The following is a 57,190-nucleotide window of genomic DNA, read 5'->3' on the forward strand; positions in this document are numbered from 1 at the left end:
ACGGCGCGAAGTAGCACGTGGTGGCGATGGACACGGCGTCCATGTGACCGTTGCCGGTGTCGGCCGGGGTGCTCTCCGCGTTGCCGTAGTCGAAGCAGCAGTCGGAGCCCACGTGCGTTCCGCTGGCCACCATGTAGGCGCCCTCGGGCTGTCCGTCGACCGCGACGCCGGAGGCCACCCCGGTGTAGCGGTAGCCGACGCCCGGCGAGATCCAGATGCCGTACACCTTGTGCCCGCCCGCCGTCACCGCGATCTCACTCGCGTCGGCGCCGCGGTCGGCGCCCATCCCGGAGGTGCCGGCCGGGCCCGGGGTCAGGTCGTTGTGCCGCGAGGTCTGGTCGTAGACCTTGGTGATCCGGCAGGTGGTGTTCTGACAGAACGTGTCCTGCTGGCCGGCGTTGGCGTAACCGCCCGCGGACAGCAGCCCGATGTCCGCGCGGGCCCCGTCCGAGGCACGCGTGACCTGGTACAGCGGGCCGTCGTACGAGGACAGCAGGGCGCGGGTCGTGCTGTGCGCGGCGACACAGGGGGTGCCGGCCGCGCCGTAGATGTCGCACGGCAGTGAGCCCGCCGCCTGTGAGACGCCCGGCAGGGCGATCAGGGCCCCGAGGACGAGCCCGATCGCCGCGACGGCGGACAGCAGATGCCGCAGCGGACGGAGGAGCGCCCGCCGCGCGGAGCGGCGGAGACCGCCTCCTGCGGTGGATTTTTCTCTGCGCATGGTGTGCTCCCGGTGCTGGGGGAGAGGGGGGAATGGAGCTCGACCTGCCGAGGCGGCGGCAGGCGCACTCGGCTCGGCGCCCTCACGGCGCCGGGCTCTACCAACGTTGTAAACGGGATCCGCCACATGACAGCACAGCTCCCGCGGGGGCGTCCATCCCTGTGCGCGAATCCGGCGGCACACCCGGCCACGCTCCCACGACGTGCCGTAAAGCCGCTGTTCACAAGGGAGTTGGCGGCGCCGATGGCCTGACCACCGAAGACCTCGGGCGCTCGGGAGCCGTCGTCGAGCCCCCTTCACGCGAACGGAAGACCCCGCTCGAAGAGTTGAGTACCGCGGGTTGACACCGGGTTTGACGTTCCCTCAATGTCTACAACGTTGAAAAGCCCGCCTGTCGTACCACCCTCCGCGATCGAGGGTCCAGGTGGCCTCGTCTCTTCAGCCCCGCCCCTTCGTTGCATCGTTGAGGATGTGATCGGCGCGTGAACGTCTCCTCCCGAGCCAAGGCCCTTACCGCCGCAGTGCTCACCGCCGGCCTGTGCCTGGCCGCCGCCGGATGCACCAAGTCGGACTCCTCCTCCGGCGGCGACTCGCATGCCTCGGCGGCCGCGGACAACGACTCGGCCGCCTCCCAGCAGGTCGCCTCACCCTCGGCGGCGGGCCCCGGCTGCACCTACAAGACCTACGGCGGCGGCGTTCCCCGGCTGGACCTCACCGGCGGCAGGACGATCGTGGGCTTCTCCCAGTCGGAGTCCACCAGCAATCCCTTCCGCGCCACCGAGACCAAGAGCATCGAGCAGCAGGCCAAGAAGCTCGGCGTCAAGCTCATCGAGCGCAACGCCAACGCGGACGTCAACACCCAGAACTCGCAGATCGAGGACATGATCGCGCAGGGTGCCAAGGCCCTGATCGTCGCGCCGGAGAACTCCGACGGGCTCGGCCCCGCCCTGGCCAAGGCCAAGTCCGCCAAGATCCCCGTGCTCACCATCGACCGCACCGTCGGCGGCACCGCCTGCACGGACTTCATGGCCTTCATCGGCTCGGACTTCTACCACCAGGCGCAGCTCGCGGCCGACGACCTCGCCGGTGTCACCGGGGGCGGCGACGCCCATGTCGCCATCCTCACCGGCACCCCCGGCAACAACGTCACCACCGACCGGACCAAGGGCTTCGAGGACCGGGCCAGGGCGAAGTACCCGAAGATGAAGGTCGTCGCCTCCCAGACCGGCAACTTCGCCCAGACCGACGGCCAGAAGGTCATGGAGCAACTGCTCCAGTCCCACCCGGACATCAACGCCGTCTACGCCGAGAACGACGAGATGGCGCTCGGCGCGATCCAGGCCATCAGATCCGCGGGCAAGACACCCGGCAAGGACGTCAAGGTCGTCTCCATCGACGGCATCGAACAGGCCGTCAAGAACGTCGGCGCCGGTCAGATGGTCTCCGACATCGAGACCAACCCGCGCTTCGGCCCGCTGGCCTTCCAGGCGCTCCAGGACTTCTACGGCACCACCGGCGTACAGCCCAAGGTGATCATCAAGGACGGCCACTTCACCGCCGGCAACGCCAAGCAGGCCCTCGAACAGGGCCTCGTCTACTGAGCCAGGACCGATGGCCGTGACCGGTGACCGGTCACCGATGGCCGACGACGGACGGCGGACGGCCATCGGCAGACCGGCCGGGGCCAGGACGCCACGGCTCCGGCCCGGCACGGACGGCGGCTGCCGGCGGCGGCCCGCATGAGGAGGAAGACGTTGGTCCAGCAGGGCCGGGCACCTCGCAGCGACTGGATCCTCGAAGTCGCCGAGGTGGACAAGAGCTTCGCGGGCGTCCACGCCCTGCGCGGGGTGGACTTCCGGCTGCGTCCCGGTGAGGTGCACGCGCTCATCGGCGAGAACGGCGCCGGAAAGTCCACGCTGATCAAGGTGATGACCGGTGTGTACCGGCCCGACGCGGGGCGGGTCCGCCTCGCGGGCGAGGACCGTGCCTTCCGCAACCCCCTGGAGGCGCAGACGGCCGGCATCTCCACCATCTACCAGGAGGTGAACCTCGTCCCGCTGATGTCGGTGGCCCGCAATCTGTGCCTGGGCCGCGAGCCGCGCCGCTTCGGCCTGGTCGACGTACGGGCCGTCAACCGCATCGCCCGCGAGACGCTGAAGCGCTACGGCGTCGACGTGGACGTCACCCGGCCGCTCGGCAGCCTCGGCCTCGGCGCCCAGCAGATGGTGGCCCTGGCCCGCGCGGTGCGGACCGACGCCCGCGTGGTCGTGATGGACGAACCGACCTCCTCGCTGGAACCCCGCGAGGTCGAGACCCTCTTCTCGGTGATCCGCGGCCTGCGGAGCCAGGGCATCGCCGTCGTCTACGTCAGCCACCGCCTCGACGAGTTGTACGAGATCTGCGACCGCGTCACCGTGCTGCGCGACGGCGCGGTCGTGCACACCGGCGACATGGCCGGACTGGAACGGCTGAAGCTCATCTCGCTGATGCTCGGCCGGGAGATGTCCACCGTGCGGGCCAAGGGCGCCACGGCGTTCGGTACCGGCCAGCACGGCGAGCATGGCGGGGACGGCGGGCACGAGGCCGCTCCGGTGCTGCGCGCCACCGGCCTGACGGTCCGCCACAAGGTCCACGACGTCGGCCTCGACATCCACCACGGCGAGGTCGTCGGGCTCGGCGGGCTGCTCGGCGCGGGCCGCAGCGAGACCGCGAAGGCGATCACCGGCGCCCTCGCCACCGACGGCGGCACCGTCGAGGTGGACGGCGTCCCCCTCGCCCGCCGGAGCCCGGCCGCCGCCATCAGGGCCGGTGTCGTGATGCTCGCCGAGGACCGCAAGACCGAGGGCATCCTGCCCAACCTCTCCGTACGGGAGAACATCTCCCTGGCCCTGCTGCCCCGGCTCGCCCGCGCCGGGGTGGTCTCGGGGGCCAGACAGGACGAGATCGTCCGCTTCTTCATGGAGCGCCTGCGCATCAAGGCGGCCGGCCCCGACCAGAAGGTCAGCGACCTGTCCGGCGGCAACCAGCAGAAGGTGCTGCTGGCCCGCTGGCTGTGCCTGGACCCCAAGGTACTGCTCCTGGACGAACCCACCCGGGGCATCGACGTGGGCGCCAAGGCCGAGGTGCAGGCACTCATCGACGAACTCGCCGAACAGGGACTCGGGGTGCTGCTGATCTCCTCGGACCTGGAGGAACTGATCGAGGGCTCGGACCGGCTCGTCGTCCTCAAGGACGGACGCGCGGTCGGCCACCTCCGGGGCGAGGAGATCACCGAGCAGACCGTGCTGGACACGCTCGCCGCCGCCCCGCCGTCCGAAGACCTGCGCGGCGAGGACCTGGACGGCGAGGACCTGCGCGGTGAAGCCCCCGCCCCGCACCCCGACGACCACCCGGCGCAGGCCCAAGGACGCCCGACCGCCCCGGCCGTGACGAAGGAGGAGCCCCGATGACCCCCACGGCCTGGGCCGCCCCCGGCCCGCTGGACCGGGCGCGGCTGACCCGCCTGCTCCAGTCGTACGGCGTCTACGCCGCGCTGCTCGTCCTGTTCGTCGTGGCCGCCACCCTGGACGGCTCGTTCCTCTCCGCGGGCAACGTCCGCATCCAGCTCTTCCAGGTAGCCCCCACCCTGATCGTCGCCCTCGGCATGGCCCTGGTCATCGGCACGGAGGGTGTCGACCTCTCGGTCGGCGCCGTCATCGCCCTCGCCGCCTCGGTCGTCCCCCTCTACCTCGGCTACGGCGCGCCGCTCGCGGTGCTGATCGCCCTGGTCTGCGGCGCGGTCTGCGGCGCGGTCGGCGGCACCATGGTCGCCCTCGCCCGTATCCAGCCGATCGTCGCCACCCTCGCCCTGATGATCGGGCTGCGGGGCGTCGCCGAACTGATCAACGGCAACTCCGCCAAGCCGGTCACCGACACAGGGCTGCTGGGCCTCGGCTCGGACGGGTTCGCCGGGGTCCCCGCCATGGCGTGGATCGCCGGGGCGTGCGCCGTGCTGACCGCGCTGCTGGTACGCCGGACCACCTTCGGCCGGCAGCTGGTGGCCATCGGCGACAACCGCCGGGCGAGCAGGCTGGCCGGACTGCCGGTGCGCCGGGTCCTCGTCACCGTCTACGTCCTGTCCGGCGTCCTCGCCGCCCTCGCCGGCGCGATGATCGTCGGGCACGGCGCCGAGGCGGACCCCGCCAACCAGGGCCTGAACATGGAGCTCAACGCCATCACCGCCGTCGTGGTCGGCGGCACCCCCCTCACCGGCGGCCGGGTCCGGGTCCTCGGCACCGTGGCCGGCGCGCTGTTCATGCAGCTCATCACCGCCGTCCTCACCCAGCACAACGTGCATACGTCGTACACCCAACTCGTGGAGGCCGTCATCATCTGCTTCGCGGTCTACGCCTCACAGGAGCGGGGTACCCGATGACACCCTCCGCCCTGCGGCCCGCCACGCTGCCGCGCCCGGCGTCCGACGCCGCGCAGCCGGCCGCCCTGCGCGAACGCCTGGCCTCCCACATCCAGCGCCGGGGCGCACTGGCCGTGCTGGTGCTGATGGCCGCCCTCGCCTCCGCGACCTCGTCCACCTTCCCCACCTGGTCCAACATCTCCAGCATCCTCGGCAACAACGCCTTCGTGTGGCTGCTGGCCCTGGGCATGACCTTCGTGATCCTCACCGGCGGCATCGACCTGTCCGTGGGATCCGTGTACGCGCTCGGCGGGGTGCTCGGCGCCTACGGCGCGCACACCGGCGGCACCTGGCTCGCCGTCGTCCTGCCCCTGGCGGTCGGCGCGCTCTGGGGCACCGCGCAGGGACTGCTCGTCGCCCGTGCCCGGATGGCGCCCTTCATCGTCACCCTCGCCGGACTGCTCGGCGCGCGCGGCCTGCTCCAGGCGCTGACGAACGAGGGCGCCACCACCTATCTCGTCCCCGCCGACTCCGCCTTCCGCCGCCTGGGCGACGGCACCTGGGTGCCGGTCCTCCTCGTGGCGGCCCTGTTCGGGAGCGGCGCGCTGCTGCTCACCCGCACCCGCTTCGGCGCCACGGTCACCGCGCTGGGCGGCAACGAGAACGCCGCCACCCTCATGGGGCTCCCCGTGGCCCGCACCAAGGTCCTCGTCTACGTCCTGTCCGCCACCCTCGCCGCGACCGCCGGCGCCCTCGGCAGCGCCCGCCTCGGTTCCGGCGTCACCACCATCGGCGTGGGCTACGAACTCACCGCGATCGCCTCGGTGGTGATCGGCGGCACGCTGCTGACCGGCGGCAGCGGCTCCATCGGCGGCACGGCGAGCGGCGTACTGGTGCTGGCCGTCATCCACAACCTGATCGACCACTACTTCTCCCAGTACGGCTCCGCGTTCACCGACACGGTCAACGGCGCGTTCCTGGCCGTCGTGGTCCTCGTCCAGACCCTGCTCAGCCGCACCCGGCAGACGGACTGACGCCGCCGACCTACCGAAGGAGTCCCGTGGGCGTCAGCCTGAAGGACGTCGCACAGCGCGCCGGGGTTTCCGTCAAGACTGTGTCGAACGTCGTGAACAACTATGTCCATGTCTCCCCCCGCACCCGGGCCCGGGTGCAGCGGGCCATCGACGAACTCGGCTACCGGCCCAACCTCGTCGCCCGCCATCTGCGCAACGGCCGCACCGGCATCATCGCGCTGGCCGTCCCCGAGCTGGGCAACCCGTACTTCTCCGAGGTGGCCGGAGCCGTCATCGACGCGGCCGCCCGGCACGACTACACCGTGCTGCTCGACCACACGGCGGGACTGCGGGAGAAGGAGATCCTGGTCTGCCAGGGCTTTCGCGCGCAGATCATCGACGGCCTCATCCTCAGCCCGATCCGGATGGCGACCGAAGACCTGCTCGGCCGCACGGACACCTCGCCCCTGGTGCTCCTCGGGGAGCGTGAGTACGACGCACCCTTCGACCACATCGCCATCGACAACGTGGCGGCGGCCCGCGCCGCGGTGCAGCACCTCCTCGACACCGGCCGCCGCCGGGTGGCCTTCCTCGGTGCCCGCCACGAGAGCGCGCGGGAACCCGCGCATCTGCGGCTGCGAGGATGGCGCGAGGCGCACACCGCCGCCGGTCTGCGGCCACCCGAACCGCTGGTCATGGCCACCGACGGGTACGACCGCCAGGACGGCGCCGTGGCCATGGCCGCCCTCCTGGACCGCGGCGAACGGCCGGACGCCGTCTTCGCCTTCAACGACCTCGTCGCCCTCGGCGCCATGCGGGTCCTGGCCCGACGCGGACTGCGCGTCCCCCAGGACATCGCGGTCGCCGGCTTCGACGACATCGAGGAGGCCCGCTACGCGGCCGTCGCCCTGACCACCATCGCCCCCGACAAACGCGCCATCGCCCAGATCGCCGTCGACTGTGTCGTGGAACGCATCGCCGCCCGCACCGCACCGGTTCCCCGCCGCATCCTGCCGGGCTTCGAACTCGTGGTGCGGGAGTCGACGGTGGAGCGGCGCGGCTGAGGCGGCTCCCGGCACACCCCGGCCCGCCCTGCCGGCGCCGCCACGCCCGGCTCACGGCGGCCCGGACCGCGGCCGTACCCGTCCGGCCGCCGATCGATTCCCTGACCGTCCGGGGTCGGCGGCGGCTTTTGTGCGAGGCCGGGGGACTGGGTTAACCTGCGGCGTATTTTCCCTCGTGTAAATCCGTGAACTGGGGAAATGCACATGTGAACCGCCGGGTCAGGCCGCGTGCCCGGCGATGGTTCCGAGCCCTCCCCCACCGAGGGCTCCTTGGGGTGCGGAATTGAGGCGCGCATGGCCGGCAAGGCGACCGGGACGACCGACGTGGTACCGGGCGACGAGGAACTGAGAAGGCTGCTCGCGGGATTGACCGCGGTCCGGGACGGAGACTTCGGCACCCGGCTGCCGGACGACTCCCCGGGGCTCATGGGCGACATCGCCACCGTCTTCAACGGCATGGTCGACCAGCTCTCCGTGTTCACCTCCGAAGTCACCCGCGTGGCCCGCGAGGTGGGCACCGAGGGCACCCTCGGCGGCCAGGCACAGGTCCCGGGGGTCTCGGGCACCTGGGCCGATCTGACCGACTCGGTCAACGCGATGGCGGGCAACCTCACCACCCAGGTCCGCGACATCGCCCAGGTGGCCACCGCGGTCGCCAAGGGTGATCTGTCGCAGAAGATCGACGTCCCGGCGCGCGGCGAGATCCTTCAGCTGAAGGAGACCGTCAACACGATGGTCGACCAGCTCTCCGCCTTCGCCGACGAGGTGACGCGCGTCGCCCGTGAGGTGGGCACCGAGGGCCGGCTCGGCGGTCAGGCGCAGGTCCCGGGTGTCGCCGGCGTCTGGCGCGACCTCACGGATTCGGTCAATTTCATGGCCGGAAACCTCACCGCCCAGGTGCGTAACGTCGCCCAGGTGACGACGGCCGTCGCGCAGGGTGATCTGTCGCAGAAGATCACGGTGGATGCCCGGGGCGAGATCCTGGAGCTGAAGAGCACCATCAACACGATGGTGGACCAGCTCTCCGCGTTCGCGGACGAGGTGACCCGTGTCGCCCGTGAGGTCGGCACCGAGGGCCGCCTCGGCGGCCAGGCCGACGTCAAGGGCGTGAAGGGGACCTGGCGGGACCTCACGGATTCGGTCAATTTCATGGCCGGAAACCTGACCAACCAGGTACGCAACGTCGCCCAGGTGGCCACCGCGGTGGCGCAGGGTGATCTGTCGCAGAAGATCACGGTGGATGCCCGGGGCGAGATCCTGGAGCTGAAGAGCACCATCAACACGATGGTGGACCAGCTCTCCGCGTTCGCGGACGAGGTGACGCGCGTCGCCCGTGAGGTGGGCACCGAGGGCCGTCTCGGCGGTCAGGCGCAGGTGCGGGGAGTCGCCGGCACCTGGAAGGACCTCACCGACAACGTCAATGTGATGGCCTCCAACCTCACCGGCCAGGTCCGCTCCATCACCCAGGTCGCCACGGCCGTCGCCAAGGGCGACCTCTCGCAGAAGATCATGGTGGAGGCCAAGGGCGAGGTCGCCGCGCTCGCCGATGTCATCAACACCATGGTCGACACCCTCTCGGCGTTCGCGGACGAGGTGACCCGTGTCGCCCGCGAGGTGGGCACCGAGGGCCGTCTCGGCGGCCAGGCCCATGTGCCCAACGTGGCCGGCACCTGGAAGGACCTCACCGACAACGTCAACTCCATGGCCAACAACCTCACCGGCCAGGTGCGCAACATCGCGCTGGTGACCACCGCCGTGGCCAAGGGCGACCTGTCGAAGAAGATCGACGTCGACGCGCGCGGCGAGATCCTCGAACTGAAGACGACCATCAACACGATGGTGGACCAGCTGTCCGCGTTCGCCGACGAGGTCACCCGAGTCGCCCGCGAGGTCGGCACCGAGGGCCGGCTCGGCGGCCAGGCCGAGGTCGAGGGCGTCTCCGGCACCTGGAAGCGGCTCACCGAGAACGTCAACGAACTCGCCGGGAACCTCACCCGGCAGGTCCGCGCCATCGCCGACGTCGCCAGCGCCGTCGCCGAGGGCGACCTGACCCGCTCCATCACCGTCGACGCCTCCGGCGAGGTCGCCGACCTCAAGGACAACATCAACTCCATGGTGGAGTCGCTGCGCGAGACCACCCGGGCCAACCAGGAACAGGACTGGCTCAAGACCAACCTCGCCCGGATCTCCGGCCTGATGCAGGGCCACCGCGACCTGCGCGTCGTGGCCGAACTGATCATGGACGAGCTGGTGCCCCAGGTGTCCGCCCAGTACGGCGCCTTCTACCTCGCGGAGGACGCCGAATCCGGCCCCCAGCTGCGGTTGGTCGGCGACTACGGCCGCCCCGACGACGACGAGCGCCCCGAGCGGATCTCCTTCGGCCGCTCCCTGGTCGGCCAGGCCGCGCGCAGCCGCCGTACGATCGCGGTGGACGAGCTGCCGCCCCGGTACGTCACCATCTCCTCCGGCCTCGGACAGATCGAGCCCACCGCGCTGCTGCTGCTGCCCATCCTCTTCGAGGAGCAGGTGCTCGGCGTCATCGAACTGGCCTCCGTCACCCGGTTCACCACCGTGCAGCGGGACTTCCTCCAGCAGCTCGTGGACACCATCGGTGTCAACGTCAACACGATCGTCGCCAACGCCCGCACCGATGAACTGCTCCAGGAGTCCCAGCGGCTGACCAGCGAACTCCAGGCCCGCTCCGCCGAGTTGCAGGCCCAGCAGGAGGAACTCCAGCGCTCGAACGCCGAACTGGAGGAGAAGGCCTCGCTGCTCGCCGAGCAGAACCGCGACATCGAGGGCAAGAACCTCCAGATCGAGCAGGCCCGGCAGGAACTGGAGGCACGCGCCCAGCAGTTGTCGCTCGCCTCCAAGTACAAGTCCGAGTTCCTCGCCAACATGAGCCATGAGCTGCGCACCCCGCTCAACAGCCTGCTCATCCTGGCCCAGTTGCTCGCCCAGAACCCCTCCCGCAACCTCACCCCGAAGCAGGTCGAGTACGCGGGCATCATCCACTCGGCGGGCTCCGACCTGCTCCAGCTGATCAACGACATCCTCGACCTGTCCAAGGTCGAGGCGGGCAAGATGGACGTCACCCCGGAGCGGGTCCCGCTGCGCCAGCTCATCGAGTACGTCGAGGCCACCTTCCGCCCGATGACCTCGCAGAAGAGCCTCGGGTTCACCGTGACCACGTCGGCCGGCGCACCCGCCGACCTGCTCACCGACGACTCCCGGCTCCGCCAGATCCTGCGCAACCTGCTGTCCAACGCGGTGAAGTTCACCGAACAGGGCGGGGTCGAACTGCGCGTCGAACCCGCCGCCGACGACGAGGTACCGCGCGCCGTGGTCCGCGGCGGCGCGGTGGTCGCCTTCCGGGTCAAGGACACCGGCATCGGCATCCCGGAACAGCAACTGGAGAGCATCTTCGGCGCGTTCCAGCAGGCGGACGGCACCACCAGCCGCAAGTACGGCGGCACCGGGCTCGGCCTGTCCATCACCCGGGAGATCGCCCATCTGCTCGGCGGCGCCGTCACCGTCGACAGCACACCGGGCAAGGGCAGCACCTTCACCCTCTTCCTGCCCGTGGCCAGACCCGACTTCGACGACCACCTGCGCGGCGTCCGCGGCACCGCCGAACCGGCCGAACAGGAGCACCCGGACGCGACGGCCCCGCGCGAGCTCAAGGCGGCGCCGTCCCTGGCCTCCGCCAAACGGCAGCGTGCCCGCAGGCTGCTCGTCGTGGAGGAGCGTCCGCGCGGCCTGCTCACCCTGGTCGCCGAGAGCGTCGTGGGCGACCTCGACCACGGCCGCGCCGACGGCGTCCCCGTCGACATCATCACCGCGGTCGGCGCCCAGGAGGCGGCCGGCGCCCTCGCCGCCGAACCCTGCCACTGCGTCGTCGTCGAACTGGGCGCCCCCGACGGGGAGTCGGCCCGGTTCCTGGAGGCGCTGCACGGCGACTCCGCCCTCGCCGGCGTCCCCGTCCTGGTGCACAACGGCTCCCACCGCGCCGAGTACCCGGAGGCGGAACCGGGCGGTTCGCTCGAGTACCTCTCCAGCCTGGACGAGCTGCGGGAGCGGATCGCCCTACATCTGTCCGCCGAGGAGCCCGGCGAGGTGCTCACCTTCGTCCGCGGCGAGGAACTCCAGCACACCCCGGACCTGGTGGACGAGCACACCCGCGGCCGTACCGTCCTCGTCGTCGACGACGACGCGCGCAACCTCTTCGCGCTCAGCGGCATCCTCGAACTGCACGGCTTCCGCGTCCTGCACGCGGAGAACGGCCGCAAGGGCATCGAGACGCTGCTGAACAACCCGGACATCGAACTCGTCCTGATGGACGTGATGATGCCCGAGATGGACGGCTACGCCGCCACCGCCGAGATCCGCAGCATGCCGCGGTACACGGACCTGCCGGTGATCGCCGTCACCGCGAAGGCGATGCAGGGCGACCGGGAGAAGAGCCTCGCCTCCGGCGCCAGCGACTACGTCACGAAACCCGTGGACACCCGCGACCTCATCGCCTGCGTCCGACGCTGGCTGCCCGCATGAAGCCGGACGACGACACCGCGCAACCGTCCTTCCGCAGGCCGAGGAGTACCCGTCCGGTGAACATCCAGCCGTCCGCCGACCCCGGTACACCGTTCGACACGCCGAACGGTGTACCGACCCAGCCCGCCCCGCTGCCCCCGGTGGACGCGGCGGCGGTGGCCGACGTGCCCGCGAACTCCCCGGTGGGCAGGCTCGCCGCCACCGTGGAGCGGTTGCGCCGCGAGGTGCGGACCGCGCAGGCCGAGGCCGAGGGCCGGGCACTGATCGAGCTCGCCAAGGGCATCCTGGTCGAACGCCTCGGCTGCGGGCCCGCCCAGGCCGCCCGGCAGCTCGCCGAACTGACCGAGCAGGCACAGGTGACACCGCTGGAACTCGCGGTGGACGTCATCAACCAGGCGGCCAGGGACCGGGTCGCCGAGGTGACCGAGGCGTTCCTCTCCACGACCGCCGACCCGGGCGGAACGGACGAGGACTCCGCCGCCGTACGGCTGCGCGCCGCCGAGAGCGGGGTGCTGGCCGCCGACGACGCCGAGGCGATGGCCGCCTCCCTGCTCGAACACGCGCTGCGTCCGCTCGGCGCCGTCGCCGTGGCCATCTGGGCGGCCGGCTCGGACGGTTCGCTGACCCTCGCCGGCAGCGCGGGTTTCACCCCGGCCGAGGCGGCCCGCTGGTGCTACGTCCCGCCGGACGTGGCCACGGTGGCCCGCCGGGGCCTGACCGAGCCCGGCGGACAGTGGCTGCCCTCGCTCGCCGAGTCCGGGCTGCCCACCATCGGCCGGCGCGACTACGCCGACGGCGCCCGGATCGCCGTACCCGCCGGTGCGGGCGGCCGTATCCACGGCGTCCTGGAGATCGCCTGGCCCAAACCCGAGGAGCCGCTGCCGCGCCCGGTGCTGCGCCAGGTGGAGACACTCGCCGAACTGTGCGCCCACACCCTGGACGACTTCGTGCCCTCCGCCGTGCCCCGCCCGGAATCCCGGGTCATGCCGGACGTGGCGGAGCTGATGGACCTCGCGGACGGACTGCACGACCCGACCCTGGTGCTGGTGCCGCACCTCGACGACGCGGGCCGGCTCCTCGACTTCCGCATCCAGCACGTCAACGACCGCTTCCTCGACCCGGCGGGCCGGCCGCGGGCCGTCATCGGCGGCGCCCTGCTGCTGGAGGCGTACCCGATGGCGGCCGGCACCAGCGAGCTGTTCCAGCGCGTGGAGCGGGTCTACGCCACCGGCGAGCCGTTCCGCGCCCAGCGGGTACGGCTCACCGCGCTGGTCGACCAGGTCTCGCTCTCCGCGGTCGCCGACATCAGCATCAGCCGCCACGGCGCCGGACTGCTGCTCATCTGGCGCATCGAGGACGAGACCGCGCGCCTGGCCAGCCTGCTCCAGCACGCCCAGCGGCTCGGCCGGATCGGCGGCTTCGAGGAGAACCTGCTGACCGGTGAGATCACCTGGAACGGCCAGATGTTCAGCCTCTACGGCCGCCCGGCCACCAGCTCCCCGGTCGCCCTGGAGGAGCTGCCCGCGTACTCCCACCCGGACGACGCCGTCCAGATCGGGCGGTTCCTGCGCACCCTGCTGCACCATCACCGGCCTGCCTCGGCGGCGTTCCGGTTGCTGCGGCCGGACGGCGTCTCCCGGCACATGCGCCTGGTCGCCGAACCGGTCCTCGACACCGACGGCCAGCTGTTCGGCGTGCGCGGTGCCTATCAGGACATCTCCGCCCAGCACTGGACCGAGGTCGCCCTCGCCGCGACCCGCGACCAGCTCGCCCACACCGAGCAGCAGGCCGCCGAACGCAACCGGCTCACCCTCCAGCTCCAGCACGCGATCATGCCCCCGGCCCAGGCACCGCTGCGCGTGCCCAGCCTCCAGGTGGCGGTCCGCTACCGGCCGGCCGAGACCGAGCATCTGGTCGGCGGTGACTGGTACGACGCCGTGGTGCTGCCCTCGGGACTCGTCCTGCTGTGTGTCGGTGACGTCGCCGGGCACGGTATCGAGGCGGCCACCAGCATGGTCGTCCTGCGCAACGCGCTGCGCGGCCTCGCCGTCACCGGAGCAGGACCGGCACAGCTGCTGTCCTGGCTGAACATCGTCGCCCATCATCTGACGGGCGCCGTCACCGCGACCGCCGTCTGCGGCCTGTACGACAGCGAGAACCGCACCCTGCGCTGGGCCCGGGCCGGTCATCTGCCCCCCGTCCTGGTCCGCGACCAGAAGGCCACCCCCCTCCCCACCCTCAAGGGGCTCCTGCTGGGCGCCCTCCCGGAGGCGGTCTACGAGGAGACCGAACTCCGGCTGGCCGCCGGCGACACCCTCCTCATGTACACCGACGGCCTGATCGAACGCCGCGACCGCTCGGTCGAGGAATCCCTCACCCACCTCCTGCACACCGCCAGTTCGGGCCCCCGCACCCTGGACAAGCAACTGGACAGACTGCTCACGTACAGCAGGTCGGACACCGACGACGACACATGCATCGTGGGCATCAGGGTGGACTGAGGGCCGCGCCGCGACGCCACACCGGGCGGATTCGTGACGACGAACCCATGGACGCCTCCGCTCACCGGCGGGAGGATCGCTCATGACCTCGGACCAGGACATGGTGTGGCGTCGGTGCGCGTACCTGGCGAGCGTCCTGCTGCCGCTGGTGGACCAGGAGCCATGGCGTCGGTCCCGCCGTCATGAGCGGCTGCGGGACTGGGAGATCGACACGGCGGTGGGGGAGCGGCTGATCGAGATCTTCGGGGTCCTGGCCGCCCACGCTGTCGCGCTCGACGCCTCCCTGTCCGTCGCGGAGTTCGACGGCCTGTCCCTTCTCGCCGTGGCCGAGGCCGCGACCGGCAAGCGCGACTTCGAACTGCTCGCCGGGCTCCCGGACACCTTCGTCGACGCCCGCGAGGGACAGGCCGTCGAACTCTTCCGCCTGTACACCTACGCGGGTCACCGGTCCGGCCTCCAGCTCTGCCGACTGGGCACGGAAGTGCGCCATGCGCTGGTCGTACTCGCCGAACGCGCCCCCACCTGCGGTGACGTCCTGCGCCGGGCGGCCGAGGCCGGCCTGCCCCGATGACCACGGGCGTCACCACCTGGGCGTACCGAGGCCGTCCCCCACGTACCCTCTTCCTGTGTCCGCCCCCCGTCTGCATCGTGTCGCCGTCCTTGTCCTCGAAGGCGCGAAGCCGCTCGATGTCGGGATTCCCGCGCAGGTGTTCACGACCCGCGCGAGCATGCCGTACGAGGTGAGGGTCTGCGGGGCGGCGCCCGGCCTCGTGGCCGGGGGCGACGGGCTGGCGTACTACGTCGCCCATGGCCTGGACGCGCTCGCCTGGGCCGACATCGTGTTCGTGCCCGGGTACCGGTTCCCGGACCGCGAGGACCCGCCGCGCGCTGTCGTCGACGCGCTGATCGCCGCGCACGAGCGGGGCGCGCGGCTCGCGGCCATCTCGACGGGGGCCTTCGCGCTCGCCGCCACCGGACTGCTCGACGGCAGGCGCGCCACGACGCACTGGCACTACACACAGGCCCTCGCGACCCGGCATCCGCTCGTCCGGGTCGACGAGAACGTGCTCTTCGTGGACGAGGGCAGCGTCCTCACCTCGGCCGGCGCCGCCTCCGGTATCGACCTGTGCCTGCACATCCTGCGCGGCGACGTCGGAGTGGCCGCATCCAACCACGCGGCCCGGCGCCTGGTCGCCGCCCCCTACCGCAGCGGCGGCCAGGCCCAGTACGTGCCGCGCAGCGTCCCCGAGCCGCACGGCGAACGCTTCGGCGCCACCCGCGAGTGGGCGCTGCGCCGGCTCGGCGAGCCCCTCACCCTCGACACCCTGGCGCGGCAGGCCGGGGTCTCGCCGCGCACGTTCTCCCGGCGCTTCGTCGAGGAGACCGGCTACACGCCGATGCAGTGGGTGATGCGCGCCCGTATCGATCTGGCCCGCGAACTGCTCGAACGCTCCCAGCGCGGGGTCGAACAGATCGCCGCCGATGTCGGTCTCGGCACCGGCGCCAACCTGCGCCTGCACTTCCAGCGCATCCTCGGCACCACCCCCAGCGAGTACCGGCGCACCTTCACCCGGGGCGAGTGACCCACCCGGCGGCACCCTGCCGGGATATGGCGGGATCCTTTTGAACCATGGCGATCCCGCCACTGTCAGCGGCGCGCACCGCGCGCGAGCCTGGTGGGGAACGGAAGGGACACCACACATGACTCGCATCGCCATCAACGGGTTCGGCCGCATCGGACGCAATGTGCTGCGCGCGCTGCTCGAACGGGACAGCGCTCTGGAGGTCGTCGCCGTCAACGACCTGACGGAGCCCGCCACCCTCGCCCGGCTGCTCGCCTACGACAGCACGGCCGGCCGGCTCGGGCGCCCGGTCACCGCGGACGGCGACACCCTCGTGGTCGACGGCCGTCGCATCAGGGTGCTGGCCGAGCGCGAGCCGGCGCAGCTACCCTGGGCCGAACTCGGCGTCGACATCGTCCTGGAGGCCACCGGCCGCTTCACCTCGGCGAAGGCCGCCCGCGCCCACCTCGACGCGGGCGCGAAGAAGGTGCTCGTCAGCGCCCCGTCCGACGGCGCCGACGTCACCCTCGCGTTCGGCGTCAACACCGACGCCTACGACCCGGCCGTGCACACGATCGTCTCGAACGCCTCCTGCACCACGAACGCGCTGGCGCCGCTGGCCGCCGTCCTCGATGAACTCGCCGGTATCGAGCACGGGTTCATGACCACGGTGCACGCCTACACCCAGGAGCAGAACCTCCAGGACGGTCCGCACCGCGACGCCCGCCGCGCCCGTGCCGCCGGCGTCAACATCGTGCCGACCACGACCGGCGCCGCCAAGGCGATCGGCCTGGTCCTGCCGAACCTCGAAGGCAAGCTGTCGGGCGACTCGATCCGCGTCCCGGTGCCGGTGGGCTCGATCGTCGAACTCAACACCACCGTCGCCCGCGACGTCACCCGCGACGAGGTGCTGGCGGCCTACCGCGCCGCGGCGCAGGGCCCCCTCGCCGGTGTCCTCGAATACTCCGAGGACCCGCTCGTCTCCTCCGACATCACCGGCAACCCCGCCTCCTCGATCTTCGACTCGGCCCTCACCCGCGTCGACGGCCGCCACATCAAGGTCGTCGCGTGGTACGACAACGAGTGGGGCTTCTCGAACCGGGTGATCGACACCCTCGACCTGCTCGCCGGCAGCTGACCGGTCACCGGGACACCTCCCGCCTCACCCGGCCTTGACGACCGTCAGCAGCGTCGCCGCGTCCTCCAGGGCCTCCAGGCTGTGCCGGGCCGGCGGTGCCCTCCCAGCTCTCGTCGCCGCTGCGCAGCCGTACCCGCCCGCGCAGCACGAGAACCGTGACCTCCCCGGGGTTCTCGTGCTCGGACAGGGTGGTGCCGGCGCGCAGGGCGATCAGGGTCTGGCGCAGGGTGTGCTCGTGGCCGCCGCAGAGGGTCTCGGCACTGCGGCCCGTGGAGGAGGCCGCGGTTGCGCTTTCCGTGTCGGAGGATGGTCAGTGGCGCACGCCGATACGGCGCCGGCGGTGTCCGCCGGTGCCCGGCCCGGCCGGATGCGCGGGGGCCCGGCCGCGATAGAGGACGTACGGCCGCCACAGGTACCACAGTGGAACGCTCCAGGCGTGCACCAGCCGGGCCAAGGGCCACACCGCGAGGATGGCCCAGGCAGCGGGGGCGTGGATCCGGTGGATCAGCGGAGCGTGGCAGATCACGGCGACGCCCGGGTTCTCGGCGGACAGACCGCGGAACCACAGCGCCACGCTCTGCCGGTAGCCGTAGCCGAAGTGGTTGACGCCCATCGTCGGGATGATGCCGAGCACGAGGACGATCGCCGGCAGGACCAGGGCCGCCCAGTCGACCGGGCCGGTGGTGGCCTGTACCCGGGGCACGGCGGTGCGGCGGAAGGCGGGGATCACCACGCCGAGAAGCATCACCAGCGCGGCGACCGTGCCGCCGATGGCGGACAGCAGCCGGTAGGCGTGCTCCGCCATGCCGAGCCACCGGGTGAACGACTCCGGGATGACCCGGTGCGGTTGACCCCGTGGGCGGAGCGCAGCTTTCGGCCGTGGCGCCGCCGCTGCCGGTGGACCTCGTCCGCCGCCCGGCCGCCCTCGCGCAACAGCACCCGCCGGTCGGCCGACTGACGGCCGGGAATTGAAGTACGGCGCCGCGCGCGTCAACCGCTCGGCCGCGACATCGGCCCGGTCGGTGCTCACCATGCGCTGCCGCTGGCCGAACGGAACCGGGCCGACACCCCGTCAGCTCAGACAGTGCTTGCGCTCATGTGGTCCAGCATGACGATCGTGCGGTCGGCCGCCTCGACGACGACCGGGTCATGGGTGGCGACGAGGGTGACGCAGCCGTGCTCATGCGTGGTCCGCGCGATGAGACGCGTCAGATCGTCGGCCCGGGTCCGGTCGACCGCGGCCGTCGGCTCGTCGACGAGGAGGAGCTCGGGCCGGACGAGAAGAGCGCGGGCCAGGGCGACACGCTGGCGTTCACCGCCGGAGAGCTGGTCGGGGCGGTGCCTGAGCCGGTGCGCGAGCCCGACCTCGGCGAGCAGATCACGGGCCCGGTCCCGTACGGCCCGGGGCCGGTGGCCGGCGACGGAGGCGGCGGCCAGGAGCTGCTCCTCGGTGGTGAGGCCGGTGAGCAGGTTGCCGCTCTGGAACATGTAGCCGATGCGGGTACGGCGGGCCCGGGCCCGTTCGCGGTCGCTGAGCGCGGCCAGATCGGTGCCGCCGAGCAGGATCTGGCCCTCGTCGGGGCGGAGCAGGGCGCCGGCGACGGCGAGGAGAGTGGACTTGCCCGAGCCGGAGGGACCCACGAGGGCGGTGAGAAGGCCCTCCTGGAAGACCGCGGACAGCGACCGCAGCGCGGTGGTGCGGTACGCGCCGCGACCGAGGGTGACGGTGATGTCGTCCAGGCAGAGGGTCATCGTGCGGCTCCCAGCATGGTCATCGGGTCGACGGTGGTGACACGGCGCAGGGTGAAGGCGGAGCCCGCGAGCCCGACCAGGGCCACGGCGGCCATGGTGGCGGCGAGGGTGGTTGCGGGCAGGCTGAAGGGCACCCGCTCGCCGACGAACAGGCCGAGGGCGGAGGCGAGCGCGGCTCCGACCGCGGTTCCGGCGACGACGACCGCGGCGGCCTGCGCGAGGGTGTGGCCGAGCAGACGGCGGCGCGAGGCGCCCATGGCGCGCAGCAGGGCGAGTTCCGGGGTGCGCTGGACGGTCCAGACGGCGAAGAACGCGCCGACGACCAGCGGGGCGATGAGGAAGAGGAACGTCTGGATGGAGGTCATGGTCAGACGCTCGCCCTGGTAGCCGGGGGCCGCGGCGAAGGCGTCCTGGAGCGGGACGGTCGCGGTGCGGTGACGGTGGTCGGCGTCGGTGAGCCTCTTCCCGCCGAAGTCCGCGGGGAGCTTGAGGGCCATCGCGCTGTACTGGAGCGGGAGATCGCCCGGGCGTGCGTCGGTGCCCGGTGTGGTGAAGCGGATCCGGCGCCAGGTGTCGGTGGTGACGTAGGCGGCGGGGACGTGGCCGTAGGAGGAGCGCCCGGTGGTGCCGACGACCTTCAGACGGATGCCGATCCGGTCGACGGTGAGGGTGTCGCCGAGGCGCACGCCGTCGCTCGCGAGTTGGCGGGAGACGACGACACCGTACGGTTCGGCGGTATCCAGCGGCTTGCCGTCTTCGGCCCCGGGGTCGGTGAAGGCCCCGGGTACCACGCCGAACGCGGCGAGGTCCACCTCGACATGGCGATCGGTGGTGCCGCGAGTGAGGGCGACCCCGAGCGGGGTGGCCTCCACCCCCTTCTCCCGCCGCCAGCCGTCGGCGGACCGGCGGTCGATCAGACCGCGGGCGAACTGGTCGGAGTCGGTGCCCGCCGCGAAGGCGATATGGGTGGCGGGCAGACGGCGCAGGGCGGAGACGGTGTCGTCCCCGAGACCGGTGGTGAACCCGGAGACGATCCCGACGAGCGCGGCGACGAGGACGACGACGCTGCCCATCAGCAGGAAGCGGCCGCGGGCCGCCTTGAGTTCCAGCAGAGCGAGGAACACGGTGTTCCTTCCAGAGGATAGGGACAGTGCGTCCCCAACATAGAAGATGGGGACGCGGTGTCCCTAAGTGGGGTCCCTAGACTGGCCGTGTGCCCAAGATCCACGCCGCGTCAGTCGCCGACCACCGCGCCCAGCAGCGCGCCGCCCTGCTCGACGCGGCACGGGAACTGCTCGCCGAGGGCGACGCCTCCAAGGTGACGTTCGCGGCGGTCGCCCGCCGCACCGGACTGGCCCGCAACAGCGTCTACAAGTACTTCACCGACCGCCGTGAACTCCTGACCGAGGTCGTCCGCCAGGCCGCGCCGCGCTGGACCGAGCGGATCCACGCCGCCCTCGCCGCCGCTGGTGACTCCCCCGAGGAGCGGGTCGCCGCCTACGTCACCGCGCAACTGGAGATGGTCCGCGACGGCGAGCACCGCATCGCCCGCGCCGGCGCCGACGCACAGGACGCGGCCGCCCTGCGCGAGGGCGCCGACTCGGCACACCGCGCACTGCTCGACCCTCTCGTGACCACCCTGCGGGACCTCGGCGACGACGCCCCGCTCCGAACGGCACGCCTGCTCCAGGGCCTTGTAAACGCCGCGACGACGGCGCTGGAGGGGGGCGACGCGTACGAGGCGGTGACGGAGCGGGCGGTACGTCTGGCGGTGGCGGCGCTCGGGGGAGTCACCGCCACGCCGTAGTACACAGGAGCTTCTCGTAGCCGTCCTCGTGTTCGTACCTGTCGGTCCCATCATCCTTGGAGTCGCAGATGACCGTCCGTCGTGTCATGCCCGTCATCCATTCCGCGGCGGCGGAGGAGAGCCGTGACTTCTACGGCCTGCTGGGCTTCGAGGAGGTCATGAACCTCGGCTGGGTGATGACCCTCGCATCGCCGTCGACCCCGACGGCACAGATCAGCGTCGTATCGACCGACCGGACCGCCCCGGTCATCCCGGACATGAGCATCGAGGTGGACGACGTGGAGGCGGCCTACGCGGCCATGCGGGCCAGTGGCGCGGAGATCGTCCACCCTCTGCGGGACGAGGAGTGGGGGGTGCGGCGCTTCTTCGTCCGCGATCCCAGCGGCCGCGTGATCAACGTCCTGAGCCACCGCCGCGCCTGAAGTGCTCTTGACCTGACCGTCGGACCGGAGGGCGCGCGTACGGCAAGAAGCAAGTGATCACCCGCATCGTCACCGTTCCCTCGATCCTTGCCTCGGGTGTGCTCGCGTCCCTGGCGACCGCCCGGCTCCTCCCAAGGCCATGCCGGAGGAGGGCCCGGCACCGGCTTGGCGAGCGGCGAGATCGCCACCGGGTGCCGATCTCGTCAAACGCATGGTCCAGGGCGCCGACCACGCCGACGTCGCCCGGGCGATGATGTTTCTCCGTCGGTTGCGTCCAGGCACAGCGCTGCCACACCGACACCTGCCCCACCGGCGTCACCACCCAGGACCACCGCGCGCGCCCTGGACGTACGGGACAAGACCCACGCGTCCACCGCTTCCAGGAAGCGACCCTGGCCGGCGCCCTCCAGAGCATGGCCTCCATGGGCGTCACCGACCCCGCCGACCGACCTGCTGCGCGGTATTCGGCCAGCTCCGATGGCTTTGTGCCATTCGGGGGCAACCCGCCTCCAACATCACCGGGCCGCCGCTAAACAAGAAGGCCGGGGTGGGCGTCCTGCCATGCCCGTGCGGTTGCCGGTCGGTGGGGGAGGTCTGGACGGGTGCTGACCATGAACCGAGCGCTGCTCGTGGCGGTCGTTGTCGTCCGGCGGCTGCGGAGTCGTACGGAGGCCGGCCGATGAGCCCCCGTACGCCCAGGAGCCGGGCGACCGGCAGACGCCCTCCGGTGCGGCGGCGTCCGCGCGGACCGGGCAGGCGGCGGCAGCGCACGGAAGATCGGCTGATCGGCCTCCTGATCGCTGCGGTCCTGGTCGTGGGCCTTGTGGTGGTCGTCGTCAACTGGCTGCTGGCGCACTGGTGGGTCCTGGCCGTCGTCGCGGTGCTCGCAGTGTCGGCCGGTGGTGTCTGGCTCTACCAGAAGCAGCAGCGGGCGCGATGGGAAGCGGTCCGCGCACGCGGTCTGCGCTACGAGCTGGCTCAACTGGACGCCCTGCACCATGCCCGATTCGAGGACGCGGTGCGGGATCTGATGCATCGTGACGGCTGCCGGGACGCGGTGCGTGTCGGGGGCGGCGGGGACCTGGGCGCCGATGTGAAGGCAACCGACCCCTACGGGCGTCGCTGGGTGATCCAGTGCAAACACCGGCGCAATGGCCTCGCCGGATCCGCCGTGGGCACTCCGGACCTCCAAGTCCTCAACGGCACCGCCCGCCAGGTCCACGGAGCCGACGTCGCGGTCATCGTGACCAACGGCAGGGTCACCGCCCCGGCCGTGACCTTCGCCGAGCAGCAGGGACTCCATGCGGTCGACCGGCACACCCTCGGGGTGTGGGCATCCAGCTCGCGGCCGCTGTGGGAGCTGCTCCGCGTGGTCCCGCCGCCTCGTAGGCCGACGGCCCTGTCCTGAGGCCCGCGACCAGAGGCCTGAGCCCAGGCCAGGAGGAACCTGCTCAGGTCGACGGCGCCCCGGGCCAGACCCCGCACGCCGAGGCAGGACGTGGGGATCAGGGTCTTGGCCGCGCTCAGGGCGACCGCCGGGCCGGCCCGTACGTGTTCCGCCATCGCCACTCGTAGGCGGGGAAACCCCACTCACGATCGCCGTCCGCCCGGGCCGGTTCGCCGGCGAGGCCGTACGCCCCGAGAACGGCCAGGCTGGTGCTGCCGCCGACGGCCGCGCCGGATCGGACACGTTCGGCAGGGTCAGCACCCCTAGGCAGGTCCCGGTGAAGCTGCTGAAGCCGGACTCCGCCCCGGACGCGAGACGCCGCGCATCGGCGATGGCCCGTTCGTAGCTCGGGCTGCCGCCCGAGCGCGCCGAGAAGCTGGTCCGCTTCGACCACGCCGCGCACCGCCGGGTCGCGGGCGAAGGCGCGGCCCGGGTCGCGGCCGACAGCGGCTACGCCGACCAGTCCCATCTGTGCCGGGGCATCATGGCGTTTACCGGGGCGACGCCCACGAGCCGTCTCCTCGCCGTCGACGGCATGGCATGGCCCAGCACGCGGCCCCGGGAAAAGGATTGGACGGGACGGCGAGCGGGCTTGTAGCTTGCAGCCGACCGTGACACCGCCCGAGGAGGTGAGACCCATGAACGCAGTATCGACGTGGGTGCTCCCCCTTTTCCGTCACGGCCGGCGATCGACGTAGGTGTCGCCGGGAGCGCCTCCACACCAAGGCACTCCCGAAAGGCACCACGTATGCGTTCTCCGCACTTCACCGCCCAGTCGTCGTCGGACGGCATGGTCGAGCGCGACTTCACCGTGGGCGACATCCCCGGGGTTCTCTGGTCGCCGGCCTCCGGCGGCGATCGCGCGCCCCTGGTCCTGATGGGCCACGGCGGCGGCAGGCACAAGAAGGAGCCGGCCATGACGGGCCGCGCCCGCCTCCTCGTGAACGGCTGCGGCTTCCACGCCGCCGTCATCGACGCACCCGGTCACGGCGACCGGCCGCGCACCGCGCACGATGAACGGGACATCGCCGCGCTGCGCGCGGCACAGGCGGCGGGCGAGCCGGAAGGCCCGATCGTCGTCCCGTACAACCCCGCCTGGCCGAACTCGCCGTGCCCGAGTGGCAGGCGGTCCTGGACGCCCTCCAGCAGCTCCCGGAGATCGGCGCCGACGGCCCGGTGGGCTACACCGGCCTCGGCCTGGGCACCGCGATCGGGGTGCCGCTGGTGGCGGCCGAGCCCAGGATCACGGCCGCGGTTTTCGGCATGCACTGGCCCGACGCCCTGGCCGAGACGGCGAAGCGGATCACCGTACCGATCGAGTTCGACATGCAGTGGGACAACGAGCGCATCCCGCGCGAGGCCGGCCTCGCATTGTTCGACGCCTTCGCCTCGAAGGAGAAGACGCTGCACGCCAACGCGGGCAGGCACTTCGACTGGACCGGGTTCGAGGCCGACAGCGCGGTCCGGTTCCTCGCCCGGCACCTCGGCCGGGCGGACACCTCAGCGGCCTGAGGGTGAGCGGTCGCGGCGCCCGGTCCACCGATCGGGCGCTGCGGCGTTGCCGTACCCCCGGTGCCGCCGCCCGAGCCATCTCGCATCATCTGGGCCCCCGCCCGGATTGGGGCCGGGCCGGGCGGGAAGGCGCACCGCAGGCCGATGGACGCGCCGTCCGCGGGACGGCGGCCCGAGGCGAAGGTGGCAGGAGGGATGGGCGCGGATGACCCGGCAATCGACGGTGGAGTCAGGGCAAGGGCCCTCGGCGGGGGATCGCGACGAGGTGCGGGTGCCGCCGATACGGCCCGGTGCCTACGACCCGTCCGACTACGCCGAAGCCGTGATGCGCGGCGCCGAGGAAGCCGGAGTGTCTGCGCTGCTCGTCATGACGGTGCTCCACAACGAGGCGTACAAGCCGCACCATCCGCTGCTGGAGCGACTGTGGCAGTGGTGGAAGCCCGAGGCGTCCTTCGGGGTGGCCAACATGCACCGTGCGACGTTCGAGCGGGTACGGCGGGCGCACGACCTGCCGGGGCGATGGCAGGACCTGCGCGACGATCCCGGCTTCGCCATCCACGCGGCGGCGCTGCACCTGAAGGACCTCGACCGCCGACTTCCGCGCCGGCACGTACGCCGCTACAGCCGCGACGAACTGCTCGCCCTGGGCTACAACACGGGCGAACGCAATATGCGGGCCTTCGCCCGGGGCGTCCCGCCGGGCCCCATGGCACGGTCGTACCTGCGCCGGTTCCGCGCCTACCGGAGCCGCGCCGCCGAGGCCCTGGCCAGGGCGGATCGCGGCGACCCCTGCGAGACGGCCGACGAATGAGCGGCCGCGGAACAGACGGGAGTCCCGGACGGGGCGGTCCTCACCCGTGAAGGGCGGCTGCCGTACGGCAGCCACCCCGGAATGTCACGGGTATGGCCGGTCAGCCCCGGACGATGTTCTGGGCCTGGGGGCCCTTCTGGCCCTGTCCGATGTCAAAGGTGACCTGCTCGCCCTCGGTGAGCTCGCGGAATCCACCACCCTGGATCTCGGAATAGTGCGCGAAGACGTCAGCCCCGCCGCCGTCCTGGGCGATGAAGCCGTACCCCTTCTCGGAGTTGAACCATTTCACGGTGCCGCTGGCCATCAATCGATCCTTCGTTCATACCGGGAGCCACCCATGTCCGGGGCCGCTCCGGCTCCCTTGGCAGCAGGAGCCGACATCGTTTCTACCCCGAGCAGCGCCGCCTATCCGGCCCATGACACAGCAGTCGGTGTGGCGTCCTCACGGATAACCCGCTCCACGCCCCGTTCGGCCCCGCCGAGCACATCGCTGATCTTGACCGCGATGGCGTAGCGGAGGCGTGGTACACGGACCGGTGTACGACCCATGTGAACGGCACACCGTGCCCGGCGCCCGTGATGCCGGAGGAGCCAGCGGGAAGGGGAGAGGAAAAGGCAGGAAGGCCGAGGTGACGCTCGATCGGATCGGATTGGCCGAGGTGCTGGCCGCGGCGGAGAAAGCCGCGCCGATGGCTTCGCTGGACGTGGTCGCGCTTCCGGCTGGTGATCGAGACGCCGGCCGATCGCGCGTTCGCGGGGACCGTGACGGTCGGCGAGACCGACAACCGCGCGGGGCGATTCAAGACGGGCATCGCCGTCACCCGCGATCACCGCCGCAAGGGCTGTGCGGCCGAGGCAACCGAGCTCCTGCTCACCTACATGTTCGCCGAACAGCGCCACCACAAGTGCGAAGTCGAGATCCACGCCTTCAACGACGCCTCCCTCGCGCTCTACCGCAAACTGGGCTTCTCCGAAGAGGGCCGACTGCGCCAACACGAGTTCCTGGCCGGGGACTTCCACGACGTGGTGCTGCTCGGCCCCACCGCCCCTGAGCACTGGGCCGCCCACCCGCGCCCGTCACTGCGATGACCTGCTGCCCGGCCCGCCAGACGACCTGCTCCAACAGCCCGCCCGGCCCCGGACCGATCCGTACGACGCGCCTCTCAAGCGGTACACACGTCCTTGTGACTGCTCAGGCGATGCCCAGGCGTTCGGTCAGTTCGGTGAGGGCTTGGCCGAGGGGTAGGGCCACGTGGGCGTGAGCGAGGGCGTCGCCGCGGGTCGGGCCGAGGTTGATGATGGAGACGGGCTTGCCGTCCTTGGCGGCGCGTCGCACGAATCGCAGGCCCGACAGGACGGCCAAGGACGACCCGAGGACAAGGAGGGAGTCGGCCGCGTCGATCAGGTCGAAGCAGCGCTGCGTGCGAGGCTTGGGCACGTTCTCGCCGAAGAAGACGACGTACGGCTTGAGCACACCGCCACACCGCGCGCACGGTACGACGCGGAACGTGCGCACGATGTCGTCCGGCAGCTCGATGTCGCCGTCGGGGTTGACCCGGAGCCCGGCAGCGTCCTGCGCCGCGAGGAACTCCCCGTTGGCCGCGAGCAGCCGTGCGTCGAGTTCGTCGCGCGGTCCGATCGTCCCGCAGTCGAGGCATACGACCCGGTCCAGACTGCCGTGCAGGGCGACGGCGTCCGCCGTCCCGGCCGCCTGGTGCAGCCCGTCCACGTTCTGGGTGATCACGGCATCGACGTACCCGGCGGCGCGCAGCGCCTGCACGGCCTGGTGCCCGGCGTTGGGCCGGGCCTTCGCGACGGCACGGCGCCCGACATAGCCGCGGGCCCAGTAGCGGCGCCGGTTCTCCTCGTCCGAGACGAAGTCCTGGTAGGTCATGGGGGAGTGCCGCCGATGCCGCCCGGTCACCCCCCGGTAGTCGGGGATACCGGACTCGGTGGAGATTCCGGCCCCGGTCAGCACCGCCACCCCACCGGCGGCCAGTTGCCCGGCGATCTCGTCCATCCCGCCGGCGGGACGTATACCGGTGTCGGGTACGGGGCCGACGATCGGACGCATGCGCATAGCAGCAGCTTAGGACGGCGCCGGGCGCACCGCGCCCCCGATGGGGAAGCGGGCGGGTCAGGACGGCGATCGCGCGGCGGAGGATCACGGGGGTCCGCTGGAACCTCGATCACACCGACCCGTACGGCGAGTCCGCCATCTGGAACGACAGCGAGTACGCCGGGAAACGGTACGTCCGCGCGGTCCACGCGGCCGGCGAGGAACCGCGCCGGCCGGACGCGGGCCGTTCAGGAGAGGGGAACCGCCGTGCCCGTCACCTCGATGCCGCTGGACGGATCCGCGGGGATCCCCACCGTCAGGAGGCTGGGGCGGCCCAGGTCCACGCCCTGGTGGATGGTCAGCACGGTGGGCGGCGCGACGAGCCCGTTGCCGCGGAGGTACCCGCCGAGGGCCGCGGCCGCCGCGCCGGTGGCCGGGTCCTCGACGACGCCGCCCGGCGGAAAGGGGTTGCGGGCGTGGAAGACGGTCTCCGACTCGCGGTACACGAGGGCGATCGTCGTCCAACCCCGGCGCGCCATCAGGGCGTTGAGCGCGGGCATGTCGTAATCGAGGTCGGCCAGCCGGGCCCGGTCGGCGGTGGCGATGACCGGATGCCAGGCACCGGCGTAGGCGACCTGCGGCGGCAGGGCCGGGTCGAGGTCGGCCGCGGACCAGCGCAGGGCGGCGAGGAGTTCGGCGAGGTCGGCGTCGGAGAGGTCCGTCGTACGGGGCTCCACGCTGACCAGCGTGGCCGTCACCGAACCGTCCGGGGCGGTGGAGGTGGTCACGGGGACGGGCCCCGCCTCGGTGTGCAGCAGCAGACGGCCGACGCCGTGCCGGGAGGCGTGCGCGACGGCCGTCGCGATGGTGGCGTGGCCGCAGAACGGGACCTCTGCCTGAGGGCTGAAGTACCGGATGTCGAGCGACCCGTCGGGCCGCGCGACAGTGAACGCCGTTTCCGAGTAGCCGATTTCGGCCGCCGTGGCGGCCATCGTCGCCTCGTCGATCCCGGCGGCGTCCAGCACCACGCCCGCCGGGTTCCCGCCCAGGGGGTCGCTGCTGAAGGCCACGTAGCGCAGGATGTCCATCGGGCGAACGTAGACGCTCCGTCATCGGGTCGTCAAAGGTGTCCTCACCTGACCCGCAGTTGCCCGGCGAACGCCCGCGCGGCGGCCAGGTCCCCGGTGTGCGGACGCTGCTTGTTGATACCGCCGACGAGCTTGAACGGCGTCCATGTGTCGAACGCCCGGCACGAGAAGCTCCCGTCCACCTCGAAGCCCTTGCCTTCCAGGAGTCGGACCAGGGGACGGGTGAAGGACATCAGCGGGATCTCCGGGAGCCCACTGGTGGCGAACACGAACGCCCGGCCCCGCCCGGTGGGAAGCGCCCTGACGAAGGACATCAGGGCGGGATGGAGCCTGCCGTGGAAGACGCCCGATCCGAATCCCACCAGGTCGGCGTCGGCCAGCTCCGTCGGGTCGGCCTCCTCGGGGGAGACGACCCTCGCGCCCAGCACCTGGGCCATGCTGTCGGCGACGCGACGCGTATTGCCGTGCGACACGGAGGTGCACACGATGACGGTCCTCATCCTCACGATCCCTTCTCTCGCTTCCAGTGGAAAGGACCGGCGCGGCGGCGTCGGATGTGACATCCCGCGAGTGTGACGGCTCCCACACCGCGGGCACGAACCGCGTCCCGGACCGACCTATCGGGCCTCCGGTGTGCGGTCGTACGCGGCGAGGACGGCCGCGAGCATGCCCGGGAAACGCGCGTCGAGTTCGGCGGCGCGCAGTGCGGTGAGCCGTCGATTGGCCTCTTCGCGCTGATGGATGAGGCCGGCCTCGCGAAGCACCTTGAAGTGGTGGCTGAGGGTGGAGGGGGCGACATCCACGGGAAAGGTGCCGCAGGCGCGCTCGGGCTCGGTGCTGAGCGTGTGCACGATGGTCATCCGGGTGGGGTCGGAGAGCGCGTGCAACACGTCGAACAGGTCGATCTCCTCGGGCTCGGGGTGTGTGAGGGCTGCTCGGCGGCTGGTGCGTGCCATGGGCGGGCTCCATGTTCGACATTCATCGAAGTTCGACATTCATCGAATAAGTGTGGTGTCATGAGCATCGTTCGTCATTCGACGTTCGTAGAACATCGTACTGGGTTCGTACTGGGGGGAGTTCGGTATGCGCGCACTGGTCATGACCGCACCGGGTGGGTCGGAGAACTCGGAGATCCGGGAGATCGCGGAGCCCCGGCCCGGAGCCGGTCAGGTGTCCGTGGCGGTGACCTACGCGGGGCTCAACTTCGTTGATGTGATGGCCCGTCGGGGTGACGCGGGCTATGTCCCGGCCTGGCCGTACCTGCCCGGCAAGGAGGTGGCGGGCACGGTACGCGCGATCGGCGAGGGGGTCGCGGGGCTTGCCGTCGGCGACCGGGTGGTGGCCGCCCCCGTGGGCGGGGGACTGGCCGAGGTCGTTGTCGCCGAGGCGGCCCTCACGGTGCCGGTCCCGCCCGGAGCCGACCTACGGCAGGCCGGCGCCGTACCCCTGGGGCTCACCACGGCCATGCTGCTGCTCACCGACGCGGGCCGCTTCACCGCGGGGGACACCGTGCTCGTGCACTCGGCCTCCGGCGGGATCGGCACCGCGATCGCCCGGTTGGTCCCCGCGCTGGGCGGCGGCCGGCTGATCGGCACGGTGGGCCGTCCCACGAAGGCGGAGGAAGCACTGAAGGCCGGTTACGACGCCGTCTTCCCTCGGGGCGAGGCGCTGCGCGAGGCGGTTCTCGGCGCCACGGACGGCCGGGGCGTCGATCTCGTCCTCGACCCCTTGGGCACCGAGGCTCTGGGGCTCGACCTCGATGTCACCGCGCCCGGCGGACGGATCGTGCTCTTCGGCAACGCGGGCGGCGGCACCATCGACGCCCTCCCACCGGCGGGCCGGCTGCTCGCCGGGAATCTCACCCTCACCGGCTTCAGCCACAAGGGCCTGGCGGCGGGCGCCCCGGCCAAGGTCGCGCGGGCGATCCGCCGGGTGCTGGACCTGCTCGCCGACGGCCGCCTCGACCTGCCGGTCACCGAGATCCCCGGACTGGCGGAAGTCCCGGCCGCGCATGACCTCATGGCCGAGGGCGCAGGGGCCGGGAAGTACGTCGTTCGAGTGGGGTGAGCGGGGGCAGGACATGCCTCGTCGGTGATGAGCACCCGCGCCCCGCTGTCGACGAGCAGGCGGGCCAGCTCCTCCTCCGAACTCCCCGGGTCCAGGGGCACGCCGATGCCGCTCGCGCGGGTGATGGCGAGCAGGCTCTCGACCGTCTCGACACGGTTGCCGAGCAGCACGGCCACCCGGTCACCGCGCGCCACACCGAGCCCGACCAGGTGACCGGCCAGCCGTGCGGTCCGCTCTTCCGGCTCCCGGTAGGTCAGGCGCCTGAACCGGTCCTGGAAACAGACCTTGTCCCCGAGGCGACGAGCGTGATCCCCGAGCAGCTCCGGCAGCGGCTTGAGGACATCGGCGTGCGTGACCACCGGGTGGCCCCCCTTGAGATGACCCGTCGTTGAGGACGGCCGCGCGATCGACCTGGTTGCCCGCGGAGCTCTGCGATCGGGGGACCCCGTGTCGTGGGCCATGGCGAAGCCTCGTTCGCGCAGGGCCTCACGAACACGGGGCCGGAAGGGAGTTGGTGCGGGCCCGGTGTCAGGAGAAGACGACGGACCGCACGAGGAGTCGGTCACCGGCTCCCGCGCCGGGACGCAGGGTGTAGTAGACGTCACCCTCGCAGTCGGGGCCGAGGAAGACGGTGGCGGTGGCGTCCGTGCGGTTCTTGGGTGCCCGGCCTGCCGATCCCGGCTCGGAACCGGGGCCATGCAGATTGAGGCATTCACCGCTGGCGGGGTTGTTCAGGAAGCCGACGGCTTCGTATCCCTCGGCGGTGGTGTACGAGTAGCGGAACTGGCCGGTCGCCGCCGATGCCGAACCCGGCGCGGCCAGCAGCAGAACAAGGGCACTACAGGCAGCGCCGAGGGCCGCCGTGAGGGAGCGAGCAGACACTGGGATCTCTCTTTCGGATGCTGAATCGGTCAATGCCAGCGATGCCCTGAAAACAGTTGGATAGGCGCTTTGTCCCTCGAATGGGTTGCTGGAACAGATCGTGGAACTCGCGGTACCCGCGGCGGGGTTCGCGGAGATTCGGGACCGCTTCCCCGAGTACGCGTTTGACGCGGTGGGTTCGGGAAAGATCTGGGCGGACGCCGGAGCCGACGAACTCGCGGCCACGCACCAGACATGGCTAGCCGGTGAGTGGCCAGTTCCTGCTGGACGTCTTCCGCGAGCCGCATGACGGCGGGACGTGGATCTGACGACGGGACCAGAGCCTGCGGCTGCCGTACGACGCGATCATCGAGCGGACCGCGGACGGGATCCCCCATCTGATTCCCGAACTGATCCTGCTGTTCAAGGCGAAGGCGACCCGCCCCAAGGACCAGGCGGACTTCGAGGGGATCCTCCCGCTGCTGAGCCAGGCGCGGCGCGACGTTCTCCGCGCGTGGCTCGCGCGTGCGCGTCCCGGACATGGCTGGACGGCGGAACTGGCGGTCAGCTGAGGTAGTCCGCGCGTCCTTCGTCGTCGAGTTCGAAGGGGCCCTCGGGGATGACGCAGAATTCATTGCCCTCAGGATCCGCCATCACCAGAAAACCGCCATCGGTGTACTCATTCAGCCTGCGTCCGCCGAGGCTCTCGATTCGTCGCTGCTCGGCGGCGGGGTCGGCTGAACCGACGTCGACGTGCATACGGTTCTTGCCGACCTTGGGCCCGGAGATCTGCTGGAAACCCAGCCCCAGATCGTTCTCGCGCCGCAGCCATACGTAGGGACCCGTACGGCCCACGATCGGCCTGCCGAGCAATGCGGACCAGAACGCGGCAAGCCGCTCCGGGTCGATGGCGTCGACGATGAGTGCGTTGATCCTGATGGTTGAGTTCGACATGCGGTGATCCTCGCAGGGGGCCTGGTGCACATCCACCCCGCCGGTCAGCCGGTCTGACCACCTGTTAGCGTGCGCGGATGGAGGATCTCGGAGAGATAGCGTGGCCGCCCGAGCCGATCAGAACCGAGAGGCTCGTGCTCCGTGAGCCCGAACCCCGGGACCGTACGGCGTTCGTCGAACTGCTCGCCTCACCAGAGGTGCACACCTACCTCGGCGGCCCCCGCCCGCGTGACGAGATCGAGCGCGAGATGCCCGAGACGCCCGAGCGATGGCCCGGAAACCTCGTCGTCGATCTCGACGGATCGATGATCGGCCAGATCCTGCTCAGACGAGCGACGAGGCACAGCCGACCGGCCGCCGTGGGGAAGGCCGACCTCGGCTATATGTTCCTGCCGCGGGCATGGGGTCTCGGGTACGGCGTCGAGGCGTGCACGGCGGCACTCGGCTGGCTCGAAGACGCGCTTCCCGGCGAGCCGGTGGTACTCACCACCCAGAGCGCCAACGTCGGCTCGATGCGGCTCGCGGCCAAGCTGGGATTCACCGAGGTGGAGCGGTTCGAGGCCTGGGGCGCCGAGCAATGGCTCGGCATGCGCTCCCCGGCCACGCCGTCGAGTTGAGGCGGAGTACGCGACATTGCACCTCAGCGCCTGATCACGCGGCGAGTGGACGTCCGCCCAGCGTCGCCGCCCGGCGAAAGAGGAGGGATGGTCCCCGGAGCGCCGGAGGCGATGGCGCCGGAACCGGCACCGACCGCAGCCGGAGCAGCCACCCCAGCGGCGACCGATCCTCAGGCGGCGGCCTCCCGCACGGCCCCCGGCAGGAGGGCCACGTCGGCAGTTCGGCCGTCATGGAACATCGAGGCCAGCTGCCGGTCCTGCACCCGCGCCCCACGCACCTCAAGCCGTTCCCGGCCCCCGGGCAGCGCCCCGAGGACCCGGTACCGGAAGGTGTTGCTCGCCAGAGCGAGCAGCAGCGCCCAGGGGAACCGGCGTCGCAGCCCAAGGTCGCGCATGCCGTCCCTCCCCATGAACGCGCTGAGGATGCTCGCCTGCCGGGCCCGCTCGTAGCGCTGGTGGAGCCGCTCGACGGCGGCACCGCGGTGCCCGAAGCCGCGTTCGGCCTGGGCGTCCAGAGTCAGCCGGGCCAGGTCCCGGCCGGCCTGGGTCTGGCCGCCGGCGGCCAGCAGGATGTGGTAGTTCCAGCGGTGCCGTACGTCCTCGACATCGGTCAGCCAGTCCGGCGAGACACCCATCAGCCAGCCGACGTACCGCCACAGATGCATGAGGTCGTCGCGCTGCGCACGGGTCAGCCGTACTCCGAGGCCGAGGCAGCCGATGATCACGGTGCTGTCGAAGAGCCCGAGGGTGGCCGCCTGGTCGGCCTGGTTGATCGGACGGCCCCAGCGCTCGGTGTCCCAGCGGGGTTCGAACCGGTCGTTGATCAGGGCGTGCATGGCGCGCACATGGACCGTGAGGCGCCAGCCCTCCGCACCGGGGCGCAGGCCCCCTGCCCGGGTGACGGCATGGGACCACTTGGTCGTCTCGCCCAGGCGCCGCAGAGTCGTCCCGTCCGACAGGGCACCGGTCAGTACGAGCAGGTCGGCCGGGCCGCCGAAGCGATAGCCGCCGATCAGGGAGAGCAGGGTGAGCACATCGCCGCTGTTGCGGCCCAGGAAACGGTACGCCGCGGCTCCGCGCTCGACCCGGTCCCAGTCCACCCACTCGGGGACGGTCCTCGCCTGTTCGAGAAACTTCCGCAACGCGGGCGGCAGCTCGCGGGACACGTCCGGCGTGCGCAGAGCCCGGCCGATCTGCGCGTGCGTGACCCGGCCCGGATCTCCGGCCGGCAGCCGCATCGCCGCGGCGAGGTCGGCGCCCAGCGCGTCCCGCTGGAGGAGAGCGTCGCCCACCCGTTCCATAAGGGCCTCGTCGACCTCTTTGCCGATGTCGGTGAAGAGGAAGAGCGCACGGGCGATCTTGCGGCCGCGTGCCTCGGCCTCCCGGAAGCGGCGGGGGAAGCGGGCGCCGTCACGGACCTCGCTGCTCTGCGTCATACATCCGTTGTAACGCGAATATTCGTTCGCATACAATCCGCGTTTTCCGGAAGGAACCGCGCCAGGAGCGGGCAAGGGCCGGGCGCCACGCGGGAGCCGAGCGGGTCCATGCCCCACGCGGCTGGACAGGTCCGGTTCACGCCGGTCCACGCGGCGCACTGCGCGCACTCACGCGCGCCCCGCAGGAACCCCGCACGCTCTACCAGCGCCCACGGGCGGCGGAAATGATGAGCGCACCGCACATGAACCAGGTGATCCGCACCCCCTGACCCTCGGTCAGGCGGCCCTGCGGCGGAAGGAGCTCATGGTGTTGCTTCTCATCTCCCCGGACGGCGTCGAGGAGGCCCTCGACTGTGCGAAGGCGGCGGAACACCTCGACATCGTCGACGTCAAGAAGCCCGACGAGGGCTCGCTCGGCGCCAACTTCCCCTGGGTCATCAGGGAGATCCGCGACGCGGTACCGGCCGACAAACCGGTGTCCGCCACCGTGGGGGACGTACCGTACAAGCCCGGCACGGTGGCCCAGGCGGCGCTCGGCGCGGTCGTCTCCGGTGCCACGTACATCAAGGTCGGCCTCTACGGATGCACGACACCCGAGCAGGGCATCGAGGTCATGCGCGGGGTCGTACGGGCCGTGAAGGACCACCGCCCCGACGCGCTCGTCGTCGCCTCCGGCTACGCGGACGCGCACCGCATCGGCTGCGTCAACCCGCTCGCCGTACCCGACATCGCCGCCCGCTCCGGCGCCGACGCGGCCATGCTCGACACCGCGATCAAGGACGGGACACGGCTGTTCGACCATGTTCCGCCGGACGTCTGCGCAGAGTTCGTCCGGCTGGCCCATGAATCCGGTCGGCTCGCCGCGCTCGCGGGCAGCGTCAAACAGGCCGACCTCGGCCCGCTGACCCGTATCGGCACGGACATCGTGGGCGTGCGCGGAGCGGTCTGCGAGGGTGGCGACCGCAATGCGGGAAGGATTCAGCCGCATCTGGTGGCCGCCTTCCGGGCCGAGATGGACCGGCAGGCCCAGGAGCACGCGGTCGGCGTCCCCGCCGTGAACTGACCGCCGGTATGCCGACAACCGAGCCCGACCGCGTCCCCGGCCGCCGGGACGCGCGCTTCGCCGTCGTGAATCCGGCGACCGGGGAGCCCTTCGATCAGGCCCCCGACCAGCAGCCGGACGAGTTGGACGCCGTGGTCGACCGGTCCCACCGGGCCTGGCGCGACTGGCGTGCCGACCCGGCCGCCCGCACCACCGCCCTGCGCGGGGCGGCCGACGCCGTGGAGACGGCCGGCGAGGAACTCGCCCGGCTGCTCACCCGGGAACAGGGAAAACCTCTGACCGAGTCGTACGCCGAGATCGCCCGTACGGCGGCCCGCCTGCGCTACTTCGCCGACCTGGCCCCCAGGACCCGACGCATCACCGACGGCCGGCCCGTGCACAGCGAGGTCCGCTGGCGGCCCCTTGGACCCGTCGCCGCGATCGTGCCGTGGAACTTCCCGCTCCAGCTTGCGGCGGCGAAGTTCGCACCCGCGCTGGCGGCGGGCAACACCGTCGTCCTCAAACCGTCACCGTTCACGCCCCTCGCCACCCGACTGCTCGGCTCCGTCCTCGCCACCGCACTGCCCGAGGACGTCCTGACCGTCGTCACCGGCCGAGAACCCCTCGGCGCCCGCCTCGCCTCCCACCCGCGCATCCGCCATGTCACCTTCACCGGCTCGGTACCCACCGGGCGGGCCGTCGCCCGAGCGGCCGGGGCCTCGCTCGCCCGGGTCACCCTGGAACTGGGCGGCAACGACGCCGCCGTGCTGCTGGACGACATCGACGTGGACCGGATCGCGGACCGGCTGTTCTGGGCCGCGTTCCGCAACTGCGGTCAGGTCTGCATGGCGGTCAAACGCGTCTACGCCCCGGCCCGGCTGCACGCCGAGGTCGTCGAAGCACTCGCCCAGCGCGCGAAGTCCGTCGCCGTCGGGCCCGGTCTCGACCCGGACACCCGGCTGGGCCCGGTCAACAACGCCCCCCAGCTGGCTCGGGTCGAACAGATCACCGAACAGGCCCTGGCGGACGGCGCCCGGGCCGCGGCCGGCGGCCAACGCCTGGACGGGCCGGGCTACTTCTTCGCCCCCACGATCCTCACCGATGTCCCGCCCGACAGCGCGGTGGTGACCGAGGAACAGTTCGGACCGGTCCTGCCGGTCCTTCCGTACCGAAGCCTCGACGAAGCCGTGGACGCGGCCAACGGCACCGGCTTCGGACTGGGCGGCTCCGTATGGGGCACCGATCTCGACCGGGCCGAGGCGGTCGCCGACCGCCTCGAATGCGGCACCGCCTGGATCAACCACCATGCCGAACTGTCCCTCGCCCAGCCCTTCGCGGGCATCAAGAACAGCGGCGTCGGCGTGGCGGGCGGACCGTGGGGGCTCTACGGCAACCTCCGCCCGTTCGTCGTCCACCGCCCGCGGGAGGAATGACGATGCGGTTCCAGGCGGCCGTACTGCGCTCGTACGAGAACCCCTTCACGATCGAGGAGGTGACCCTGCGCACGGAGCCCGCCGACGGCGAGATCCTGGTCGAGATCGCGGGCTGCGGGATGTGCCGTACCGATCTCGCGGTACGGCGATCGGCCGGCCGCAGCCCGCTGCCCGCGGTGCTCGGCCACGAAGGGGCCGGGGTCGTGGTGCGGACGGGCGGCGGCCCGGACACCGCGATCGGCGTCGGTGATCACGTCGTACTGAGCTTCGACTCCTGCGGGCACTGCCGCAACTGCCGTGGCGCGGCCCCCGCCTACTGCGATTCCTTCGCCTCCCTCAACCTCTTCGGCGGACGCAAGGAGGACCTGCCGCGGCTCACCGACGCGGCCGGGGGAGCGCTGGCCCCCCGCTGGTTCGGCCAGTCCTCGTTCGCCCAGTACGCGCTCGTCCCCGCCCGCAATGCCGTACGAGTGGACCCCGCGCTGCCTCTCGAACTGCTCGGGCCGCTCGGTTGCGGCTTCCTCACCGGCGCCGGAGCCGTGCTGAACACCTTCGGCGCGGGACCCGGTGACACCCTCGCGGTCTTCGGCGCCGGAGCGGTGGGACTGGCCGCGGTGATGGCGGCCACCGCCGCCGGCACGCTGACCATGGCCGTCGACCGGCACCCCCGACGGCTGGCCCTGGCCGAACGGCTCGGCGCGATCCCGCTGCCCGCCGAAGCGGCCGGACTGCCCGAGCGGATCCGGCGACTGACCGACGGCGGCGCGCAGTACGCGCTCGACACCACGGCCTCGCCCCCGCTCATCAACGACGCACTCCGCGCACTGCGCCCCACCGGCACCCTCGGTCTGGTGGCACGCCTCCCCACCACGCTGCCGCTCGAACCCGGCACCCTGGACCGAGGGCGCGCCGTCCGCCACATCTGCGAAGGAGACGCCGTACCGGGACTCCTGATACCCCGGCTGACCGGGCTGTGGCAGGCCGGACACTTCCCCTTCGACCAACTGATCCGCACCTACCCCCTGTCCGACATCAACAGGGCCGAACGCGACTGCGAGGAGGGCCGCGTGGTCAAACCCGTCCTGCTCCCGGAGGGAAGAAGCCGATGAGTGAGGCGTACGGCAGCGCGGCACCACCGCATCATCCGACAGACAGGCCCCTCGCAGTTCCCACTTCCGCCAACGGAGGAAACATGGTCGGTACGGCGCCGCAGCACACGGACGGGGAAGGCGTGGACGGGGGAGTGGGCCTGACCGCCCTCCTGGTCGCCGCGGCACGGGCGATCGAGACCCACCGCCACGACAGCCTGGCCCAGGACATCTACGCGGAACCCTTCGTGCGCGCCGCCCCAGCGTGCGCGGACTGGCCGGTGCGCATCCAGCAGGTCCCGGAGGGGGACGACGATCCGCTGTGGGGGCGGTTCGCCCGCTACTTCGGACTGCGCACCAGGGTCCTCGACGACTTCCTCCTCCGGTCGGTCCGTACGAGCGCCCGCCAAGTGGTGCTGCTGGGCGCGGGGTTGGACACGCGTGCCTTCCGGCTGGACTGGCCGTCCGACTGCGTGGTCTTCGAGATCGACCGGGCGGGCGTGCTGGAGTTCAAGCACCAGGTGCTCACGGATCTGTCGGCCACGCCGAGGGCGAAGCGGGTCCCCGTGCCGGTCGATCTGCGCGACGACTGGGTCACCGCGCTGTCCACCGCCGGCTTCGACCCGACCGTACCGAGCGTCTGGCTGGCCGAGGGGCTGCTCTTCTACCTGCCGAGCCCCGCCGAGACCTCCCTCATCGACATGGTGGACCGGCTGAGCGTGGCGGGCAGCGCCCTGGCCTACGAGGCCAAGCTGGAGAAGGACCTGCTCCAGTACCGCGACAGCGCGATCTACACGGCGACGCGCGAACAGATCGGCATCGACCTGCTCCACCTCTTCGACAAGGGGCCCCGCCCCGACTCGGTGGGCCACCTGTCGGCCAAGGGCTGGTCCACCTCGGTCCACACCCCCTTCGAATTCACCCACCGACACGGCCGCGGCCCGCTCCCCGAGCCGAACGACGCGCTGGAGGGAAACAGGTGGGTGTTCGCGGACAAGGCCCGGCTCTGACCCCAGTCGGCCGGGCGTGGGCGGCGACGGCGACCTGGCCGGGACCGACCGCGCCGCCTCGCCGGGATGCGCGAGGGCGCCGGGGCCCTCAGGACGACCTCGATCACCAGGGCGCCGACTTGGGCCCGCGGTGGCGGAGCGGGACATGGGCAAGCCGGGCGGGGCCGCGGGCGCGGTCATGGCGGCGGTACGGGCTGGAGCGGTGTCGGTGTGGCTCATGTGCGGGTCCCGGTCTGTTCGCCGGCCGCGTCCGCGGTGACCTGGTAGGACAGCAACTGCTGGAACATACCGGCCTGTTGGGACAGCTCCTGGTAGGTCCCCTGCTGGGCGATCCTGCCCTCGTCGAGGACGACGATCCGATCGGCCACGGCCACATTGGTGATCCGGTGCGTGACCAGCAGCACCACGCGGTCCTGGGCCAGATCGCGCAGACGCCGGAAGATGCGGTACTCGGCGCGGGGGTCGAGATTCGCGGTCGGTTCATCGAGGACCAGCAGCCCGGCCTCGCGGAAGAAGGCCCTGGCCAACGCGATGCGCTGCCATTGGCCGCCGCTGAGTTCCTCGCCGTTGAGCCACTCGCGCGCCAGCAGGGTGTCCAGACCGAAGGCGAGTTGGTCGACCACCTCGTCCGCGCCGGCGGCCTCGCACGCCTCCCGTACCGCGGCATCACCGCGCGCCGTGGGCTGCCCCAGGTTCACGTTCTCGCGCACGGTCAGCGGCCAGTGCGCGTAGTCCTGCGGCACCAGGGCCACCTGCCGCCACAGATCTTGCGGATCGGCCTCGCCGACGGGCTTCCCGTCCCACAAAACCTCCCCGGCCGTGGGCAGGTTCAGACCGCTGATCAGCTTGGACAGCGTCGACTTCCCCGAGCCGTTGAAGCCGACCAGGGCGGTGACCTCTCCGCGGCGCAGGGTCAGTGAGACATCGGACAGGGCATCGCGGTCCTTGCCCGCGTAGCGGTGGGTGACCGCCTTGACCTCGATGGTCCTCGGCGGCTCGGGACGGTGCGAGCCCCGGCGCATGCGGAAGCCGCCCGCCCGCTCCAGGAAGTCGCTCCAGTCGTCCATGTACAGCCCCGTACGCACGGCCCGCGCACCGATCGCCACCAGACCGCGCACCGACTGGCCGACCATCTGGAGGGCGAAAACGGCCGTCCCCGCGTGACCGACGCTGATCCGCCCGTCGGCCAGCAGCAGCACGACCGCCGCCCACACGACGGCGGACCCCAGCCCGCCGCACAACGCGCCGACGAGGGACATACGGGCGCCCTTGTCGGCCGCGGTCCGGTCCTCGCGGTTGATCCGGGCGACCGTCTCCCGGTACCGGCCGGACAGGAACGGCGCCATGGTGCCGGCGCGGATCTGGTCGGCGGCGTCCCTGTTGTAGATGTGCCAGCGCAGCACCGACAACATGCGCAGGTCGCCGTTGCTGCGCAGATTCGCCAGGTATCGCACCCGCGCGGCACTGATCTGGGCCAGGGCCTGTGGCAGGCTCGCCGCGATGAGGAGCGGCAGGAGCAGCCAGTTCACCCCGGCCAGCACGAGCGCTCCGGCGACGAAGGAGGCGGCCGAGGCGATCAGGTCCTGCCCCTCGTCGATCAGGTCCCCGGTGACCTGCGCTCCACGGTCGGCCGCCTCACGGGCACGGTTGAACTCGGGGTCGTCGTAGGCGCACAACTCGACCGCCGCGCAGCCGAGAAGCAGCTGCTGCTCGGCCTCGCGTGACATCAGCGGGCCGAGCCGGGAGGACAGCCAGCTGACGGTGATGCCGAGCAGCGCGCGGGCACCGGCGGCACCGGCCAGCAGGGCGACGGACGGCCATGCCTGAAGCAGGCGGTCGAAGACGTCATCGCTGGTGAGCAGCGCGGTGAGGGTGCCGCTGATGGCGACCAGGCCGAGGGCCTGCATGACGCCGGCGGTGGCCTGGCACAGCAGGAGGCCGATGGTCGCCGGTCGGTCGACCTGCCAGGCCAGAGCCAATGAGCGGCGCACCAACTGCGGCAGCCGCCGGCCCATGTCACGCAGCCGGATCGACCGGCCGGCCGCTTCACGGCTGCCGGTCAGGTCGACGTACCGCATCCGCGGCTCGCCGCCGGACTCCGGCGGGGGCGGGGTCTCCCGCTCCTCCGGGCTGACGGGCTCCGGCGTCGGGGCGGTGCGCGGCTCGGGCACGCGGTCGGCTGATTCATCGGTGGCCCTGCTCATGCTTCCCACCTCGTATCCGGACATGCCGCACGGACGGACTCGACGGCGCGCCGGGCCCGCGTCGCTGTGAGGGCGAGCGGGCCGGGCATGGCTGGAGCGGGCGGAAGGACGGTGTGAGGATTGGGCAAGCGGTCCATGGTGGCCTCCGGAAACGGGAACGGGTCACCGGGATCAACGACAAGGGCACCTGTCTCGAACACACGTTTTTCGGACGTGGTGGAAATCCCGGCGCCAGGCGAATAGGCGTTCGTGCCGGATACATCGACCCTTGCCGGGGCGAGCCGGTCGGCGAACTCCGGGGTGGCCGAAACGCCGATGGTGGTCACACAGGCCGTCGTACGACCCACTCGGTCCCGTCCGCATGGGCGGAAGACGGCCGCCGCGGACGGTGACGCGGGGCATAAAAGCGGCGTGAGGTCGATCACGACCTGGTGGGGGGTGGGATCCACGGCCTTCGGAATACCGGCCGGCGGACGGGGATTCGCGCAGCCAGGCAACGCGTCTACGGCGCCGCGTACGACGAGGATCTCAGCGGTGTCCGAGCGGACGGCGCCCCATTTCCGTGAAGTACCGCGGCGTCTTCTCGTCCCCATCCATGTCGGCGACGGGGTCGGGGACCGACCTTCCGGACGGGTACGCGGGCCGCGGTTGCGGACTCGGCGTAATCGGTCACCGTTCCGCCGTCGGGCACGGCCGAGTGCGCACAGCCCTTAGACTCGGCGCCCGTACCAGTCATGATCACTACGGGAAGGGACCCCATGTTTCAGGACGCTCCGATCTACCACCAACTTGTCGCGGAGCGTGGCGATGTACCTGCGCGCGTCCGGGACGCCGCGACGAGCATATTGCGTGAACTCGAACACGTGATGGGCGGAATGGCGTTGCCCGCTCTCTCGACAAGCCCGCTGCCGATGCGGCAGCCTGACGCCTCTGCGCGAGCCGCGCTTCAGCTGCCCAGGTCGTAGACCGCTGCCGGGACGGGGGTGTTACGGGGCGGATTCCTGTGTGCCGCACACAGGAACCGTGATCACGGGGCCGATCGCAGCGTCTGCCCGTGGGGCCGAAGCGCCGTGGGGACGCCCCCTCCCCGACCGGACCTCCGCCGTCGGCGCCTGGTGAGCTCGGCCACCGTGCGCCAGAGCCGGACGAAGCCCCGCCGCGCGATCTCCTGGCATTCGGCGTCTTCCAGCGCCCCCGAGCCGTCGGCGGAACTGCGCGGAGCGGCCTCGGTCGCCCGGAAAGCGCGCTCGACGGCCGCCAGGAACAGGGCCCGCTTGCTGGGGAGCAGACGGAACAGGTAGCCCTGCGGGATTCCGGCGCCCTGCGCGATCGCCGTCGTCGACGCGCGGTCCTGTCCACAGCGACCGAGCTGCGTCACGGCGGCCCGTAGTACCGCTTCTCGCCGCTGATCCGCGTTCTGCCTCGCCATGGCCACCCTTCTCATCCATCCCGTAGGTGCCCCGCCCGGACAGTGCCTAGAGCCGGGCCACGACGAGCGCCACGTCGTCGCGGCCGCCGCCGGCCACTCCGAGGCGGGCCAGGACGGTGTCGGCCACCTGTTCGGGACCTAGGTGTGCTGTCCCGGGACGTTGGTGACACGCGTGCTGGGTGCTTGAACAGGTGAGGGCCTTCTGGGTTCGGTGTGAATTGCGACATCTGCACCAACGCCCAGGAGGCCCTCGTGTCCCACCGTAATGCCCCGCTGACTCCGACCGGCAGGCTGCGTCTGGCCCGGTGTGTCGTGGACGACGGCTGGCCGCTGCGGCAGGCCGCGGAACGCTTCCAGGTCAGCCATACGACCGCCGCCCGCTGGGCGAACCGCTACCGGCAACTGGGCGAGGCCGCAATGCACGACCGCTCCAGCCGCCCGCACAACAGCCCGCGCCAGACTCCTGCCGCGGTCGAGCTGCAAGTCGTGCGGCTTCGGCGCCAGCACCGGATCGGGCCGGTGCGGCTGGCCGCCCGAGCCGGTGTCGCCGCTTCCACCGCCCACCGCATCCTGGCCCGGCACGGCCTGCCCGCCCTGGCCGCCACGGACCGGGCCACCGGCGAGCCCATCCGCCGCTACGAACGCTCCCGGCCCGGCGAACTGGTCCACATCGACGTCAAGAAACTCGGCCGCATCCCCGACGGCGGCGGCCACAAAGTCCTCGGCCGGGCGGCCGGCAGCCCGAACAAGGACCGCCGCAACGGAGCCGGCTACGCCTACCTGCACACCGCCCTGGACGACCACACCCGCCTCGCCTACACCGAAGACCTGCCCGACGAAACCGCCGCCACCTGCGCCGGCTTCCTGCGGCGAGCAGTCGCCTGGTTCGCCGAATGCGGCATGACCGTCGAACGCGTCCTGACCGACAACGCCTGGGCCTACACCAAGAACACCTGGCGCGACACCTGCCGCGACCTGGGTATCAGCCCCCGCTGGACCCGGCCCTGGCGCCCGCAGACCAACGGCAAGGTCGAACGCTTCCACCGCACCCTGCTCGACGAATGGGCCTACCACCGGCCCTACACCTCAGACGCCGAACGACAGGCCGCGTTTCCCGACTGGCTCGACTGGTACAACTACCACCGACCCCACACCGGCATCAGCGGCCAACCACCCGCCAGCCGCGTCACCAACCTGTCCGAACAGCACACCTAGGCGGCTGCACTCGGACAGGGTGTCGATCAGGCGGTTCAGGCCGGTGTCGATGTCCTCGTCACGGCGTTCGATGAGCCCGTCGGTGTACAGCACCAGGGTGTCGCCCGGCTTGTAGTGGAGGCTGGCCTGCGGGCGGGGCACATGCTGCGGCCGGGCGCCCAGCGGTGGGTCGGTCGCCTGGTCCAGCAGCTCGGTGCGGCCGTCGGTGTGCACCAGGATCGGGGGCAGGTGTCCGGCGCTGCTGTAGGTGATCAGCTGGCTCCGCCGGTCGATGATGGCCTCTCCCGCGGTCGTGCCCAGCGCATCTTCGATCGACCGGGCGTACAGGCCCAGCACCTCCAGAGCCTGCGCGGGGCGCGCGAGGGCGCGTACGGCCGCCGACAGGGCGCTGCGCAGCATGCCCATGACCGCGGCGGCCCGCAGGCCATGGCCGATGACATCGCCGACGGCCAGCGCCAGCTGGTCCGGGGGGATGTCGACGACGTCGTACCAGTCGCCGCACACATTCAGCGAACCGACCGCCGGCTGGTAGCGCACCACCACGTCCTGGGAGTGATGTGCCAGGTCGGGAGTGTGCAGCATGGCCTCCTGCAAGGTGACGGCGACCTCGCGCTCGCGGGTGTGGGCCTGGCGCAGTTCCTCGTTCAGCCGCTGAAGCTCCCGCGCTCGCGCGTACAGCTCCGCCTCCAGCGACTCGGCTGCCTCCAGCTTCTCGCCCACCCGGACGCCTGCGGGGCGGGTCGCCTGATGGGCCTTGACGAACGCGGTGACGTCCTCGCCCCGGTGGATGATCCACGCCACCTGTCCGTCCGGGCCGAGGACGGGGGTGTTCACCAGGGACCACCAGCGTTCCTCGAAGATGCCGGGGCGGTGCGGGACGGGGATGTCGTACTTCTCGAGCGGCATCGTGTCCGGCCTTCGGGTGGCCAGCACCCGGCGCAGGGAGGCGTTCATGTTCCCCACCCCGTCGGCGTCCGGATCACCGGCGTTGTCGGGGAACGCCTGCGAGATGTGCCGGCCCACCAGGTCGTCCCGCGTCCGGCCGGTGGTCTCCAGGTAGGCGCGATTGACGTCCACGATCACCAGATCCGGGCCCAGCACCAGACAAGGGGTCGGGACGGCCGCGAACAGGGCCGCGTGATCCACTTCTGCCGCCATCTCGCCGCTCCTCGTACCCGCTGCCGCCGGTGCCCTGCCCCCAACCTAGGCCGCGACCGCCGGGTCCGCCCGGTCGGCCTCACCCGCTCGGCCGCTGTCTCCGTCCCGGGTGCCCCTTCGTGGGCGCGAGGCCGCCTGCGCCGGAGCTCAGCACGACGCGTTGTAGTCCGGCTCGGGGCGGGTGGGAAGGGACCACGGGGACCAGGTGCCGCCGGCGGAGCGTGTGCGGTGCCAGGGGTTGCCGTCGGTGCCGGTGACGACGATCGAGAACACCCAGCCGCCGTCGCTCGCGTCCCAGATGGAGATCCCGCTCCGCGTGACGCCGCCCATCGACTCCCAGCCGTACCAACTGCCGTCGGGCAGACTCCAGTTCGTCCACGCCGCGCGGTCGGTGCCGATGACGAACGCCTGCTCCGTGCCGTTCGGGAGCGGCTCGGACGTCACCGGTGCAGCCGCAGTTGTAGGTCTTGCCCATGAGCTTGCAGGTGTCGGCCTGGGCCGGCGCGGCGGCGATGCCGGGTCCGCGTACGACAGTTCCGCCTGTGCTTCCGCATCGTCCGGCACCACTCGACCGTGATCGACTTCCGCTGCCCGGTGAAGGAGAACCAGCCCCGGACACCGCCGCGGACCGGAACCTCGACCCACGTGCGGCTACTTCTGCCTGTGCTCCGTCCAGCCCTTGTCCAGCAGGTCGAAGACCCGGTCGAGGGCGGTGCCGGGATCCTTCGAGCCGCGGACGAGGACGGGTGCCTCCAGGGCGAAGTGGGCCAGGGCGCGGCAGCTCGGGTCGTCCGCGGGCAGCCCGGCGTCGTCGGCGATCGCCGCGGCCAGGGCGTGCTCGTGTCGTAGCCACATCCGGCGGGCGTACTCGCGCAGGGCCGGGGTGGTGTCGACCAGGCGCAGGAAGTCGTCGAAGCGGGGGTCGTCGTGGACCCGCCGGGAGTGCTCGCCCAGCAGCAGCCGGTGCAGGGCCCGCGGTACGGACTGGCCGGCGGGGCGCTCGCGGACGGCCGCGACCAGGGCCGCCTCGCGGTCCACGTCCTGGTCGAAGACCAGCGCCTCCTTGCCGTCGGGGAAGTGCTTGAAGAGCGTCGTCACCGAGACGTCGGCCGCGTCGGCGATCTCGCGCACCCCGACCTCGTCGTACCCCCGCTCGGAGAACAGCCGCAGCGCGGCGTCCGCGAGGGCCTGGCGGGTGGCTGCCTTCTTGCGCTCTCGGCGCCCCATCTCGGTCACCAGGTCACCTTATCGCGATCGTGGAGCGAATTAGAAAGTTAAGCTGTTACGCTTTTTTAGCGGTTGCACCCAGCTGGGTGCTGTCGCGACTCGTTCGCGACCCGTGCCACCCGAGGGAAAGTCCCGATGACGAACAGCACACCCCGAAGCACACCCCGGATCTGCGTGATCGGCGGGGGCCCCGCCGGTCTGACCTGCGCCCGCGTCCTGCAAGGACACGGCATCGAGGTCACGGTGTACGACGCCGACGAGGCCGTGGACTCCCGCGATCCCGGCGGCACGCTCGACCTGCACGCCGACTCCGGACAGATCGCCCTTGAGGACGCCGGGCTGCTCGACGCCTTCTTGGCGCGGGCCCGGCCGGAGGGGCAGGCCAAGACCCGCCGCGACCACCACGGCGCGGTCCTGGCGGAGTTCACCCCGAGCCCCGGCGACGAGGCCGCGCCGGAGATCGACCGCGGCCGGCTGCGCCGTATGCTCTTCGACCACCTGAGGCCCGGCACCGTTCGCTGGGGCCACCGGCTGGTCCGTGTGAACCCGCTCGGCGACGGCGGACACCTCCTGGAGTTCGCCGACGGCACCACCGCGCCGGCCGACCTGGTGATCGGCGCCGACGGGGCGTGGTCGAAGGTCCGCCCCCTGGTCAGCGACGCCGCCCCGCGGCACCTCGGGGTCTGCTTCCTGGACGCCCGGTTCGACGAGGTCGACGCACGTCACCCCGAGGTCGCCGCGATCGTCGGCGCCGGCCATCTGTTCTCCAACGACAACGACGGCCGCGCGGTGATCCTCCAGCGCAACGGCGACGGCGTGGTCCGCGGCTACATCGCGTTCCGCGCCGCACCGGACTGGCACATCGCGGCCGGTGTGGACCTCACCGACCGAGAGAGCATCCGCGCCCATCTCCTACGGGAGTTCGGCCACTGGTCGCCGGCCATGCGCACGCTGATCGCCCGCAACGACGGCGACTACGTGCCCCGGTCCTTCTGGGCGCTGCCCGCCCCGCTCACCTGGGACCATGTCCCCGGAGTCACACTGATCGGGGACGCGGCCCATCTGATGGCACCCTTCGGCGGCCACGGCGCCAACCTCGCGATGCTGGACGGCGCGGAACTGGCGCACGCCGTCAGCCGTGCGGTCGGACCCGAACCGGCGGCCGCTCTCGACGAGGCGGTCGCCCGTTACGAGTCGGCCATGTTCGCTCGCTCCGGAGAGCTGGCCGCGAGCTCCAACGATGCCCTGGTACGGTTCTTCGCCACCACCGACGAGCCGGATCTGCCGCCGGACCACGAGCAGGAGCACCGGGACTACCTCGCCCGGGCGGAGGCGTACCGGCGGGAGCGGGCCCGGGACAGGGGCGAGCGGGCCGAGGCGTAGCACGCGTCCGGCGGATCATGGGCCGACCCAGAGCCGGACCGAGGCTGGGGTCGGCCGGTGCCCTGATCGTATTGACCGGCCCCGGCGGGCAGTGGTGGAGTCGGCACGTGGAGAGCATCCCCGCCAACCGGCGGCTCTGGAACCGGATCAGTGGCGCCTATCAGCATGAGCACGACCCGCGCATCGGCGCCGCACCGCGGCTGTGGGGCATGTACTCCATCCCCGACGCGCACCTGCACGCCCTGGGCGACGTCACCGGCAAGCGTGTCCTCGAACTCGGCTGCGGCGCCGGTCAGTGGTCCAGGGCGCTCGCCGCCGAGGGCGCCACCGTGGTCGGGCTCGACCTGTCCGAGGCCCAACTCGCCGCGGCCGCCCGCGCGATGGGAACGGTCCGCCCTCCGCTGGTGCAAGGCGCCGCCGAACAACTCCCGTTCGCCGCCGACAGCTTCGACCTGGTGTTCTGCGACTTCGGCGGGCTCAGCTGGGCGCCCCCGCACCTGGCCGTCCCGCAGGCCGCACGCGTCTTGCGCCCAGGCGGGCGCCTGGTGTTCAACGTCGCCAGCCCGTGGTTCGAGGCGTGCTACGACGAAGCCGCAGCCCGCGTGACCACGACGCTGCGGCAGGACTACTTCGGGCTGAACACCATCGCCGAAGGCGACGGCGCGACCAGCTATCAACTCACCTACGGCGACTGGGTCAAGGTCCTGCGTGGCGCGGGTCTCGTCATCGACGACCTCATCGAGCCGCGGCCCGAACTCGGAACACCCAACGGCTACAACGAAACCGACCCACCCGACTGGGCACACCGCTGGCCGGCCGAACTGCTCTGGGTGACCCACAAGCCGTAACTCACGGGGTGGTCGTCAGCCGACCTCTGCCTCTGCGATCAGTGCGTCAAGTGCCGTGCGCAGCCCGGACAGTTCGGCCGGGGTGGGGTCGGCCGGTTCGGGTGCCACAAGTGCGGCGGGGTTCAGCACGGGGGTGGTGTCCGCGGGGGCGGGTGCGTCCGTGGCACGGGCGAGGAGCGGGGTCAAGTCGGGCGGCGCGGTGGTCGGCCCAGCTGTCCGCGAAGCCGAACCAGAGCAGGATCCGCCGGTCGTGGTCCACGAGTGCGGCACCTTCGCACCACACGTCGTCGAGCCATTCCTCGATCTTCCGCTGGGCGCGGAAACAGCGCGTCGCCGCGGCGGGACCGGGCAGCAGATCGTCGACCACCCGGCCTGCGGCCCAGTGCGAGAAGTACCGCTGCCAGGCGCCGTTCTCCACCACCACGTACTGCGCTCGTGCTCCCATGACCGGCGAGGCTAGCGCCGCCGGGCGATGGGCGACGAACGCTTTTCAGGTGGCCGACCCGGGCTCCTCCTCACATCCGGGACGGCTTCTCCGCGTTGAAGAGCCAGGTGTCGAAAAGCCCGGTCAGGTCCTTCCCGGACGTGGTCTCGCACAGGGCGACGAACTGCCGGGTGTCGGCGTTGCCGTGTCGGTGCCGGCGCGTCCAGGTGCGGAGTATGTCGAAGAAGACCTCGTCGCCGACGGCCTCGCGCACCTTGTGTACGACCATGGCGCCGCGGCCGTAGACGGGCGGGTCGGAAACGCGCCCACCGCTGGGCGGTTCGGCGGGCGGGAAGGCCCAGATGCCCTCGGCCTCGTCGTCCGTGCCGTCGTAGAAGTCCGCGAAGATCTCGTCTGCGCTCCTGCCGCCCCGCTTCTCCTCCCACAGCCACTCCGCGTAGGTGGCCATGCCCTCGCTGAGCCACATGTCCTTCCACGACCTCGGGGTCACGGAGTCGCCGAACCACTGGTGCGCCAACTCGTGGACGAGCAGGGTCTCGTCCGGAGCCCCGGCGAAGTAGGGCTTGGTCTGGGTCTCCAGGGCGTAGCCGAGTTCGGGAAGGTGGTCGACGACGGCGCCGGTCGAGGAGAAGGGGTAGGGACCGAAGAGTTCGCCGGCCCAGTCGACGATCTCGGGCACCAAGTGCGGCACGGCCCGGGCGCCTTCGGACTCGTCGGGGTCGACGGCGACGTAGACCGGCAGGCGGTCGCGTGTCCGGCTCTCGTGGATCTCGAAGTAGCCGACGGAGACATGGGCGAGATAGCTCGCCATGGGTTCCGCGGTGCGCCAGTGCCGTGTCACCGTCTCGCCCTTGTCCTTCTCCGCGACCAGCTCCCCATTGCTCACCGCGTCGTAGAAGTCGCCGTCCTCGTCCTTGGGGACGGTGACCGATATGTCGAACGTGGCTTTGTCCGACGGGTGATGGTTGCCCGGGAACCAGGTCATGGAGCCGGTCGGCTGACCCAGGGCGGTCGAGCCGTCATCGGTCTCGATCCAGCCTTCCAGACCTCCGTCGTCGCCTTTGAGCGTTCGCGGGGTGCCGTCGTACGTGACGACTGCCTCGAAGATCTCGTCGTTCTTCAATGCCTTCGCCGGGGTGACGACCAACTCGTCGCCCGAACGGGAGAATCGGGCTTTCGACCCCTGCACCGTCGCGGTGCGTACCCGCAGGCCCGACAGGTCCAGGTCGAAGCGGCTCAGATTCTGGGTGGCCCGTGCCGTGATGACCGCCGTGCCCTTCAGATGGTTGGTCTCCGGTGTGTAATCCAGCGTCAGCCCGTAATGTGTCACGTCGTAGCCGCCATTGCCGAGCGTCGGGAAGAGCCGGTCACCCACTCCGGCGGCGCCGGGCTTCGCGGCCGCGGCAATACCGCCCCCCGGCGCGGAACCGGCGCAGGACGTCGTCATGGCCAGAATCAGCACCGCCGGCGGAGCCCAGCCGGACAGGGAACGCCGGGGCCGGCGGGCAGGTGCTGTGCGAGGTTTCATCCCGTTTCTCCCGTCGACTGCGGCACGCGAGATGTCAGAAGCTCCGCATCGCCCCACGGTTGCCTCAAGGTTGGTAAAAATCCAGCGGGTTGCCGATGGAGGCACCTGCGGTGTCGCCGAATTCTCGTGGAGTTGCCCGGCCTTTCGCGTTCGGTATTCGACGCGCGGGCCTTCAACTCGCTGTGATCCAGGTCACCATGACGCTCTCTGGTGATGCGCTTTAAACATCAAGTACCGTCGGCGTCGAATTTCCGCGGCATCGTAAAGCAATTTCAGTCAACAGGGCGAACACATACGCGCCCTGACGTGGGATCAGGCGGTCCCACGCGGCTCCCTCCTCCGGGACGGGGAACGACTAGGAGGAGCGCGACGATGGTCAGGTCCAAGACGGCGGTGGCGCTGGCGGCCGGCACCCTGCTGCTGTCCACCCCGGCGTGGCTGCCCCGTACGGTCGTCGCCCTGCGCATGAAGGTCTTCGCCCGGGTCAACGGCGACGAGGGCGTCACCTTCCCGGGCGCCACCGTCGGCGCCGACCGCTTCCAGGAGGTCTACGGCCACCCGGCGGCAAACGGCCGGAGCAAAGGCGCCGCCCTGTCCGACCTGTTCTGGTACTGGCTCGCCCCCGGCGCCGATGTCCATCAGGAACACCTGGAGGCCGGGCCCCGTTACGACGAGGTCGCCCGGTGCACCCTCGCCTTCCTCTCGGGGCCCTCCGAGACGCTGTACACGCGCGCGGCCCGGCACACCGCGTCCGTTCTCGACACCGCGGCCACCGGACGGGTCACCCTCGTCCGCCTGCGGGATCTGATGATGCCGGTGTGGGCGGAGTTCTTCCACGGCCTGGTCTTCGACGAGCCCTGCCCGGCGCATGTGCGACGGCTGATCGTGGACAACGCCGAGGACGTGGTCAACGCCCTCAAATGCACCCGCCCCCGCCACCTGCGCCGCCGTCACCGCCTGACCGCCTACCTGCTGCGCAGGCTCGCCGACGACGGCCCGAGCACCCGGCGACCCCTGCCGACCGGGCTGACCCGCCGTCAGCAGGGGTACTACTTACAGGGAACCTTCTTCAACACGGCCGTCGTCCAGATGTCGGAGGCCATGGCCCATCTGCTTCTGGCACTCGCCCAGCATCACGGCGTACAGCGCCGGTTGGCCGAGCACCCGGACGACGACCGGTACCTCTCCCACGTCCTCGACGAGACCTTCCGGCTCTACCCGCTCTTCGGAATCGCCCACCGCGTCGCCACCGACGACATCGCCCTGGACGGTCTCCCGGTCCTCCCCGCCGGATCCGTCCTGTGCTTCAGCTACCCCGAGTACCACGCGAGCGGATACCCGGATCCGGACGTCTTCGACCCGGAGCGCTGGGAGCGGATCTCGGCCAAGGACGCCCGTCACATCCCCTTCGGGATGGCCGCCAACCGCCCTTGTCCCGCCTGGCGTCTGGCCCCCCTGATCATGCGCGCCGCGACGCGCGAGGTCCTGACCCGCTTCGCACTCGACTCTCCCGTCACCCACACCCGGTCCATCCCCGACCGCGCCCCCTGTCTGCTGATCCGCCGGAACGCCCCGCTGTCACGCCCGCGGCTGTCCGCCCTGCGCGGCGCGCTGTGGACGCGGGGCCGCTTCGAGGACGTCGGACGCGGCCTCGCCCAACTCGGCTTCGGCACCTGGATGGTGCTGGACGCCCGCCGCACCCGGCCGGCCACCCGCCACTTCGCCTCCCACGACACCGAAGGGCGCCCCTTGCACCGGCCGGGCACATCGGTGAACGGCGCCCCTCGCCCGGGCTCCCGCAGCTGCCCGTACGCGGGCCCCACCCCCTGACGCGCACCCGAGGCCTCCGGCCCCGTCACGCACACCCCGAACCCGCCCCACATCCCTCGGTCCACGCCTCCGAGACCCCATCCCTGCGCCTCAACCCGCCTCCCCGGAGACCGAATTGACGCACAAGCACCTCGACTACCTGGTGATCGGCGCCGGACCCGCCGGTGTGCAACTCGCCTACTTCCTCAAGCGGGCCCACCGCGACCACCTCGTCCTGGAGGCGGGTCCCGTACCGGGCGCCTTCTACCGGAAGTACCCGCGGCACCGGCAGATGATCTCGATCAACAAGCCGTACTGCGGGTTCGACGACCCGGACCAGAAGCTGCGGGTGGACTGGAACTCGCTGCTCGGCGACGACGACATGCCCCGGTTCACGCGGTACACCGATCGTTACTTCCCGCACGCCGACGACTATCTGCGCTATCTCGCCGACTTCGCCGCCCACCACGAACTGGACATACGGTACGACACCCGGGTCACCGAGGTCGCCCGTGAGGGAGAGCGCGGGCCGTTCAGGGTCACCGACGAGCACGGGACCGTGCGTACCGCCCGGCGCGTGGTGGTCGCCACCGGCTTCTCGCGCGCGTACCTCCCGCCGATCCCCGGCATCGAGACCGCGGAGTCGTACGCGGACATGACGCTGGACCGGGACAGCTTCACCGACCAGCGGGTGCTGATCATCGGCAAGGGCAACTCGGGGTTCGAGACCGCCGATCACCTCATCGAGCGGGCCGCCGTCATCCATGTCCTCGGCCCCAGTTCGATCAAACTCGCCTGGAAGACCCACTTCATCGGCCACTTACGGGCGGTCAACAGCAACTTCCTCGACACCTACCAACTCAAGGCCCAGAACTCCGTGCTGGACGCCGCCGTGGACCGCGTCGAGAAGCTGCCGGACGGCGGATACGAGGTCACCCTGACCTATCTGCGCCGCGACGAGACCGTCCGTTTCCGCTACGACCGGGTGCTCGCCTGCACCGGCTTCGCGATGGACGCCTCGATCTTCGCCCCCGAGTGCCGGCCCGAGACGACCATCAAGGACCGGTTCCCGGCGCTGACGTCCTCCTGGGAATCGGTCAACGTCCCCGATCTGTACGTCGCGGGCACCCTCACCCAGGTCCGCGACTTCAAGAAGTACACCAGCGCCTTCATCCACGGCTTCCGCTACGGAGTCCGCGCCCTGACCCGGATGCTGGACCGCCGCTACGAGCGCACCGAGTGGCCCTGTCGTGCGCTGCCGTCCGACCCGGCCCCGCTGGCGGACGCCGTACTGGCGCGGCTGGCCACCACCTCCGCCCTCTGGCAGCAGTTCACATTCCTGTGCGACCTGCTCGTGGTGGACGAGGACAACGTCCGCCACTACGAGGAGATGCCGGTGGACTACCTGCACGACTCGGACTTCGGGCAGCACGACAGCTATCTCACCCTCACCTTCGAGTACTTCCCCGGGCACGATCAGCTGGACCCCTTCGACATCGCGGCCGGCCGGGCCTGGGAGCAGGAGCACCAGCACGACGACCGGTACCTGCATCCGGTGGTGCGCCACTTCCACCGCGGCGAGGTCGTCTCCGAGCACCGCCTCAAGGAGAACCTCGACAACGAGTGGAACGACCCGGTGGTGCACGTCGAACCGCTGGTCGAGTACCTGGCCGACACACTGGACCGGCCCCTGGCGACGGGTGGTGAGCGGTGATGACCACCACGCCGAAGACCTCCTCGACGCGTGGGGCGCCCCTGAGCGTGCGCGAGTACGAGCCGCTCGCCCGGGAACTGCTGGACCCGGTCCACCACGACTACTTCGCCGGTGGCGCCCACGACGAGATCACCCTGCGCGCCAACGAAGCCGCCTTCGCCCGACTGGCGTTGGTGCCCCGCGTGCTCCGGGGGCGGGGTCGCCCCGACCTGACCACCGACCTGCTCGGCCGGCGCACCTCGATGCCGATCGTGCTCGCCCCGACCGCCTTCCACCGGCTGGCACACCCCGACGCCGAGCGGGCCACCGCCCGCGCCGCCGCCTCCACCGGGGCGATCATGATCGCGGCGATGCTGTCCACGGTCGCCGTCGAGGAGATAGCCGCAGAGGCCCGGAAGACGGCCGGCGACGCGCAGCTGTGGTTCCAGCTCTACGTCCAGCGCGACATGGGATTCACCGAAGCCCTGGTGCGGCGCGCCGAGGACGCCGGCTGCACCGCCCTGGTCGTCACCGCCGACTCCCCGGCCCTGGGCCGCCATGTGCGCAACGACCGCAACGACTTCCACGATCTGCCCCCCGGCATGGTGTGCGAGAACCTGCGTTCGCTGCGCGCCGATGAACCCGGGCACGTCAGACAGGTGGACCTCTCGCCGGAACTGTCCTGGGACCACGTCCGGCGGCTGCGCGCGATGACCGGACTGCCGATCGTCATCAAGGGCGTACTGCACCCCGAGGACGCCCGGATCGCGGCCGATCTGGGCATGGACGCGGTGATCGTCTCCAACCACGGTGGCCGACAGCTCGACACCACTCCCGCCACCATCACCCAACTGCCCCGCGTGCTCGACGCGGTGGGCGACCGGATTCCCGTACTGCTCGACGGGGGAGTCCGGCGCGGCACCGATGTCGCCAAGGCGCTCGCACTGGGAGCGGCCGCCGTCGCCGTGGGACGTCCCGTGGTCTGGGGCCTGACGGTCGGCGGCCGGCAAGGTGTGGAGCAGGTGCTGGGCATGCTGCGCGACGAACTCGCCCACACCCTGACCCTGTGCGGCTGCGCCGGCCCCGCCGAACTGGACCGGGACATGGTCGCCTGCGAGGACCCGCGATGGTGAGCCCCGCTCCGGCAGGGGACCGCGGGCCGCGCCGCGTCGTCTTCGCCGCGGGCTCCGTCCTGGTCGTCATCGGGGTGGTGCTGCACGTCCCGTCGTACTGGATGACGCGCGACGACCACTTCGCGATGGCGGGCATGGGCATGAGCCCGGCCATGACCACCGGCATGGTGCTGATCGTGCTGGGCCTCGGTGCCGCCGCCTGGAGTCTGCTGCCCACCTGGCAGCGGACCGCCGCCCGCGGCTCCGGACTTCGCGCCACGCGGTACGCCGCCCTGGACGGCGCCGGGTTCACCCGCGCGCACCGGGCCCTGGTGACGGTGCTGTCCGTGGCCCTGGTGGTGGACACCATGAAGCCCGCGTCGCTCGGCTTCGCGGTCCCGGGCATGCGCGCGGAGTACGGGCTGGACGCCGGGGAGGCGGCCCTGCTGCCGCTGGTCGCCATCGCCGGCACCGTCGTGGGCTCACTGCTGTGGGGCAGGCTCGCCGATGTCTACGGCCGCCGCTCGACGATCCTGCTGTCGGCCCTCATGTACGTGGCCACCTCCATCTGCGGTTTCATGCCGTCGTACGGCTGGAACCTGGCGATGTGCGCCCTGATGGGGATGGCCGCGGGCGGCATGCTGCCCACGGTGTACTCGCTGATGTCGGAGTCGGTGCCCGCCCGGCGGCGCGGCTGGATCATGGTCGCCCAGAGCGGGTTCGGCGCCGCCGCGGGCTACCTCGTCGCGAGCGGCTGCTCGACCCTGCTCGTCCCGCACTACAGCTGGCGAGCCCTGTGGCTGCTGGGGCTGCCCACCGGTCTGCTGCTGGTGGTGCTGCGCCGCTGGATCCCCGAGTCACCCCGCTTCCTGATCGAGTCCGGACGGCAGGAGGAGGCGGCCCGGGTCATGGCGCGGTACGGCATCCGGGCGGTGCCGGGCGTCGGGAGCGGCTCGGGTGACGCGTCAACAGATCGGTGTTCCGGGCCGGTTGATGGGCCTGGCCTCGGAGCAGAGGCCGAACAGCGCCGATTCTCCCATCTGTTGTCGGCCCGCTATCGCGTCCAGACCTGGGTGATCGTGCTGTTCGGGATGAGCTGGGGCATCGTCAACTGGGGCTTCATCACCTTCCTGCCCAGCTTCCTCACCTCGGCCGGCGCCGGCACCCGCGCGGGCAACCTGCTCTTCATCTCCTCCGCCCTCGCGGTGCCCGCCACCTTCATCGCCGCCGCCCTGTACGCGCGGTGGAGCAGCCGCAAGGCGATGTGCCTCTACGCCGCCCTCACGGCCCTGGTCCTGGTCGGATACGCGGTGCTGCGCCCCGAGCGGCACGGGCACGGCGGCGCCATGGTGGTGCTCACCGCCCTGCTGCTCATCGCCTCCGGCGGCATGGCCGCCCTGCTCGCGCCGTACGCCACCGAGGTCTATCCGACGGCACTGCGCGCCACCGGCAGCGGTGTCGCCGCGGCCGGCACGAAGGCGGGCGGCCTGTTCGGGCCGCTGCTGCTCGGCTCGGCGCCACGTCTGGAGGGCCTGGCACTGGTGAGCGCCGTACCCCTGGTCGCGGCCGGTCTGGTGCTGTGGCGCTACGGCACCGAGACCCGGGGCACACCGCTGCTGGAGACGACCGTCCCGGGCAGGCCGGTCGGGGTCGCCCGGACGCGGTCCGACACCTGAAGCGACGACGACCGCCCCTCTTTTTTGTACGACGGACGCACGGAAAGGCGACCCGCACCCATGGACGGCATCCCCGCGGACAAGGAACTGATGGCCGAGGCCGGGCTGCGCCGCCCGAACCGGGCTCCGCACGACCGCTTCCTGGCCTCCTACCGGGCACGGATAGGCTACCGCGACACCCCACTGGAACCGCCGGCCGTCCACGGAGTGGAGGGTGCGATCGACCTGCACTGCCACGCCCACGAGGGCCAGCAGGACGCGCTGGCGGTGGCCCGCACGGCGGCCGCCAGCGGTATGGGCGGACTGCTGTTCAAGAGCAGCCTGGGCATGCGGCGCCCGGACGTCGCCGGTCCGGCCGGGGTGATCCGCGAGGTGGCCGCCGATCTGCGGCGCTGGTGCGAGGAGACCGGCGTCGAGCCGATCGGCCTGTGGGCCGGCTGGATCACCAGCTTCACCAAGGGGCTGCCCATGCTCCGGGCCGCCCGCACCCAGCTGGCGGACGGCGTCAAGGCGGTGTGGATGCCGGTGTTCCGCAGCGCCAACACGCTCCACAAGGTCGGCGGCCCGCCGATCTGGTGGGGCGCCGGCACCGACCCGGCCGAGTGGAGCGACCCGCTGCCCTGGGCGCGCGCGGTCGAGGTCGGCGAGTACACGCTCGACGGGCACGGGCGGCTCAAGCCCGAGTACAAGGAGGTCTTCCGGATGGCCGCCGACCACGACGTGATGGTCTCCTTCGGACACGCCACCCATGAGGAGATCTTCGCCATGGCCGAGGCGGTGCGCGAGCTCCACATCACCAAGGCCGTGATCGACCATCCGTTCAGCCCGTTCATCGACCTGTCGCTCGCCGAGATGCGGGAGCTGACCTCGGCGGGCATCTACATGAACTTCACCTACGACGAGATCTCCCCACTCCTCGGCGTCAACCCCGCGGACATGGCCGCCGCCATCCTGGAGTTGGGCACCGACCACGTCACCCTCTCCAGCGACGCGGGCGAACCGCTCTTCCCGCACACCGTCGAGGCCATCCGGCTGATCCGGGCCCATATGCGCGCGTTCGGACTGAGCGAGGAGCAGGCGCATCAGGTGTGCGTGATCAACCCCGGAGTGCTGA

47 protein-coding genes and 8 pseudogenes (2 of these 55 only partly in view) are annotated in these 57,190 nt (G+C 71.4%); 33 read left to right on the top strand and 22 right to left on the bottom strand.

Annotated features, from left to right (window positions below; all coding sequences use genetic code 11):
• Positions 1 to 721, bottom strand: partial view of an arabinofuranosidase catalytic domain-containing protein gene (locus HEP81_RS36945; protein WP_207748336.1) — the 5' end (the start) only. The gene continues 1,172 nt to the left of window position 1, outside the view; the window shows 721 of its 1,893 coding nt (coding positions 1-721); its start codon is at positions 719 to 721; its stop codon lies off the left edge, out of view.
• Between the two features lie 482 nt (positions 722 to 1,203).
• On the opposite strand from HEP81_RS36945, the gene HEP81_RS36950 reads away from it, so the two are divergent.
• From HEP81_RS36950 to gap, 10 genes are all read left to right on the top strand, one after another.
• Positions 1,204 to 2,322: an ABC transporter substrate-binding protein gene (locus HEP81_RS36950; RefSeq protein ID WP_037661241.1), complete on the top strand. Its 1,119-nt coding sequence runs from the start codon at positions 1,204 to 1,206 to the stop codon at positions 2,320 to 2,322.
• A gap of 138 nt (positions 2,323 to 2,460) precedes the next feature.
• A complete protein-coding gene (locus tag HEP81_RS36955; RefSeq protein WP_037661239.1) occupies positions 2,461 to 4,170 on the top strand; it encodes a sugar ABC transporter ATP-binding protein in 1,710 nt (569 codons plus the stop codon).
• Positions 4,167 to 5,135, top strand: coding sequence for an ABC transporter permease (locus HEP81_RS36960; protein ID WP_037661237.1), 969 nt, complete (start codon positions 4,167 to 4,169; stop codon positions 5,133 to 5,135). The genes HEP81_RS36955 and HEP81_RS36960 overlap by 4 nt, the downstream gene beginning before the upstream one ends.
• Entirely contained in the window at positions 5,132 to 6,148 is a 1,017-nt protein-coding gene (locus HEP81_RS36965) for an ABC transporter permease (RefSeq protein ID WP_037661235.1), read from the top strand. Before HEP81_RS36960 ends, HEP81_RS36965 begins: the two co-directional genes overlap by 4 nt.
• Before the next feature lie 26 nt (positions 6,149 to 6,174).
• Positions 6,175 to 7,191: a LacI family DNA-binding transcriptional regulator gene (locus HEP81_RS36970; protein ID WP_037661232.1), complete on the top strand. Its 1,017-nt coding sequence runs from the start codon at positions 6,175 to 6,177 to the stop codon at positions 7,189 to 7,191.
• A gap of 294 nt (positions 7,192 to 7,485) precedes the next feature.
• Positions 7,486 to 11,742, top strand: coding sequence for a HAMP domain-containing protein (locus tag HEP81_RS36975; RefSeq protein WP_154823918.1), 4,257 nt, complete (start codon positions 7,486 to 7,488; stop codon positions 11,740 to 11,742).
• A 56-nt stretch (positions 11,743 to 11,798) separates the two neighbouring features.
• Positions 11,799 to 14,243, top strand: a complete 2,445-nt coding sequence (locus HEP81_RS36980; protein WP_387901970.1) for a SpoIIE family protein phosphatase — start codon at positions 11,799 to 11,801, stop codon at positions 14,241 to 14,243.
• Between the two features lie 82 nt (positions 14,244 to 14,325).
• Positions 14,326 to 14,814 carry a hypothetical protein gene (locus HEP81_RS36985; RefSeq protein ID WP_037661228.1) on the top strand — a complete coding sequence of 163 codons (489 nt, stop codon included), beginning with the start codon at positions 14,326 to 14,328 and terminating at the stop codon, positions 14,812 to 14,814.
• Positions 14,815 to 14,869: 55 nt separating this feature from the next.
• Complete coding sequence (locus tag HEP81_RS36990; RefSeq protein ID WP_037661225.1) at positions 14,870 to 15,826, top strand: GlxA family transcriptional regulator; 957 nt, start codon at positions 14,870 to 14,872, stop codon at positions 15,824 to 15,826.
• Between the two features lie 118 nt (positions 15,827 to 15,944).
• Positions 15,945 to 16,943 (top strand): type I glyceraldehyde-3-phosphate dehydrogenase, encoded by a 999-nt coding sequence (gene gap, locus HEP81_RS36995; protein ID WP_037661223.1) that lies wholly within the window; start codon positions 15,945 to 15,947, stop codon positions 16,941 to 16,943.
• 24 nt (positions 16,944 to 16,967) lie between these two features.
• Here gap and HEP81_RS41885 read toward each other — a convergent pair.
• From HEP81_RS41885 to HEP81_RS37010, 4 genes and pseudogenes are all read right to left on the bottom strand, one after another.
• Positions 16,968 to 17,226, bottom strand: a pseudogene (locus HEP81_RS41885) (cupin domain-containing protein); the annotation flags it as partial.
• Positions 17,227 to 17,253: 27 nt separating this feature from the next.
• On the bottom strand, positions 17,254 to 17,976 hold the full coding sequence (locus tag HEP81_RS37000; RefSeq protein ID WP_078967621.1) for a respiratory nitrate reductase subunit gamma: 723 nt from the start codon (positions 17,974 to 17,976) through the stop codon (positions 17,254 to 17,256).
• A gap of 44 nt (positions 17,977 to 18,020) precedes the next feature.
• Positions 18,021 to 18,695 carry an ABC transporter ATP-binding protein gene (locus tag HEP81_RS37005; RefSeq protein WP_037661221.1) on the bottom strand — a complete coding sequence of 225 codons (675 nt, stop codon included), beginning with the start codon at positions 18,693 to 18,695 and terminating at the stop codon, positions 18,021 to 18,023.
• Positions 18,692 to 19,819, bottom strand: a complete 1,128-nt coding sequence (locus tag HEP81_RS37010; RefSeq protein ID WP_037661219.1) for an FtsX-like permease family protein — start codon at positions 19,817 to 19,819, stop codon at positions 18,692 to 18,694. Before HEP81_RS37010 ends, HEP81_RS37005 begins: the two co-directional genes overlap by 4 nt.
• A gap of 89 nt (positions 19,820 to 19,908) precedes the next feature.
• On the opposite strand from HEP81_RS37010, the gene HEP81_RS37015 reads away from it, so the two are divergent.
• The 7 genes and pseudogenes from HEP81_RS37015 (at position 19,909) to HEP81_RS37040 (ending at position 24,694) form a co-directional block, all read left to right on the top strand.
• Positions 19,909 to 20,502: a TetR/AcrR family transcriptional regulator gene (locus HEP81_RS37015; RefSeq protein ID WP_037661217.1), complete on the top strand. Its 594-nt coding sequence runs from the start codon at positions 19,909 to 19,911 to the stop codon at positions 20,500 to 20,502.
• A 68-nt stretch (positions 20,503 to 20,570) separates the two neighbouring features.
• Positions 20,571 to 20,924 (top strand): VOC family protein, encoded by a 354-nt coding sequence (locus HEP81_RS37020; protein ID WP_037661214.1) that lies wholly within the window; start codon positions 20,571 to 20,573, stop codon positions 20,922 to 20,924.
• Positions 20,925 to 21,241: 317 nt separating this feature from the next.
• Positions 21,242 to 21,457 (top strand): annotated as a pseudogene (locus HEP81_RS42800) (hypothetical protein); the annotation flags it as partial.
• Positions 21,458 to 21,603: 146 nt separating this feature from the next.
• A complete protein-coding gene (locus HEP81_RS37030; RefSeq protein ID WP_106980034.1) occupies positions 21,604 to 22,332 on the top strand; it encodes a restriction endonuclease in 729 nt (242 codons plus the stop codon).
• 385 nt (positions 22,333 to 22,717) lie between these two features.
• A pseudogene (locus HEP81_RS41890) lies at positions 22,718 to 22,969 on the top strand (helix-turn-helix domain-containing protein); the annotation flags it as partial.
• A gap of 150 nt (positions 22,970 to 23,119) precedes the next feature.
• A pseudogene (locus tag HEP81_RS37035) lies at positions 23,120 to 23,883 on the top strand (alpha/beta fold hydrolase).
• A gap of 205 nt (positions 23,884 to 24,088) precedes the next feature.
• Positions 24,089 to 24,694 (top strand): hypothetical protein, encoded by a 606-nt coding sequence (locus HEP81_RS37040; protein ID WP_051850518.1) that lies wholly within the window; start codon positions 24,089 to 24,091, stop codon positions 24,692 to 24,694.
• A 100-nt stretch (positions 24,695 to 24,794) separates the two neighbouring features.
• Here HEP81_RS37040 and HEP81_RS37045 read toward each other — a convergent pair whose 3' ends face one another.
• On the bottom strand, positions 24,795 to 24,998 hold the full coding sequence (locus tag HEP81_RS37045) for a cold-shock protein (protein WP_037661210.1): 204 nt from the start codon (positions 24,996 to 24,998) through the stop codon (positions 24,795 to 24,797).
• Positions 24,999 to 25,402: 404 nt separating this feature from the next.
• On the opposite strand from HEP81_RS37045, the pseudogene HEP81_RS37050 reads away from it, so the two are divergent.
• Positions 25,403 to 25,783 (top strand): annotated as a pseudogene (locus HEP81_RS37050) (GNAT family N-acetyltransferase); the annotation flags it as partial.
• 103 nt (positions 25,784 to 25,886) lie between these two features.
• On the opposite strand, the gene HEP81_RS37055 reads toward HEP81_RS37050, so the two are convergent.
• From HEP81_RS37055 to HEP81_RS37070, 4 genes are all read right to left on the bottom strand, one after another.
• Positions 25,887 to 26,774: an NAD-dependent protein deacetylase gene (locus HEP81_RS37055; RefSeq protein ID WP_037661207.1), complete on the bottom strand. Its 888-nt coding sequence runs from the start codon at positions 26,772 to 26,774 to the stop codon at positions 25,887 to 25,889.
• A gap of 227 nt (positions 26,775 to 27,001) precedes the next feature.
• Positions 27,002 to 27,841, bottom strand: coding sequence for a PhzF family phenazine biosynthesis protein (locus HEP81_RS37060; protein ID WP_037661205.1), 840 nt, complete (start codon positions 27,839 to 27,841; stop codon positions 27,002 to 27,004).
• Between the two features lie 44 nt (positions 27,842 to 27,885).
• On the bottom strand, positions 27,886 to 28,341 hold the full coding sequence (locus tag HEP81_RS37065; RefSeq protein ID WP_037661202.1) for a flavodoxin family protein: 456 nt from the start codon (positions 28,339 to 28,341) through the stop codon (positions 27,886 to 27,888).
• A gap of 117 nt (positions 28,342 to 28,458) precedes the next feature.
• Complete coding sequence (locus tag HEP81_RS37070; protein ID WP_037661201.1) at positions 28,459 to 28,797, bottom strand: ArsR/SmtB family transcription factor; 339 nt, start codon at positions 28,795 to 28,797, stop codon at positions 28,459 to 28,461.
• A gap of 127 nt (positions 28,798 to 28,924) precedes the next feature.
• Here HEP81_RS37070 and HEP81_RS37075 point away from each other — a divergent pair, with 127 nt between their 5' ends.
• Positions 28,925 to 29,908 (top strand): quinone oxidoreductase family protein, encoded by a 984-nt coding sequence (locus tag HEP81_RS37075; protein WP_037661199.1) that lies wholly within the window; start codon positions 28,925 to 28,927, stop codon positions 29,906 to 29,908.
• A gap of 23 nt (positions 29,909 to 29,931) precedes the next feature.
• Here HEP81_RS37075 and HEP81_RS42805 read toward each other — a convergent pair.
• Together HEP81_RS42805 and HEP81_RS37085 are read right to left on the bottom strand one after the other, a co-directional pair.
• Positions 29,932 to 30,369: pseudogene (locus HEP81_RS42805) on the bottom strand (AMP-binding protein); the annotation flags it as partial.
• A 67-nt stretch (positions 30,370 to 30,436) separates the two neighbouring features.
• Positions 30,437 to 30,790 (bottom strand): hypothetical protein, encoded by a 354-nt coding sequence (locus HEP81_RS37085; protein WP_037661196.1) that lies wholly within the window; start codon positions 30,788 to 30,790, stop codon positions 30,437 to 30,439.
• 85 nt (positions 30,791 to 30,875) lie between these two features.
• Here HEP81_RS37085 and HEP81_RS41895 point away from each other — a divergent pair.
• Positions 30,876 to 31,341: pseudogene (locus tag HEP81_RS41895) on the top strand (hypothetical protein).
• Here HEP81_RS41895 and HEP81_RS37090 read toward each other — a convergent pair.
• Positions 31,334 to 31,723: a VOC family protein gene (locus tag HEP81_RS37090; RefSeq protein ID WP_037661194.1), complete on the bottom strand. Its 390-nt coding sequence runs from the start codon at positions 31,721 to 31,723 to the stop codon at positions 31,334 to 31,336. The pseudogene HEP81_RS41895 and the gene HEP81_RS37090 sit on opposite strands and share 8 nt — an antisense overlap.
• Positions 31,724 to 31,800: 77 nt before the next feature.
• Between HEP81_RS37090 and HEP81_RS37095 the strand changes: the two genes are divergently transcribed.
• Positions 31,801 to 32,340 carry a GNAT family N-acetyltransferase gene (locus HEP81_RS37095; RefSeq protein WP_078967619.1) on the top strand — a complete coding sequence of 180 codons (540 nt, stop codon included), beginning with the start codon at positions 31,801 to 31,803 and terminating at the stop codon, positions 32,338 to 32,340.
• Between the two features lie 170 nt (positions 32,341 to 32,510).
• Here HEP81_RS37095 and HEP81_RS37100 read toward each other — a convergent pair whose 3' ends face one another.
• Positions 32,511 to 33,776 carry an oxygenase MpaB family protein gene (locus tag HEP81_RS37100; protein ID WP_037661189.1) on the bottom strand — a complete coding sequence of 422 codons (1,266 nt, stop codon included), beginning with the start codon at positions 33,774 to 33,776 and terminating at the stop codon, positions 32,511 to 32,513.
• Positions 33,777 to 34,083: 307 nt separating this feature from the next.
• Here HEP81_RS37100 and HEP81_RS37105 point away from each other — a divergent pair, with 307 nt between their 5' ends.
• From HEP81_RS37105 to HEP81_RS37120, 4 genes are all read left to right on the top strand, one after another.
• Positions 34,084 to 34,839 carry a (5-formylfuran-3-yl)methyl phosphate synthase gene (locus tag HEP81_RS37105; RefSeq protein ID WP_037661338.1) on the top strand — a complete coding sequence of 252 codons (756 nt, stop codon included), beginning with the start codon at positions 34,084 to 34,086 and terminating at the stop codon, positions 34,837 to 34,839.
• 8 nt (positions 34,840 to 34,847) lie between these two features.
• Positions 34,848 to 36,251, top strand: coding sequence for an aldehyde dehydrogenase family protein (locus tag HEP81_RS37110; protein ID WP_037661187.1), 1,404 nt, complete (start codon positions 34,848 to 34,850; stop codon positions 36,249 to 36,251).
• Positions 36,252 to 36,253: 2 nt separating this feature from the next.
• Positions 36,254 to 37,360, top strand: a complete 1,107-nt coding sequence (locus tag HEP81_RS37115) for an NAD(P)-dependent alcohol dehydrogenase (RefSeq protein WP_037661185.1) — start codon at positions 36,254 to 36,256, stop codon at positions 37,358 to 37,360.
• An 83-nt stretch (positions 37,361 to 37,443) separates the two neighbouring features.
• Positions 37,444 to 38,349, top strand: a complete 906-nt coding sequence (locus HEP81_RS37120; RefSeq protein ID WP_037661183.1) for a class I SAM-dependent methyltransferase — start codon at positions 37,444 to 37,446, stop codon at positions 38,347 to 38,349.
• Positions 38,350 to 38,564: 215 nt separating this feature from the next.
• On the opposite strand, the gene HEP81_RS37125 is transcribed toward HEP81_RS37120, so the two are convergent.
• From HEP81_RS37125 to HEP81_RS37135, 3 genes are all read right to left on the bottom strand, one after another.
• Positions 38,565 to 40,427 carry an ABC transporter ATP-binding protein gene (locus tag HEP81_RS37125; RefSeq protein WP_037661337.1) on the bottom strand — a complete coding sequence of 621 codons (1,863 nt, stop codon included), beginning with the start codon at positions 40,425 to 40,427 and terminating at the stop codon, positions 38,565 to 38,567.
• Between the two features lie 122 nt (positions 40,428 to 40,549).
• Positions 40,550 to 40,879, bottom strand: coding sequence for a hypothetical protein (locus HEP81_RS37130; protein ID WP_154823931.1), 330 nt, complete (start codon positions 40,877 to 40,879; stop codon positions 40,550 to 40,552).
• A gap of 701 nt (positions 40,880 to 41,580) precedes the next feature.
• Positions 41,581 to 41,931: a TetR family transcriptional regulator gene (locus HEP81_RS37135; RefSeq protein WP_157854552.1), complete on the bottom strand. Its 351-nt coding sequence runs from the start codon at positions 41,929 to 41,931 to the stop codon at positions 41,581 to 41,583.
• Positions 41,932 to 42,234: 303 nt separating this feature from the next.
• Here HEP81_RS37135 and HEP81_RS37140 point away from each other — a divergent pair, with 303 nt between their 5' ends.
• A complete protein-coding gene (locus HEP81_RS37140) occupies positions 42,235 to 43,197 on the top strand; it encodes an IS481 family transposase (RefSeq protein WP_190275998.1) in 963 nt (320 codons plus the stop codon).
• Here the strand turns inward: HEP81_RS37140 and HEP81_RS37145 are convergent.
• The 3 genes and pseudogenes from HEP81_RS37145 to HEP81_RS37155 all read right to left on the bottom strand — a co-directional run.
• Positions 43,156 to 44,355, bottom strand: a pseudogene (locus HEP81_RS37145) (PP2C family protein-serine/threonine phosphatase); the annotation flags it as partial. The gene HEP81_RS37140 and the pseudogene HEP81_RS37145 sit on opposite strands and share 42 nt — an antisense overlap.
• A 147-nt stretch (positions 44,356 to 44,502) precedes the next feature.
• Complete coding sequence (locus HEP81_RS37150) at positions 44,503 to 44,799, bottom strand: DUF8189 domain-containing protein (protein WP_037656857.1); 297 nt, start codon at positions 44,797 to 44,799, stop codon at positions 44,503 to 44,505.
• Positions 44,800 to 45,006: 207 nt separating this feature from the next.
• A complete protein-coding gene (locus HEP81_RS37155) occupies positions 45,007 to 45,582 on the bottom strand; it encodes a TetR/AcrR family transcriptional regulator (protein WP_172624469.1) in 576 nt (191 codons plus the stop codon).
• A gap of 135 nt (positions 45,583 to 45,717) precedes the next feature.
• On the opposite strand from HEP81_RS37155, the gene HEP81_RS37160 reads away from it, so the two are divergent.
• Positions 45,718 to 46,965: an FAD-dependent oxidoreductase gene (locus HEP81_RS37160; RefSeq protein WP_037656852.1), complete on the top strand. Its 1,248-nt coding sequence runs from the start codon at positions 45,718 to 45,720 to the stop codon at positions 46,963 to 46,965.
• A 107-nt stretch (positions 46,966 to 47,072) separates the two neighbouring features.
• Positions 47,073 to 47,813: a class I SAM-dependent methyltransferase gene (locus tag HEP81_RS37165; RefSeq protein WP_037656851.1), complete on the top strand. Its 741-nt coding sequence runs from the start codon at positions 47,073 to 47,075 to the stop codon at positions 47,811 to 47,813.
• Between the two features lie 46 nt (positions 47,814 to 47,859).
• On the opposite strand, the gene HEP81_RS37170 is transcribed toward HEP81_RS37165, so the two are convergent.
• Positions 47,860 to 48,258, bottom strand: a complete 399-nt coding sequence (locus HEP81_RS37170; protein WP_157854453.1) for a hypothetical protein — start codon at positions 48,256 to 48,258, stop codon at positions 47,860 to 47,862.
• 70 nt (positions 48,259 to 48,328) lie between these two features.
• The gene (locus HEP81_RS37175) at positions 48,329 to 49,705 is read right to left on the bottom strand and encodes a M1 family metallopeptidase (protein WP_243279723.1); all 1,377 of its coding nucleotides are present in this window, start codon (positions 49,703 to 49,705) and stop codon (positions 48,329 to 48,331) included.
• A gap of 453 nt (positions 49,706 to 50,158) precedes the next feature.
• Between HEP81_RS37175 and HEP81_RS37180 the strand changes: the two genes are divergently transcribed.
• The 5 genes from HEP81_RS37180 to HEP81_RS37200 all read left to right on the top strand — a co-directional run.
• Entirely contained in the window at positions 50,159 to 51,616 is a 1,458-nt protein-coding gene (locus HEP81_RS37180) for a cytochrome P450 (protein WP_037656847.1), read from the top strand.
• 115 nt (positions 51,617 to 51,731) lie between these two features.
• Positions 51,732 to 53,309: an NAD(P)-binding domain-containing protein gene (locus HEP81_RS37185; protein WP_037656845.1), complete on the top strand. Its 1,578-nt coding sequence runs from the start codon at positions 51,732 to 51,734 to the stop codon at positions 53,307 to 53,309.
• The gene (locus tag HEP81_RS37190; protein ID WP_051850227.1) at positions 53,309 to 54,421 is read left to right on the top strand and encodes an alpha-hydroxy acid oxidase; all 1,113 of its coding nucleotides are present in this window, start codon (positions 53,309 to 53,311) and stop codon (positions 54,419 to 54,421) included. Before HEP81_RS37185 ends, HEP81_RS37190 begins: the two co-directional genes overlap by 1 nt.
• Positions 54,415 to 56,076, top strand: a complete 1,662-nt coding sequence (locus tag HEP81_RS37195) for an MFS transporter (RefSeq protein WP_051850226.1) — start codon at positions 54,415 to 54,417, stop codon at positions 56,074 to 56,076. Before HEP81_RS37190 ends, HEP81_RS37195 begins: the two co-directional genes overlap by 7 nt.
• Before the next feature lie 60 nt (positions 56,077 to 56,136).
• Positions 56,137 to 57,190, top strand: partial view of a DUF6282 family protein gene (locus tag HEP81_RS37200; RefSeq protein WP_037656843.1) — the 5' portion only. It continues 14 nt past the right edge of the window; only the first 1,054 of its 1,068 coding nucleotides appear in the window; the start codon lies at positions 56,137 to 56,139; its stop codon lies off the right edge, out of view.

It is taken from the genome of Streptomyces griseofuscus (assembly GCF_014673495.1).
Classification (GTDB): domain Bacteria; phylum Actinomycetota; class Actinomycetes; order Streptomycetales; family Streptomycetaceae; genus Streptomyces; species Streptomyces murinus.

What these genes read in the sequence shown, in the direction of transcription:
- HEP81_RS37190 (WP_051850227.1), top strand. Translation starts at nt 53,309, where the DNA reads ATGACCACCACGCCGAAGACCTCCTCGACGCGTGGGGCGCCCCTGAGC.
- HEP81_RS37030 (WP_106980034.1), top strand. Translation starts at nt 21,604, where the DNA reads ATGAGCCCCCGTACGCCCAGGAGCCGGGCGACCGGCAGACGCCCTCCG.
- HEP81_RS37115 (WP_037661185.1), top strand. Translation starts at nt 36,254, where the DNA reads ATGCGGTTCCAGGCGGCCGTACTGCGCTCGTACGAGAACCCCTTCACG.
- HEP81_RS37075 (WP_037661199.1), top strand. Translation starts at nt 28,925, where the DNA reads ATGCGCGCACTGGTCATGACCGCACCGGGTGGGTCGGAGAACTCGGAG.
- HEP81_RS36955 (WP_037661239.1), top strand. Translation starts at nt 2,461, where the DNA reads ATGAGGAGGAAGACGTTGGTCCAGCAGGGCCGGGCACCTCGCAGCGAC.
- HEP81_RS37120 (WP_037661183.1), top strand. Translation starts at nt 37,444, where the DNA reads ATGGTCGGTACGGCGCCGCAGCACACGGACGGGGAAGGCGTGGACGGG.
- HEP81_RS37100 (WP_037661189.1), bottom strand. Translation starts at nt 33,776, where the DNA reads ATGACGCAGAGCAGCGAGGTCCGTGACGGCGCCCGCTTCCCCCGCCGC.
- HEP81_RS36975 (WP_154823918.1), top strand. Translation starts at nt 7,486, where the DNA reads ATGGCCGGCAAGGCGACCGGGACGACCGACGTGGTACCGGGCGACGAG.
- HEP81_RS37000 (WP_078967621.1), bottom strand. Translation starts at nt 17,976, where the DNA reads ATGGTGAGCACCGACCGGGCCGATGTCGCGGCCGAGCGGTTGACGCGC.
- HEP81_RS37180 (WP_037656847.1), top strand. Translation starts at nt 50,159, where the DNA reads ATGGTCAGGTCCAAGACGGCGGTGGCGCTGGCGGCCGGCACCCTGCTG.
- HEP81_RS37060 (WP_037661205.1), bottom strand. Translation starts at nt 27,841, where the DNA reads ATGGACATCCTGCGCTACGTGGCCTTCAGCAGCGACCCCCTGGGCGGG.
- HEP81_RS37095 (WP_078967619.1), top strand. Translation starts at nt 31,801, where the DNA reads ATGGAGGATCTCGGAGAGATAGCGTGGCCGCCCGAGCCGATCAGAACC.
- HEP81_RS37160 (WP_037656852.1), top strand. Translation starts at nt 45,718, where the DNA reads ATGACGAACAGCACACCCCGAAGCACACCCCGGATCTGCGTGATCGGC.
- HEP81_RS37170 (WP_157854453.1), bottom strand. Translation starts at nt 48,258, where the DNA reads ATGGGAGCACGAGCGCAGTACGTGGTGGTGGAGAACGGCGCCTGGCAG.
- HEP81_RS37175 (WP_243279723.1), bottom strand. Translation starts at nt 49,705, where the DNA reads ATGACGACGTCCTGCGCCGGTTCCGCGCCGGGGGGCGGTATTGCCGCG.
- HEP81_RS36965 (WP_037661235.1), top strand. Translation starts at nt 5,132, where the DNA reads ATGACACCCTCCGCCCTGCGGCCCGCCACGCTGCCGCGCCCGGCGTCC.
- HEP81_RS37090 (WP_037661194.1), bottom strand. Translation starts at nt 31,723, where the DNA reads ATGTCGAACTCAACCATCAGGATCAACGCACTCATCGTCGACGCCATC.
- HEP81_RS37065 (WP_037661202.1), bottom strand. Translation starts at nt 28,341, where the DNA reads ATGAGGACCGTCATCGTGTGCACCTCCGTGTCGCACGGCAATACGCGT.
- HEP81_RS37005 (WP_037661221.1), bottom strand. Translation starts at nt 18,695, where the DNA reads ATGACCCTCTGCCTGGACGACATCACCGTCACCCTCGGTCGCGGCGCG.
- HEP81_RS37155 (WP_172624469.1), bottom strand. Translation starts at nt 45,582, where the DNA reads ATGGGGCGCCGAGAGCGCAAGAAGGCAGCCACCCGCCAGGCCCTCGCG.
- HEP81_RS37110 (WP_037661187.1), top strand. Translation starts at nt 34,848, where the DNA reads ATGCCGACAACCGAGCCCGACCGCGTCCCCGGCCGCCGGGACGCGCGC.
- HEP81_RS36985 (WP_037661228.1), top strand. Translation starts at nt 14,326, where the DNA reads ATGACCTCGGACCAGGACATGGTGTGGCGTCGGTGCGCGTACCTGGCG.
- HEP81_RS37055 (WP_037661207.1), bottom strand. Translation starts at nt 26,774, where the DNA reads ATGCGCATGCGTCCGATCGTCGGCCCCGTACCCGACACCGGTATACGT.
- HEP81_RS37125 (WP_037661337.1), bottom strand. Translation starts at nt 40,427, where the DNA reads ATGCGGTACGTCGACCTGACCGGCAGCCGTGAAGCGGCCGGCCGGTCG.
- gap (WP_037661223.1), top strand. Translation starts at nt 15,945, where the DNA reads ATGACTCGCATCGCCATCAACGGGTTCGGCCGCATCGGACGCAATGTG.
- HEP81_RS37195 (WP_051850226.1), top strand. Translation starts at nt 54,415, where the DNA reads ATGGTGAGCCCCGCTCCGGCAGGGGACCGCGGGCCGCGCCGCGTCGTC.
- HEP81_RS37040 (WP_051850518.1), top strand. Translation starts at nt 24,089, where the DNA reads ATGACCCGGCAATCGACGGTGGAGTCAGGGCAAGGGCCCTCGGCGGGG.
- HEP81_RS37020 (WP_037661214.1), top strand. Translation starts at nt 20,571, where the DNA reads ATGACCGTCCGTCGTGTCATGCCCGTCATCCATTCCGCGGCGGCGGAG.
- HEP81_RS37045 (WP_037661210.1), bottom strand. Translation starts at nt 24,998, where the DNA reads ATGGCCAGCGGCACCGTGAAATGGTTCAACTCCGAGAAGGGGTACGGC.
- HEP81_RS36960 (WP_037661237.1), top strand. Translation starts at nt 4,167, where the DNA reads ATGACCCCCACGGCCTGGGCCGCCCCCGGCCCGCTGGACCGGGCGCGG.
- HEP81_RS37070 (WP_037661201.1), bottom strand. Translation starts at nt 28,797, where the DNA reads ATGGCACGCACCAGCCGCCGAGCAGCCCTCACACACCCCGAGCCCGAG.